This is a genomic window from Glaciimonas sp. CA11.2 (assembly GCF_034314045.1).
Lineage (GTDB): Bacteria > Pseudomonadota > Gammaproteobacteria > Burkholderiales > Burkholderiaceae_D > Glaciimonas.
On sequence record NZ_JAVIWL010000001.1, the window covers coordinates 5,244,864 to 5,302,534 of the forward strand.

Below are 57,671 nucleotides of genomic sequence, written 5' to 3' on the forward strand. Positions count from 1 at the left end.
GCAAACGCTTAACATCATCTCTCAGCCCAAATCCTACCTTCATTATTTCAGGCGATTCAAGTATGGCTTTCAACGCTGCCCGAAAAGAGGGAGGCACACCGCCGCGGCCTATCGGAAATAAGAAAACAACGTCGTTTGCGGCCAACTGAATCAAATGTGGTCCATCTGACAACTCGCCCTTATTAAAGGTCGGTTTGGACTCAGTATCAAATCCGATCACATCAGTCGCCATCATCACGGCAAGTGCTTGCACCGCGTCTGCTGAAGACTGAATAACCCGCACGTCCGAAAGAACAATTCCTTCGTAGACAGGCAGAACAGGAAGTACAGCAAGCAACGCTGCACCGTCTTCTGTCATCGGGTTAATCGTTAATGCATCATCATTTGACATGCGTAAAATTTCTAGTTTTAGTTTACTTGGTTCAATTATACGTCCGACGTTATCGAACACCGCCGAAGCGCCCTTGCAATAGTGACCGCACAAGCAGACGCATGAATAAAATTAAATTATCAAAATAGAAATATACAGCAAAAAAATTACTTTTTAACTAACGAATACCCACATCTTGGTGTGGCCGATTAACCCCAACCACACCTTACCACTCAGCATTTATATATTCGCCTAATCAATGCGTCTCAGCTTGTAGCGCCTCGATAATATCCGCCCGCTTTAATTGTGGCGCGAACTGCAAAATAAAATCCATCGTGTATGACCGCAAATAAGCGCCGCGTCGGACCGCTAGCCGCGTCACATTAGATGCAAATAAATGTAACACTTCCAAAGTTTGCAACCCGTTTTGACGGGTATGTTCGGACGCCATGGCAGCCACAATCCCAACGCCCAACTCCAACGACACATATTGCTGGATCACATCGGAATCCATAGCCGTCAACACAATGTCGGGATTAATTCCAGCGGCACGGAACGCCGCGTCAATATGTCCCCTTCCGGTAAAACCCACATCGTAAGTAATCAATGGATATGCCGCCAGATCGCTAAGACTGATTGGGCGCTCAACCAATAATAAGGGATGATGTTGTGGCACCACGACCACGTGACTCCACTCGTAACATGGGAAAGAAATCAGTTCCTTAAATTGTGACAAACCTTCCGTCGCAATGCCCACGTCAGCTTTGCCTGAAATGACCCAATCCGCAATGTGCTCCGGTGAACTTTGTTGCAACGCAATGCGTACGTCAGGAAAACGCGCACGAAAGCCTTGCACCACGCGTGGTAATGCGTAGCGCGCCTGCGTATGAGTTGCGGCAATGGTCAGAGTGCCGGTCGTTTCACCCGAGTATTCCTTGCTGGCCTGACGAAGATTCTCAGCTTCTTGCAAGAGCTTTTCGACGATCTGCAAAATACCTTTACCGGGATCGGTCAACCCGATCAATCGCTTGCCATTGCGTACAAAAATATCGACGCCCAGCTCTTCTTCCAGTTCACGAATCTGGCGACTGACGCCAGGTTGTGAGGTGAACAGAACGTTAGCGACTTCCGTCAAGTTGAAGCCGCAACGTGCCGCCTCCCGGATCGATCTTAATTGTTGAAAATTCATCTTGCATCCTGGTTGTTGTGAGATGGTTGGTCCGCAAAGACGTGCAAACGACGCGGACGTACCACTAATATTTCACCCTCTTTTAAATCAAGCCGCTTGAAGCGATCTGAGGAAATAACTGCTTCGATCAGCCCTGCGTTGTCATCGCGTTCCAACTCTAATTGCGCCAATGGCCCAATCGCGTGCGCCCGTTTCAGCTGTACCACAATGCCTTCTGCCCCCGTCGTGTAGCGGTCAATATCAAGATCATGAGGCCGAACATAGCCGATTCCGGCGACATCTTCTGCCTCCGCATGATTCGGTGCATCGAAACGCACTCCACCGGTATCCAGCACACCTTGGTTGATGCGGCCATGGAACAGGTTGACGTTACCCAAAAAGCCATACACAAACGGCGAGGCAGGATGTTCGTAGACCTCTTGCGGTGAACCGATTTGTTCCACCTGCCCTTTGTTCATCAGCACGATCTGATCGGCCACTTCCAGCGCCTCTTCCTGATCGTGGGTCACAAAAATACTGGTCACATGCAATTCATCATGTAGACGCCGCAACCAACGGCGCAACTCTTTACGCACCTTGGCATCCAGCGCACCAAAAGGCTCGTCCAGCAACAACACCCGCGGCTCAACCGCCAGAGCGCGTGCCAAGGCAATCCGTTGACGCTGACCGCCTGACAATTGCGGGGGAAAACGATCCGCCAACCAATCCAGTTGCACTAATTCGAGTAGTTTTGTGACTTTTTCGCGGATCACACTTTCGGAAGGCCGCTGCGCCCGTGGTTTGACACGAAGGCCAAAGGCGATATTTTCGAACACCGTCATATGCTTGAATAACGCGTAATGCTGAAACACGAAACCAACCTGACGTTCGCGCACATGGCGCGACGAAGCATCCTCGCCATCCAATAAAACGCGTCCGGAATCCTGTCCTTCAAGCCCGGCAATAATCCGCAGAAGCGTGGTCTTTCCGCAGCCGGATGGTCCCAACAAGGCAGTCAACTCTCCCGTAGGAAAATGGAGAGAGACGTCATTCAGTGCGGTGAATTGACCAAACTTTTTATTGATATTCGTTACTTCAATGCCCATGACATTCTCCTGATGGTCGCGTCTGCGTTTGCGTTTTATTTACAGCGATGCAACTGCGGGTTGGACCGATACGCTGGTAGACTTTTCACCGCCAATTTCATCACGCAAACGCCATTCAATAAACGACTTGAGCGCCAGCGTTACCAATGCCAGAAATGCTAGCAATGAAGCCACGGCGAACGCTGCCTGAAAGTTATATTCGTTATACAAAATTTCGACTTGCAAAGGAATGGTGTTGGTTTCGCCACGGATATGACCGGACACCACAGACACTGCGCCAAACTCTCCCATCGCCCGGGCGTTACAGAGAATCACGCCGTACAACAGACCCCATTTGATGTTTGGTAACGTGATGTACCAAAAAGTCTTCCAGCCCGATGCGCCCAATACCAGCGCGGCCTCTTCTTCCTCACTGCCCTGCGCCTGCATCAGCGGAATCAACTCTCGTGCAACGAAGGGGAAAGTCACGAATACGGTCGCCAGCACGATGCCAGGCACCGCGAACAAAATTTTGATGTCATGCTCGCGCAACCATGGTCCAAACCAACCTTGCGCGCCAAACAACAATACATAAATCAAACCAGATATCACTGGCGATACTGAAAATGGCAAATCGATCAGCGTCAGCAGGATATTCTTGCCGCGAAAATCAAACTTGGCGATGACCCACGATGCGGAGACGCCAAATACCAGATTTAGCGGCACAGCAATCACCGCCGTCAATAAAGTCAGCTTAATGGCGCTGACTGCATCCGGTTCTATGATGGCGGCAATATAAGCCTCCCATCCTTTTTTAAAGGCCTCAACAAACACCGACACCAGCGGAACGACTAAGAAAAACGTCAAAAATAATAGCGCCACTGTGATCAGCAATGTCCGCACCCAGAACGGCTCTTGCGTTGCGTGCGGCACATGAATTGGCTCACCTTTGGCGTGCAATGTAACCGCACCTTTGCTCAAGGACGCAGTTGGCGATGCGGTCAAAGTGAGATTGTCATTTGATGGAACGGCACTCATAGCGGCTAAAACTTTCTGTTAAACTTTTTCCGACTGACCCCGCTTGCGGGTCCAGGCTTGCAAAATATTAATCGTCAACAGCATCAAAAATGACGCAGTAAGCATCACTACGGCAATTGCGGTAGCCCCCGTATAGTCGTACTGTTCCAACTTTGTGATGATAAACAAGGGCGTGATTTCGGAGACCATCGGCATGTTGCCAGCGATAAAAATGACAGATCCGTATTCGCCCGTAGCACGCGCGAAAGCCAACGCAAAGCCAGTCATCAACGCAGGTAGAACGGTAGGAAAAATAACGCGGGAAAAAGTTTGCCAGTTACTGGCACCAAGGCTGGCGGCGGCCTCCTCCAACTCCCGCTCCGCATCTTCCAGTACTGGCTGCACCGTGCGCACCACAAACGGCAAACCAATAAAGGTCAACGCTACCAATATCCCTAATGGCGTGAAAGCGACCTTAATCCCTAACGGTTCCAGATAGCGCCCAAACCAGCCGTTAGCCGAATACAACGCCGTCAGCGCAATACCGGCAACCGCAGTTGGCAATGCAAACGGCAAATCGACCAACGCATCAATCAGCTTCTTGCCCGGAAATGTATACCGTACCAAGACCCAGGCAACGATGCCACCGAACACAACGTTCAGCAACGCGGCCAGCAACGACACCCCAAACGTCAACCGATACGACGCCATCACGCGAGGGGACGTCACCGCAATGACAAAATCGGCCCACGTCATGGTGAAGGTCTTGAGAAACACCGCCGATAGCGGAATCAACACAATCAACGCTAAGTAAAATAGTGTGAAGCCGAGCGACAAACGAAATCCCGGCATAACCCTAAATGGGGTTGCAGACTTCACCGAATGCGGTGTCGATAAAGCGGCCTGACCAAGCATAAAAAATTCCCTTATTACAAATACAGCTAACGAAGGTCGATAATCGCATCTGATTGTTATAAAGAGAACGAACTTTTTTGCATGTAGATAGATTGATTCCGCATAAGCAGGCCGAGGACGTCATGACGCCATTAAAGAAAGAACAACGAAGGGGACGTATTTAACGTCTTGGAAGCGTTAAGGTCGATACTGTGGCACTTATAACAACCTATATTTAATGGCTGTGGATTAGCCAAGCAAAACTACAAGATGCATTATGATGCCCTGACGCGCTGTCCGTGATCGGTCGGAAATGGTATTAATTCGCTCTCACCGTCTGCACCAACCGCGCCAGCACGGCTTGTCCAACCTGCCAGTCGCCTAGCTGAGAATCGGCATTAATATGACCCAGCGCACCAACATCGACATACTCTGCGCCCCACAGTTTCGCCCACTTAACCGTTTCGCTGGCCTCCATCCAGGGATCATTCAGACTCCCGACTACAGTCGCCGGAAAGGGCAAACTTGCTCCCAATCCCGCACTCACCTCAAATTTTTCTGGATCAGCGGGCGCAACAAGCAAAGCCCCTGCAATCAGCTCTTTCACCAGCGGACCTTCAGCCAGCGCGCTATGAACCGTCGTCAGACAACCAAAACTATGCGCAATTAATAATATTGGCTTAAGCGGTTTGTTCAGCGCCGCTTTTTTCGCCAATACATCCCGCAGACGTTGCGACCAAATCGCCAAATCAGGTTGATCCCAATACTTCTGTTCGATCCGTTCAAATGCAGGGTATAGGCGTTCCCAGCGGGATTGCCAATGCTGGGGCCCGCTGTTATTTAATCCAGGCACGATCAATACCCAAAAATCAGACAGTGAGCGCTTCAACGATAAGTTAGGCATAGTTAAGGAGTTAGCCCTTTTAATGAGGGACACCATTCAACGTTGATGCTGTGGCGAATTTGTCCGCGCGCTGAGTCGTTGAAAATGCATCCAATGAAGCCTGCGGCAGATCCCAGAAGAACCCTTGTGCCGAAATGCGCGCGCCATTTGCAACAAATGCCTGTTGCGCCAGTTTTTGTACACTTTCAAAATCACGTAATTTTTCGAGACGTTTAAAAATAATCTGAATCCCGCGTTGCTGAGTAAGATCCAGCAAACGTCGGGTCGCATCATCGTTTATTACTCCGCGCCCATCAATTTTTAGGACGTCAGGTCTTACGCGCTCAAGCAGACTATGCGCCTCTGCTACGGTATCGGCATTGATTGCCAGACGAAATTGATTGCGGCGATAATTATCCATCACATAGTTTAATAACCAGCTTTGCGTGGGTGTAATCTTTGGTAATTGCAGAACAATATTTTCATGCGGTAATCCCAACAATTTCAAAATTCGACGGAACGCCGTTCCATGATTACTATCGACTGCCGCTAACAGGCGTGCGTGCACACTGAGATAGAGAGCGGTATTTTGGGTCAGGTGAACACGCGGGTCGCCTTCCGGAGATTGACGGTAAAAGTTGATCGAATGCAGCATGCGACATAGGCGATCAAGTTCAATCGACTCGTCGTCGCTGGCAGCATGATCGAGTAGTTTCCATAGGTACAATCCGTTGTCATTGGGAGAGTAACTATGCGCGAAACCTTCGTAGCCGATAATCTCATTGACGTGCTTGTTTGAATTAGTGACTTCTAGTTCCGGGCCAACTGCTATCTGACGTATCGGCTGAAAGACACTGGTGAGAGCGGTGTTGAAATAACTTCCCTGCACGCGACCATCAGCATCAAGCCAGACGCGATGTGTCCGGTTTACGCTTATTGATGGAGACTGGCCTGACTGCACTGAAGCTCGCCCGTTGTGGACCGAATTGTCATGCAGGCGAGCCAGGTATTTGTCCAAAGTAGGAAATAACATGGATTACCCAGGTTGAAATCTTAAAATATTAGATCTTGGCGATGGATACTTCGGTGGCCTTCACCAGTGCGACTACTTCGGTTCCAATGACTAGTCCGAGATCTTTTACCGAGCGCGTGGTGATCACTGAGGTGACAATGCCGGCAGGTGTTTCGACATCGATTTCGGAGACTACTGTGCCTTCAATGATGGCTTTGATGCGGCCTTTGAATTGATTGCGTACGTTGATGGCTTGGATGGACATGATGTTTCCTTAAATTAATTTCGTTTGATTAAGTGGTGCAATTGGTTTCTTCGTTCTTCGTTCTTTGCTAACCAGTACGGCTACTGCTCCGTGGACGCTAGTCGGGGGTGGCCCGACAGCTAGTTACTTTCTTTTGCTTGGCTAGGCGCCCCTCCCCACCAAAAGAAAGTAACCAAAGAAAAGGCGACCACAGAGCCGCTGCCCTTCGGGTTCCCAAGCATTTCAGCCGCCAGTCGGATTGAAAGACCAACTCGCTAGGCTCAAACATGTCTTCCAATAATTCCCGACTGACAGCTGAAATACTTGGCAGCGCCAATGACGGGGTAGGTCAAGGACAAAGGCAACTGCAACTGCAACTGCAACTGCAACTGCAACTGCAACTGCAACTGCAACTGCAACTACAACTACAAACTACAAACTACCGTTTGATTCTGGCTGGAAATTCTTGGCATTGACTATATAGGTCTGTGTTTCTACAGATTAGTAACAACTAGGACAATTTTCCAATGGATACTTCGGTGGCTTTAATTAGTGCCACGACTTCTGACCCGATTACTAGTCCGAGGTCTTTTACTGAGCGGGTTGTGATGACGGACGATACGATGCCTATCGGGGTTTCGATATCTAGGCCCGAGAGGACCTCGTCTTCAACGATGCTGATAATTTTTCCTCTGAATTGATTGCGGACATTGATTGCTTGAATACTCATGACTTCTCCTGAATTTTAAAAATACGGATGGAATGTTGCGTGAGAATACGGTTTAGCCTAGATTGCCCAGCTCACTTGGCTTACTGTGCGATGGAGGGAAATATCACCTAGTGTCTTGTCAATTTCTGGCGCCGGATGTTTTAATACGCGCGCTAGAATTTTTTCTTCCAGTTGTGCAAATATCAGATTCCCGCGTGTCCTTGGGCGGGGTAAATCGATGCGTTCGTCTAGAGTTATTTCGCCCTCTTCAATTAGGAGCACGCGGTCGGCAAGCGCAATGGCCTCTTGCACATCATGCGTGACTAATACTGCAGTGAAGCCGCTGGTCTGCCATAGTGATTCGATCAGTTGCTGCATTTCAATTCTGGTTAAGGCATCGAGCGCGCCTAACGGTTCATCCAGCAATAACAGCGCTGGGTTATGCACCAACGCTCTTGCGAGGGCTACGCGCTGACGCTGACCGCCGGATAATACTGCCGGCCATTCGTTGGCGCGATCTTCTAATCCGACCTGACGTAATGCTTTACCCGCTATCACGGCAGATGATCTGGATGGCAAACCTAATGCGACGTTGTTTAATACTTTTTTCCACGGAAGCAGGCGCGAGTCCTGGAACATAATCCGAATTTCGGGCGCTTGTTTAAGATCGGCTTCCACTCCAAACTGAATCTCGCCAGCGCTCTCGGTTTCCAGTCCGGCTATCAATCGTAATAACGTACTTTTTCCGCAACCACTACGACCTACAATGGCCACGAATTCGCCAGCACCGATCTCAACATCCAGTGATTTCAACACATCGCGTCCCGCGTAGGATTTAGACACCGACTGAATGGCGATGCTAATGCCACGGCGTGGCGTGATGGAATGGTCCACCACGGCTTTGACGTGAGCGTTTTCAACAGAGTCAATTTGCATATTCATATCCGTTTTTTGGTAAATGTTTCTGCCAGTTTTATTTCAACGCAGCGGGTTAAGTGGCATCAGAAATCAGGTTTGACATTTCACTGATAGCCCGGATGCCACCGCAACCAATAGCGTTCTAAGCCACGTGCCAGCATGTCAGCCAATTTGCCTAGTAACGCGTACAAAAGAATCCCTACCAATACGACATCGGTCTGTAAAAATTCACGTGCATTCATCGTCATGTAACCGATTCCCGCTTGTGCAGAAATCGTTTCTGCGACAATCAACAGCACCCACACCAAGCCTAGAGAAAATCGTACGCCGACCAAAATCGAGGGTAATGCCCCCGGTAAGATCACATCCCGATATAACGGCCAGCCGGATAGGCCATAACTTTTAGCCATCTCGATCAATCCTTTATCGACCGAGCGAATACCATGAAAAGTATTCAAATAGATAGGAAAAAATACGCCAATTGATACCAAAAACAATTTCGACGATTCATCAATCCCAAACCACAGAATGACCAATGGAATCAGCGCTAGAGCAGGAATATTACGAATCATCTGAATCGTCGTATCCAACAGTGTTTCAGCATTCTTGAACGTTCCGGTTAGCAAACCCAGCAACAACCCACAACCACCACCCACGACAAAGCCAGAAATCGCTCGCCATGCACTCACCGATACGTGCTTCCAAAGTTCACCTGACAACGTCAGCGACCATGCCGCACGGCCTACTGCAAAAGGCTCCGGCAAGATACGACTCGAAAGCCAGCCAACCCGAGCTGCCAATTCCCAGCCGGCGATAAGTAGCAAAGGGACTAACCAAGGTAGAAGTCCCGCACGCCACGCAGTCGAGCGGGCGCTCGGAACAGCTCTCTTCTGCTTTGGACTGATGGGAGAAGCGGTGAATCTTGGTGCGGCTGATGGGCCAACAACGGTACTCATAGTGATATCCTTCCATCCAACGGATGTGGGGTGCTGCTTAGTGCTCATAAAATAGTGCTGATTACCTGTCGTGGGAGACCTGATAATCCTTTTTTGTTCGATCACATTGCCCGCAGTAGTTAATCAACACTAGTTGCTGTAAGGGTGGCCGTTTCTTGGTCAGCTACCGCCTGGGGCAATATATTGTTTGCCATCACTTCACCAAACGGACCACTTAAGGAATGCGCACCATCAGCGGCATGACCCTTGCCCAACAATGGAAAAACGAGTTCAGCAAAGCGATATGATTCTTCGAGATGCGGGTAACCGGACAAGATAAACGTATCGATCCCAAGTGCTTCATACTCTTTCATCCGCTCTACCACTATGGCAGCGTCACCCACCAGCGCTGTTCCTGCACCGCCGCGAACCAGCCCGACACCAGCCCATAAATTGGGTGATACTTCCAGCTTGTCGCGCTTGCCACCATGCAAGGCCGCCATACGGCGCTGACCTTCTGAGTCCATCTTCGAAAACGCGGCCTGCGCCCGCGCAATAATATCGTCGTCGACATAGCTAATTAACTCTTCAGCGGCTTTCCAGGCGGCTTCATTGGTCTCACGCACAATCACATGCAAGCGAATACCAAACCGAACGGTGCGCCCATATTTAGCTGCTCGGGCGCGCATATCGGCGATTTTTTCGGCTACCGCTGCCGGTGGTTCACCCCACGTCAGATAAACGTCAACCTGTTCGGCCGCCAGTTCATGCGCGGGTCCCGACGATCCGCCAAAATACAGTGGAGGATAAGGTTTCTGGATTGGTGGATAAAGCGTTTTTGCGCCTTTTACGGTGATATGTTTTCCGCTAAAACTGTAACCGGCAGCGCCGCCCTCGCCAGCCATCGTGGCACGCCAGACACGCAGAAATTCGTCCGAAATTTCGTACCGTTCGCTATGTTCGGCAAATACCCCATCAGCTTCCAATTCACCTTGATCGCCACCCGTCACGACATTTATCAGAAGCCGCCCATTGGACAGCCGGTCAAATGTCGAAGCCATCCGAACCGCCAAACCTGGACTGCTGAGACCGGGGCGAATGGCAACTAGAAATTTGAGCTTTTGGGTTGCACCGATAAGACTGGATGCAACCACCCATGCGTCTTCGCACGAACGTCCAGTCGGCAACAACACGCCGTCATAGCCAAGCGTATCGGCAGCCACAGCGACCTGTTTCATATAGTCGTAATTAACCGGGCGAGCACCTTGCGAGGTGCCTAAATAGCGACTGTCGCCATGCGTTGGGATAAACCAGAAAACATTCATTGCAGATTCCGTATTAAAAATGTGAATCAAATTGATGAGATTTGTTACTTTATTTAGCTATCGCGGGCGCAGCACAGGCGGCTGCCAAACGATATCGGCAACTTTGATCGCCTTAGGTATGAGGCCAATTTCTTTAAAACTGTCTGCGACACGCTGTTGATCTGTCACCATGGCTGCATGCAACACCGTGGTCGGCGATGGTCCGGGCCGCCGTGCCAAAAACAGATGAACCGTCGCCAGATTCAAACCACTTAGATCAGAAATAAGTTGCGCTACTTCTTTTCGATTTGCTTGCACGTACTGATCTGCTTTCGTCAGCTCATCCAATAAGCGCAATACAGTATTCGGATAACTTTGGGTAAAGGAACGCGATGCCAGATAGAAAGAATTATTATTCGTCAGGCCATTGCCGGTAGTCAGTACGCGCGGCTTCAGCGCCAATTCGGCAGCACCATAATAAGGGTCCCAAATAGACCACGCGTCCACACTGCCGCGTTCAAATGCTGCACGTGCGTCCGCTGGCGCGAGATAAATCGGCTGAATATCCGTCCACGCTAAGCCCGCTTTTTTTACGGCTTGCACCAAAAGAAAATGTGCACTGGAACCCTTTTGTAGAGCGATTTTTTTACCTTTCAAATCCGCCAACGTCTTAATGGTGGAGTTGGACGGCACAATAATGGCCGAGCTTTCTGGTTTTGGCGGCTCTGCGCCGACATAGAGCAAGTCTTTATTGGCAGCTTGTGCAAAGACAGGCGGACTGTCACCAGTCAAACCGAAGTCCAGGCTACCAACTGATAACGCTTCCAGCAATTGCGGGCCGGCTGGAAATTCGAGCCAGACAATTTTGCTGTTCTTAAAGCGCTGCTCCAGAATATTACGCTGCTTCAAAATCACCAGGTTGACAGCACTTTTTTGAAATCCGATACGAATTTGCTCTGGGTCTTTTTTATCCACCGCCGCCATTGCCGACGTACCAAAGAACGACAAAATCGCGAACAAAGCAAAAGCGCGCAACACGTTAAAAGATGCGGAATAGTCGAAGCGCCGATGAATAACGGATTTTTTCATGGTCGTTTTCATCTAACCCTTCGGCGACGGAGTAGCCAGCATCGCATCACGCGTCGAGATTTTTTTAGGAATCAGCTTCAGTTCGAAAAAAGTATCGGCAATCTTCTGTTGTTCATCGAGTACTTTGCTATCGATAGGCTTGTAAATATGCGCGTAATTTTTCAAACCGATTTCAATAACATCCTTATCCAATCCTTGAATCGGCGCTAGTTGTACCGCCGCATCTTTCAAATTAGCGCGTATCCATTGTCCTTCTTTGCCCGCTTCTTCAAGGATGGCACTAATGATCGCTGGATTTTTTTCTGCGTATTTTCGTGCGCTCAAAAAGAACTGATGATGACTAACCACGCCTGCACCGCTGGCTAAACCCCGGGCGTTTAGTTGCTTGATGGCAGCAGTCTGAAACGGATCCCAAATAGCCCACGCGTCAACCGCACCACGCTCAAATGCTGCACGTGCATCCGCAGGTGCAAGGTAGATGGGCTGAAATTCTGAATAAGTAATACCGGCTTTTTTCAATAAACTAATGACTAGCCAGTGCACGTCCGATCCTTTATTAAAGGCAATTTTTTTACCTTTTAATTCCGTGACGGTTTTGATCGGTGAATGTTGCTGGACCAATATACTTTCTGCTAATGGTGTTGGAATTTCATAGCCGCTATACACAAAATCGGCACCTGCCGCCTGCGCGATAATCGGCGGGGCTTCACCGACATAACCAAAATCGACCGAGCCGACGTTCAAAGCCTCCAACAATTGCGGACCGGCTGAAAACTCCGCCCATTTAACCTCGATACCCAGCGGCGCCAGACGTTTTTCCAACGTCCCGTGCGCTTTCAATAATACGAGTGTGCTAGCTGCTTTCTGATACCCGATCCGCAGTAGACCTTGATTGGCTTTCTTGTCCTGTGCAAGTGCAAATTGCGGAACAAAACTGGTGAGAACTCCGGCTCCGGCGGCAGATAACATTGCCAGCGCATGACGACGCGTAAGTGTTTTTTGCTTGAATTCGTTCATAACGCATCCTGAAATATCAATTTTTAAAAAAACCGCTCCCCACCACGATCACGCGTGCTTATAAGCATCGCCGTACGATACGGTCAGGAAAATAATGTCCATGTTAATTAGGTTGGGCGAAGGCATCTTCTGGGAAACTTCTGCCCTCATAACCGTCACGTAGTTTAAACGCTACATCGAATTTGAGAAAATGGAATGGAGGTGAAGCGGTTCCCGTTTAATGCATGCAGCGCCAGCAGGCTGTTAGACAACTGATCAACACCCTCGTTAATTCGACTGACGATTTCTTCTGCCAGCACCAGACCTCCCTCTTCCGACCAACCGACCTGTGCTTCTGTCGCATAAATACTTTGCAATACGTGCCGTGGACCCAGCGATGACAAGACCGGACGTAACGCATAATCCAAAGCCAGCATATGTGACTGACCGCCGCCCGTGGCCAAAGGCAACACCAACTTGTCTTGCAACCCGAATTGCGGCAACAAATCCAAAAATGCCTTTAATGCACCGCTGTAAGCCGCCTTGTACACAGGCGTTGAAACCACCACCGCAGTAGCGGCTGCGACTTGTGTCAATGCGGTTTGAATTGCCAGATTTCCAAAATCGGCGCGCATTACCGCATCGCCCGGCAAATCCCGCACATCTAGCTTGGTATACCGATGTCCCAACAATGCCAGTTTCTCTCCAATGTGATGCAAAACCCGGGTCGAGCGAGAAGGTGCCGAGGGGCTACCGGCCAATAACAAGATAGTCATTTTTAATCGTACTTTTTAAACGATGCTCTAAAACAAGAGGAAAAAGCGGCAGACCTGCAAAAAATATCGTATGCCGCTGCGGTCCGTAACGCTATCGGCGATAAGAAAAATAGACCTTACTTAGCACTTGGTTGATAAATTTGATCGAATACGCCACCATCGCTAAAGTGAGTTTTCTGCGCTTTTTGCCATCCACCAAAAACCGTATCGATAGTGAATAAATTCAACTTCGGAAATCTTGATGCGTACTTGGCCGCGACCTTTGGATCAGTAGGACGATAAAAATTGTGCGCGGCGATTTCCTGACCTTCAGGCGAATATAAATATTGCAAATAAGCCTCCGCAATCTTGCGAGTACCGCGCTTGTCTACCACTTTATCCACGACGGCAACCGGAGGTTCTGCCAAAATACTGCTGGACGGAAACACCACGTCAAACTTGTCTTTGCCAAACTCCGCTTGCACAAGATAAGCCTCGTTTTCCCACGATAACAAGACATCGCCTACGCCACGTTCAGCGAAGGTGACGGTTGATCCGCGTGCGCCAGAATCCAGCACGGGAACGTTTTTATACACGCGGCTAATGAAATCACGTGCTTTGGCATCGTCATTATTGTTCTTTTTGAGTGCGTAGCCGTAAGCTGCCAGATAAGCCCAACGTGCACCCCCGGATGTCTTTGGATTGGCGACGATTACTGATACGCCGGGCTTGGCGATATCATCCCAATCCTTGATGCCTTTCGGATTTCCCTTGCGTACAAGCAGGACGATAGTCGAGGTATAAGGTGTGCTGTTGTGTGCGAGACGCTTTTGCCAGTCGGGCGGAAGCAGTTTGGCTTTAGCTGAAATTTCGTCAATATCATAGGCCAGCGCCAGCGTCACGACGTCTGCATCCAGACCGTCAATGACGGAACGTCCTTGCTTGCCAGAGCCACCGTGGGACGCTTTGATCGTGACGTTATCGCCGGTTTTTTCTTTCCAGTATTTGGCAAACGCTTTGTTATATTCCTGATAAAGCTCGCGGGTCGGATCGTAGGAGACATTCAAGATCGAAAAATCTGCGGCATGGGCGATGGGGGCGACGATGCCCACTTGCGCGACCAATGCGATAGTAATGACTGACCGGACGATTTGTTTCAACATGATCTGCTTCCCTGAGCTTTTTTTGTTTTGGAGAAGACAGATTAATCAGAGTGGAAAGAAAAAAGAACGAATTCTTTCTTCTCTCGTTATGCGAAAAACAGATATGCATGAACAACCCTAATGAATAAGGGAGGGCCGTTACTACTACAATAAAGGATAAAGGATCACGACCCACGTCGCGACGGCGACAATGCAAGTCAGCAAAACCGCCGCACTACCAAAATCTTTTGCATTTTTTGATAAGGGATTTCGCTCTAATGAGACCCGATCTACAACCGCTTCGATAGCTGAGTTGATCAGCTCAATGATAATGATCCAGACCAGAACGGCAATCAGCAGCAATTTTTGAATGGCTGAGACCGGCAAAAAAAAGGCGATGATAATGCCTGGAATGACCACCATCAGTTCTTGCCGGAATGCGTTCTCGTTTTTCCAGGCGGATTTCAATCCATCAAAAGAATAAAAGAGCGCGGAAAATATTCGCTTGAGACCCTTGGTGCTCTTAAATTCGCTGATAGGTTGTTCTGCAGTCGCTGATGTTCTTTGACCGAGCGGTTTGGATTTAGGCATTTCTCGCGAAGTGGGTGGTCGGATCTGGGATTTTTTACGCATGCTGAACTTCGCTTCAAATCTGATTTTTCGGAAAAGGTTGCCGATGACATTAATAGGCGTTTTGGTGCTGCTGACGAATTTTAACAGCCTCATATGACAAGCTTACCCTCAAGCCCACGAAAACATCGGCTTTGAGATCGAAAGATCAGCACCTTGGCAAAACGATGCGCCCAGATCGAATAACCTCAATTCGCCGTTTCAACCGGCGAAGGATTGGTCACCGGTTCGTGCCAGTCACCTTCATCGGCGACGGTCCAGTCAATCTGTACTTTCCCAGGCGCGTTCTGATCTTTTCTCTCCCACAGTCGAAATCCGCCAAGAAAGGCAAATGCGTTGTCTCCGCGGCGTGTGTGCGGCGGCAGTCGCTTCAGGTGCGCGATATTGCCGCCACCCAACACCACGTAATCGGGCAACAATGCTTTGCGAAAACCCTTCACGACATCCTCGACCATGCGACGCCATTTCTTGTTTCCCATCTTTTCACGTCCCAATTCACCTAGATAATCCTCGTACGTTTGTCCATCCGTGTAGGGCAAATGTCCCAGTTCCATTGCCGCTATGACGCCATCGACGATGAATGCTGAACCCAGACCCGTTCCCAGGCCAAGAAATAGCATTTTCCCGCCTTCATAGCCGCCCAATGCTTGCATTGCAGCATCATTGATGACCTTCACCGGCAACCCGAACGCGGCTTGAAAATCGAAGCCAACCCAGCACGGACCAAGATTCTCTGGCTCTCGCACCACGCGACCACGTCGGACCACGCCGGGATAACCCATCGAGACCGCATCGAATTTCCAGCCCTTTGTGATCTTCAGGACATTTTCCACCATTTGTTCGGGCGTCATCTTAGGGCCAGACTCAAATCGAACGGGCGTTTTATGATCAGTAGAAACACATTTAACGTGAGAGCCGCCAACGTCAATGACAAGTATTTTCATCGGTTTGTCCTTTAACAGTTTTTTGGTACTCATGATGTCCGCGTAACGGCCCCGGGACGCTCCGCTTTCTCGCCGACGCGGGTAGCTTGTTGAACTGGTATCGAGAGCAATCTGGCGGTATTAATCAACGCCATGTGGGTCAGCGCCTGCGGGAAATTACCCAGCATATGTTGACCGTGCACGTCGTATTCCTCGGATAGCAATCCAACATCGTTGCGCAAGGCCAGCAAGCGCTCAAACAATGCCTCGCCCTCTTCACGGCGGCCCAGCAAAACAAGACAGTCAGCTAGCCAAAATGAGCAAGGTAGAAACACACCTTCGCCCGGTGGCAGTGCATCTACATTACTACCTGTTGAATAGCGCAGCACTAACCCGTCCACTAAAAGGTTGCGCTCAATCGCTTCCACTGTTCCACGCACGCGCGGATCGTCGCAAGGCAAAAATCCAACCTGCACCATCAGCAGTAAACTTGCATCAAGATTTGACGCGCCATAAGACTGAACAAATGTATTATTTTGCGCGTCGTATCCCTCGGCGCAAACCTGTGCATGGATTGCGTCGCGCACCTCGCGCCAACGCGCAACCGGGCCTTCCAGACCAAACACTTCAACGTCCTTAATTGCGCGATCAAAGGCTACCCAAGCCATCACCTTAGAGTGCGTGAAATGCAGGCGCGGTCCACGAATCTCCCAAATACCCTCGTCCGGCAAATACCAGTTCGATTCCAGATAGTGAAGCAAACTGACTTGTATTCCCCATGCTGCAAGATCCGACTCCATCCCTACCGATCTTGCCAGATGCAGCGTGTCCATCACCTCGCCATAGACATCAAGCTGAAATTGCCTGGATGCCGCATTGCCGATGCGTACTGGTGCAGCATTGCCATATCCGGGCAACCAATCCAACTCCGCTTCATCCAGCCGCCGCTCACCGGTCACGCTATACAGTATCTGCAAGTCTTCAGGGCTGCCGGCAGCGGCACGCAGCAACCATTCACGCCACGCAATCGCCTCTTCATGGTAACCGGCCAATAAAAGCGCGTTTAACGTGAAGGTCGCGTCACGCAACCAGCAATAGCGATAATCCCAGTTGCGCACGCCGCCCAGTTGTTCGGGTAACGAAGTCGTAGGCGCTGCAATGATTCCACCAGTAGGCTGGTAAATAAGCGCCTTCAGCGTAATCAAGGACCGCACCACCTCATCATGCCAGCGCCCCTCGTAAGTGCAGCGTCCGGACCACTCTCGCCATCCGTTTTCGGTTGCCTTTAGCGCAAGTTCCGGATCAACCACCTTTTGCGTCGCTTCGTAGGAAGGTCGATAGTTGAGCGAGAACGGCACACACTCGCCCTCGCTCACGTAAAACTCAGCGACTGTTTTCATATTTTCGCCATGGACCGGGATTTTCGTTCGCAGTTCCAACGTGTGTGGTCCAGCTGTTGCTAACAATAGATCATCGACTTGTTGCACCCAAGGCACGATAGACCCGTAGTCGAACCGAATGATGAGCTCCATGGACATCGCCACCCGTCCACTCAAGCCTTGAACGATACGCAACACATCCCAGCGTTCATCCGACACCGGCATGCAATCGACAATGCGAACAATGCCTTCAACGGTCTCGAACTCGGTTTCTAAAATCAGGGTACCGTCGCGATACTGTCGTTGGGTGGACCGAATCTCGGCTTTTGGTGCAATCAGCCAGCGACCGTGTTCCGGCGCGCCCAGCAACGCTGCAAAGCAAGCGCCCGAATCGAAGCGCGGCAAACAAAGCCAATCAATGGAACCGTCACGACCGACCAAGGCAGCGGTATGGCAGTCACCAATCATTGCATATTCTTCAATAGGAAGTGGCATCAGCAACCTTCATGTTGGTTTAGCAGCCTTCGCTGCGGGCATCATTCTGTTGCGTGGGCCTGCTTCTATGACAGCCCGGCTAGGTGGTGATGGTCGGAGGCAAGCTCATTTCATGATACGCCGGTTTCAAAAACGGCATCATTACTCGGGTAGGACAAACTCGACAGTGACGATCTGACAAGTAGTGAACAGTGTCGTTTAATAGGTGCTGAACCATCCAACATATCGGAGGGCAATCAAGTGGCCAGGGGAAAATAGGTAATCTAAAAAAAACTCCGGAAGATTCAATAATCCAAAAGTAAAATCAATCGTTCGATTGTTTAAAGATAGGCAGTACAAGGCAGCAAGCCCTTAAAAAGCCTGATTAGCCATTTTTTACTATGGCAACATTACGGGTAACTGTTGTGAATATGAGAATAGCATTTCTCAGTTTTTCACATTGTGATATAACGTATCATTGCAGTGCAATATTTTAACTACTCACCCGAAACCAGAAATCCCGATGAAACCAGCTTCCGCAGACGACCTTGGCAAGACCTCGATTCAGGTCATTGAACGCATGATGTCATTGCTGGATACGCTCGCGCTTTATCCCGATCCGGTTAGCCTGAAAGAACTCTCGGCGGCAACCAACCTGCATCCTTCGACCGCACATCGCATTCTGAATGACTTGGTCCTGAAGCGTTTTGTTGATCGCTCCGAACCGGGAACCTATCGACTCGGCATGCGATTGCTGGAACTTGGAAACGTGGTCAAAAGCCGTCTAAACGTGCGCGAAGCAGCGCTTGATTTTATGCGTACTCTTCATCGCAAAACCAATCAAACCGTCAATCTTTCGGTACGTCAAAGTGACGAAATTGTGTATATCGACCGAGCATTTTCCGAGCGTTCAGGAATGCAAGTAGTTCGTGCAATCGGAGGCCGCGCACCATTGCATCTGACCTCAACCGGTAAGCTTTTTTTGTCGATAGATGATCCGAAACTGGTGCGTGCCTATGCGACACGGACAGGTTTAGCAGGTCATAATAAAAACTCGATAACCGATCTGAGCAAACTCGAACGCGAACTAGGATTAGTACGCTCGCTCGGCTATGCACGTGATAACGAAGAGCTCGAACTCGGTGTGCGCTGCATGGCCGCCGGTATCCGTGATGATTCAGGCAAACTAATAGCCGGCCTGTCGATCTCAGCCCCAGCCGATCGTCTGCAAGAAGAATGGGTAGAAGATTTGATGACCACCGCGCAACAGATTTCAGCAGTATTAGGCTACGCCGCAACGGTCCCGTAAACTGCGCTTCGCAAGATTCAAATACGTATCCACCGGAGTTGCAAAAAACCGTCCCAGCAAAGCGTGCCGACGAAGACAGTACGAATGTGCGGAGCCGCGTACGTCGAGCCACGTTGGCGGCAAGGAAAGCACAACGCAGCTGGGGCGATTTTTCGCAGCTCCGAGCCTAGTGCTTTTCGTCTGGTTGCTCATCCAATGTCTCAAACAATGCAATCTGCAATTTCGAGTGAAGTTTCACAAACCGCTGCCACAATAGAAACGCCAATCCAGCTGCAGCAATCAATACTAAAATAAGTAAATTGGTTGTCGGCAAAATTCTACTGCTCAAGATCACGATCAATAACATAATGCCGATGATCGATAATGCTGGAATCACCTCGGCGATCACACGCCGGACCGCGTATGTATGCAAACCGGCGTGCTCTGGTCGTACTGCCATTTCGGCTAACAACATACTGAGCGCCTGTAATTTACGATACGTCGCAATCAAAAATGGTAACGAGATGAGCAGTGCGCCGCCCCAAACGACTGCTTTTTGAATTTGCAAGTCCGCAATCCAGGCAGACATAGCGCTACCCAACGTGTCGGAAAAGTAGCCGCTGATAATGAAAATTGCCGCTACCATTGCTAAATTGACGGTCACCTGTAACAGAATGCGTCGAATGATTTTTGACAGTTCGGCGCGGTCGCCTTGCGGTTGCAGGCTCTCGAGCCAGGTCGAATACATACCGAAGACTGCTGACAATTTGACCGGTATCGACTTCGCCAAGCGTGCTGACAGTGGGTCCGCCAACTTAATCAGATACGGCGTAAGCAACGTCGTCATGACCGATACGGCGACGACCGTTGGATACAGAAAATCACTGGTCACTTTCAGACTGACGCCTAACGCCGCAATAATGAACGAGAACTCACCAATCTGGGCCAGACCCATGCCGACCCGCATGGAAGTCCTGCCGTTGTGACCGGACAAAAAAGTAGCGATGCCACAACTAACCAGTTTACCCAATACTACGGCAATCGTAATCACCAGGATAGGCAACCAATATTTCACCAGAACCGTTGGATTGACCAACAATCCGATGGCAACAAAAAAGATCGCGCTAAACATATCCCGTATCGGTTCAATCAGGCGCTCAATCTGTGGCAAATGCCGGGATTCGGCCATGACTGCGCCAATAATAAAGGCACCCAAGGCGACGCTATAATTAAGCTTCATCACGAGCAGACAAAAACCAAAGCAAAGACCGAGGACAGTGACTAAAAAAACTTCTTTGTTTCGGAATTGCGCGACATAAGCCAACAGGCGTGGCACGATCAAAATGCCTAATACCAACGCTACAATCATGAATAATAAAAGACGCCCAACCGTTCCTGCGACATCGATTGCATTCACGGAACCTGTTGCCGCAATTCCCGACAACAAGGCAATCATGCCGATCGCGAGGATATCTTCGATGATCAGAATACCGAAGATCAACTGCGCAAATTTCTCCTCTTTCATCTTCAGCTCGGTCAATGCCTTGACGATGATCGTGGTTGATGAGACCGCCAACATCGCACCGAGAAAAACTGCATCCATTGTCTTCCAGCCGAAATACATACCGATCTCGTAACCGACCCAGAGCATCAGACTAATTTCTGCCAGTGCCACTAAAAAGGCGGTTGCACCGACTTTGCCAAGCTTTTTGAGACTGAACTCAAGCCCTAAAGAAAACAGCAAGAAAATCACGCCAAGCTCTGACAGGATATGAATCGTGTGCTCATCCTGAATTAACTGGAAAGGCGGAGTGTAAGGCCCGATGATAATCCCGGCCACGATATAGCCGAGAACGACCGGCTGCTTGAAGCGGTTGAATACCACCGTGACCACTCCTGCGATCAACATGATCACTGCCAAATCCTGGATGAACAACTCTACTGCCGGCATGTTGATAGTCTCCTAAAAAAAATTGCTATGGGATGAGTTGCGCTGAGGTAATGGCGCGACCATTCGGCATCCATTCGGATGTAATCAAGCTTGGGATGATCCAACTATCAACCAACTTGACCATGCTGCCGAACTGCTTCATGCATCGCTACCAACGAAGAAAGAGAGGCCTTTCAGTAGAGATTAGGGGTACTTTCCTAAAACCAACTGTAGATTCCGCATAATAACGTATCGACCACTGTGGATTCAATCGAAAATGCATTTAAATGCTGGCTAAACGATGATTTCGGCGCCCCGAGACGCGATCATTCCAATGATCCAGCAAGCGTTAAGCGGCATCTTGGTAATGTGAAAAGCGGATGATAAAATCGGCTTCACTCCGAATAACTCAGTAGAGTTCTACCTCAACCTTGATTTTGACGCCGACGTCGGCGTTGATACATTTCCATCAATGGTGTTGCGGAAATGCCATGCATGACGATAGACATTGCTACTACCGTCAACACGATAGAACTGACGTGCGGGACTAATGCTGCCGCCTGATAACCGGCTGGGGCAATCCATTTATATTGCAGTGCAAATGCAAGATAGTAAATAGAACCGATTCCCTTTATACCAAACCATGCCATCAGACGTCGCTGCAAGGTTGTGACCTTGGCACCTGTTAAAGCGATGGCGACCGATAGCGGTCGAATGACAAAAAAGAGGAGTAACGCCAACACGACGCCGACTGCTGAAAAGCCGATGTGCGATAACAGAATGCCGGTGAGTATTACCATCAAAAATTCTGCAAAATTTTCGAGTTGCTGATTAAAGCCTAATACCGTTTCAGTCATGTACGCAGACGCTTTTACTGGATGCGTGGCAAGTTCTTCGTCGCCTTTACCAAGTGCCTCATCCAGCGCCTCACCTTGCTCGCGATCAGCACTACGTTGACCGCTATTGGTAGACTCAATGCGGCGCATCGCCAAGCCGGCTGCAAAGACGGCCAAAAAACCAATGCCGTGAATCAGTTCGGTAGCACCATAAGCCAGCGCGATTAACCCAATCCCGAGAAATTCTTCCATACCCAAAGCCAAACGAAAGCGTCGACGTAGCCCAATCACCAATCGCCCCACCAACCATCCCAAAATCCAACCACCACCAAGCCCGACAACAATACTCCACAGCACATGCGGGACCGTATAGGCATTCGCAAAAGAGGCGGCAGACGGTACGCCAAGCAAGGCCAGCCCAAGCATCACAAAGGGAAAAGCGGTACCGTCATTGAGACCACCTTCGCCGGTGAGACTGAATCGAATTCGATCTCGATCACCGATATCTTTGATCTGGACGTCCGAAGCCAATACAGGATCAGTCGGCGCCAAAATTGCGCCCAGCAAAATCGCCGCACCCAATGGCAAATCACATAAAAAAAGTCCCACCACCGCCACGAGCGGAATAGTGACCAACATTGCCAGTACGCCTAAACGCATCGGTAAGCGCCAAATGCTGTCACGAAAAGGCATGCGTAACTTAAGGCCGACAGTAAATAACGATAGAAGCAAGGCGATTTTGGCCACCGTTGTCAGCAACAAAGCGTGTTCAGTCGGGACGAAGTTAATCAAACCGCTGACGGCGGGCCCTAAAATATAACCAACCGGCAAATAAAACATCGCAGGACTGACTGGCAAACGCTCTAAAAGCGATGCCAATAATCCCATTGACAGTAACAAGGTGCCGACGATCAGGTACCAGATAAGAGAGTAATCGATAGCAATAACTCCTCGTAATTAGCGTGACCTCCTGATAATTTTATCAATATATCAGATAAGGAAAACGACTCAACAAGGGTTTATAGAACGTATCAAACCATGTTTGCGAAGCGATAGACTAGAACCCATTGAGTATCTGCAGCATCAGCGCCACCAACTTTGACGCATTTAGTCGAACGACGACGCGAAACATCTTCATGGTCTTGGGACCGTGAAGATGACGAGTACAATTTATTGTCAGCGTTGATCTTCAGCGTGTACGGGCCGCGTTTAGCAAATATCAGGCTATCAGATAAAAACTGGCTCTATAACGTAGAGTCGATTTGTCAGACGAAGTTCAGCGCATCGGGAATCACAACCGCAAGCTTCATGAGTGACAATAGCTACTGTGTTTTAGGCCTGACATGACCAGTCAACGCGCTTCCGGCATCCAGCGGCAAGCGACGAGCGATGGGTATCGATGCCAGCGAGAATAAGGCAATGACGATAAATGCAGGCCAAAAATCGGCAGCGACAACTGTCGCATGTCCTTGCAGACGGCTTGAAAAAATGATCGCTAGCCCACCAATAGTGACGCCAAGACCCAGAGAAATTTGCTGTACCACACTCGACAAGCTTGTAGCGCGACTGACGTCAGCGCTGTCGAGATCGGCGTATGCCATCGAGTTGAAACAGGTAAATTGCATTGACGGAAAAAAACCGCCCAACAACACCACGGCAACCATTACCAAATAGGGGGTTGTTGGCGTGAATAGGCCGTAGGACGCCAGTGCTAATGCGGCAAGGAATGCATTCCAGATCAGTACCGAACGGAACCCAAAACGACGCAACACCGAGCCGCCTATCGCTTTCATGAAAATGGCACCAAAAGCCGATGCGCACGTGATCGTGCCGGCATGAAAAGCTGTCATTCCCAAACCGATTTGTAATGATAGCGGTAACAAAAATGGCACCGCTCCAAGACCAATCCGGAACAATGAACCGGCCAGCACACTGACACGGAAGGTAGGAATTCTGAGCAAACTCAAATCCAGCAGCGGGAATGGTGCAGTACGCGCATGACGTAAGTACAGCAATAAAAAGATTATGCCAATCACGCACATGCCGCCCGCAAGTTTTGCCGAGACCAACTCGCCATCAATCAGCGACAACCCCAGCATCAACAGCGTACTGCCGATAGCAGACAAAATAAAACCTTTTACGTCCAACGGTTGTTGTTCATCAGCCCGAAAATTTTCGATGAAACGACCCGCCAGATAAATGCCGAGAAGGCTAATCGGCACGTTAATAATGAAAATCCAGCGCCAGTGAAAATACGTTGTAATAAAGCCGCCCAACGGTGGACCGATTACCGGTCCAAGCAATGACGGTATGGTCAGGTAACTGATGGCCGTCACCAGATCCGAACGTGGCACGGACCGGAAAATCACAATCCGCCCAACTGGTACCATCATCGCACCTCCTATTCCCTGCAAGAAGCGTGCAGCGACAAATGCTAATAAGGAACTCGATGCGGCGCACAACAACGATCCGGCCATAAAGACGCCAATGGCGGCACGAAATACGGTCCGCGCCCCGAAACGATCTGCCACCCAACCACAAATGGGAATAAAGACACCGAGTCCAACCACATAGGCAGTGAGTGCCAGTTTGAGTGTAATGGGTTGCTGCCCGAGATCATGGGCGAGTACCGGTAATGACGTCGTAATCACAGTCGCGTCCATGTTTTCCATGAACAACGCACAGGCTACGATAAGTGGAATAAGAAAGGTACGGCGCACTGCAATCAAGGTAGAAAGAGGCTATTTAATAAAGCTGATTAAAAAAAATAAAGCATTCTGTTAATGTCGCCAAATATCACAAGATGTAATGTAAGGGCGCATATTAAAACTCACAAACAATCACAACTATATTTTATAGACAGTCGCGCCAATAAGAATACGAACAAGAACAAGCGCGTATGAGAACCACACATAAAAAAGCGCTCTGTGCAAAGAGCGCTTTCTCCAAAATTCTATTACTTAGCTTTGACCTGATGCAATCTTGGAGCCTGTCAATGTAGGTAGCGGGGAATTATTTTCTGCTAACCATTTTTTGATCCGATCGGCATCCCCCTGACGCGAATATTTTCCACGTCCATCGAGAAATACCATCACCATAGAGCGACCTTCGATATTTGTTTGCATGACCATGCAACGACCAGCTTCGTTAATGTAGCCGGTTTTCTGAAGGCCAATTTGCCATCCTGGATTTTCAACCAGATGGTTCGACGTATTGTATTGCAATGGACGACCACCCGGCTCTACGAGGTATTTGGAATCGGTAGAATATTGACGAATAATGGGATGCTGGTAAGCCGCAATCACCAACTTGGCCAAATCACGCGCGCTTGCCACGTTAAGATGCGATAAGCCAGTGGAATCAACGTAATGAGCGCCAGTCATGCCCAGTTGTTTAGCCTTGGCATTCATTGCGACGACAAATGCTGGCAATCCACCGGGATAGTTACGTCCCAATGCCGACGCAGCACGATTTTCAGAACTCATCAACGCGATATGCAGCATATCCGTGCGACTCAGTTGGGAGCCAATACGCAAACGTGAACTGCTATGCTTTTCGCGATCGATATCATCATCCGTGACGGTGATGATCTCATTCATATCCTGCCGCGCTTCGACCACGATCATACTCATCATGAGCTTGGTCAACGAGGCAATCGGCAAGGACACTTGCGAATTTTTGTCAAACAGAACCTGACCGGTGGTTTGATCAATCACCAATGCAACGTTCGACTTCAACTCAAGCGGATCGTGCGTTAAATTTAAACCTGCGATTTCACCGGCTGTTAATATCGGCGGGATGATGACGGCTGGCGGAGTGTAAGCGGTCCGTTGAAAGACAACCTTCCGATGGCCTTTGACATACACCACTTTTCGGACCAAACCTTCGCGCTGCTCAAGTGAGGCGAGATTATGCTGGCCTGATTTTTTGCCGGATGCACGGTTAGCGATACGCTCACGTTTATTTGGGGCGCTGGCGACATCACCTTTGGTATTTTTAGACCGATGAGATTTGGTCGCAATTGTTTTTTTCGATGCAGCCTTGGCGTTTTTGCTCTTCAAGCTTTTAGCAGAGGAGGCCTTTCCTGCTTTGGATGTGGTCGAATCGTTATCCGGCGCCGCAGATGCTGTTGCAACTGCAAAGAATAATGATAATAAAATGACAAGCGCGGATTTGGCCATGGACGGCTCCTGATTCAACAAGCAAATAATCTGTCAAAGTGTAGGCATATCAAGCAAAAATCGCAAGAGAATTAAGGAGTTAGCAGTCGTATTTAAACACTTTTCTCATTGCGCATATCGACAGCACTCAAAATCCTCTTGAATAGTTGTCAACATAACCACCTATTAGTTGTATTTTATGTAAACTTGTCTATTTTTCAACTACAATCATCACGGAATCTATCGAAAATGAATAATCAGCTTCCCGCTGAAAGTAGCTGCACACTTCTGACGGCGCGCTGTCCCACAATGACTTAATAGCAACTACGCGCTCACTTGGCGTTCGCATTCTGGCAACCCAACTATCGAATTGCAAAGGCAACTTCCAACCTTTATCGGACATGACTTTGAAGCCTGCCTGGCTTAACAATTCTCGCCAGGCTGGCAAACTGCGATTGCGCACATGCGAAGCGTCGCGCAGCAACTCGATAGATTGCAGGTAAGTGTCAGCCAACACGTTATCCGGCGAAGCGGTATCAACAACAATGCACTTTCCGCCCTGCTTTAAAACACGCGCCATCTCGGCTAGTGCTTGCGGCAGATTTGTCCAATGATGAGCGCTGTAGCGAGTACACACTAAGTCAAATGTCGCATCAGCGAAAGGCAGAAGATCGGCACTGCCCTGTTGCACCTCAAGATTCTCCAAACCGCGCTCGCGGGCAGCGCCAGCAACCACGCGCAACATTTCTTCCGCCAAGTCGTAAGCGATCACTTTTGCAACGTGGGGTGCCAGCGCAAAGCTGGCGTGGCCGCCACCGCAGCCAATGTCAAGCGCAACTGGTTGATGGAATGCTTGCGCGTAAGCAGCAATATCCTGCAAATCGACACCTTGCGAATGAACGGTGCTCGTTAAATAGGCCGTGGCCGTGCTGCCAAACTGTTCGGTAACCAATTGATCGTGTTTACGCAGAGTTGCGTCAGGGCTGTTGGTGTCAACACTTTTCATTCTTATCTCTCTTGAAAAGAAGGTAATAACATCGATGTACGCGATATACGCTTAACGGCTACAAATTCTTTTCCAAAATAGCCGCGGTCCCGAGATTATTTTTTCACTACAAAGACGACCCCAGCAATGGCCACCAACATACCAATAATTCCTAACAAATTAAACGCCTCACCAAACATCAACCACGCCATTACGGCGGTCGTCGGCGGGGTCAGATATAGCAGACTGGTCACGCTAGTGGCAGCGCTATTACGAATTAACGTAAAGAGTAAAAAGATCGCCCCAATTGATAGCGCAAATATTGACCACAACAGCGCCCCGATAAAACTGGGAGTCCATTGCACCGAGGACAATCCTGGCGAAAGATGTTCATAAAAAATAGCAAACGGCAAGATCACAATGAATGAAGCGCTAAACTGAATGATGGTGCCGGTGCGCAAATCAAAATGCGGGCAGTGATGTTTTTGGTAAAGCGTTCCCATCGTTATAGATATAAGCGCCATGACAGCGAAGGCAATGCTGGACAAAGACAATCCCACCAGACTGATTTTGGCCGCCACGACTAAACCGACACCGCCAAGTCCAAGTAACAGACCGATCCATTGGCGTGGACTGACCGACTCTCCAATCCATCTTGCGGCAACGGCAGTCAGTATTGGTTGCATGCCAACAATAAGTGCCGATAATCCCGCTGGCATGCCTAATTTGATCGCGCACCAGACGCCAGCAAGATAACCGGCCTGTAGCAATATTCCTGCCACAGCGATATGCCTAATTGTCCCGACTGGCCACGGTGCTTTCAGGATGAGTACCAGCGGCACTAACACTATCAGGACGCCCGCAAACCGCATTAATAAAAAAGTGAGTGGCGGTGCGTAAGGCAAGCCAAATTTGGCGACAATAAAACCGGTACTCCACAGCAGCACAAACACCATCGGCATCACAAAAAGTAAGCCTCGTAATAAGCCACTTCCAGATTTAAGATTTGTTGATTGCACCACCGTAGAAGTCGCTAAAGAGGGAGGATTAACTGGCTGCATAAAAAGAAATATCTATCCTGAAGTAAAGGGCGATGCATTGTCCGAGGGCATCGCCAGATAAGTGACCTGGCGACTCGCATGCTGCGCCGCCAGAGCGACCGTTTGTAAATGAACTGCTACCGTGTCCTGTATGGTTTTGCCATAACCGCCAGCCATTGTGACCGCTAGTGGAATTGCGCGCTGACCGGCTGCGGAAAATACCATTTGATCGCGTCGCGCCAAGCCATTTAAAGTGAGTTTTAAACGTCCCAACCGATCGCCCTCATGGGGATCTGCGCCAGCGAGGTAAATGATTAATTGCGGCATAAAAAGACGAAACATCTGATCAAGCGCATCCTGTAATACTTGTAAATATTCAATGTCTCCTGTACCGTCCGGCAATCCGACATCCAGATCGCTGCACTCTTTACTAAACGGATAGTTAGCCGCGCCGTGAAGCGACAAGGTAAATATGGAGTCGTCACGTGCCAGGATTGACGCAGTACCGTTGCCTTGATGCACATCCAGATCAACAATAGCCACCCGCTGAACATGGCGCTCAGCCTGCATCAGGCGCGCCGCTATTGCTGAATCGTTAAACACGCAAAAACCACCACCATGATCGGCATAGGCGTGATGCGTTCCACCAGCCAAATTTACCGCAATCTGATCACTGGAGCTTAGCGCAGCACGACAAGCAGCAATCGTCGCACCGACCGAGCGTCGAGAACGTTCAACCATTTTTGCTGACCAGGGGAAACCTATTTCCTTTTGTGCTGCCGTGGATAAACTACCTGCAGAAACGGCCTCGATATAATCAGGATGATGCGCCAGCGCAAGAACGCCATCAGTGGTGGATGGCGCTTCGTGCAACGTAATGCCACCCCCGCTAGCACTAGTTGCCTGTACACCTTCATGTATCAATCGATATTTCTGCATTGGAAAGCGATGTCCAACCGGCAGAGGCAATACGAAATGGTCGCTGTAAAAGGCTTTCACGTTTAAACCATGGCCGTAACAATAAGGCATTCAGTTTATCAGCTTAAGCGATGCTCTTCAGATTCAAAACCATGAGAAGATTTCACGTGAGAAATGCCTTGTACCACATTGCGTGATGACTCCCCTATTTCAAACTTTCCATCCATTTGCTGCGTCGCACCAACAATTACTTGACAGGCAAATGCAATGGGAATAAATTTAATTATTGCATCGCACAAGGCGTATTTTGCTCCGGCACACACGGTGGTTACTACGCATCAGTCAATAGCGCTTGCAATATCCATTTGTTCCTCACTCACACTGTATAGCATCTCTGGAGAAGCTCTTATGTCTACACCCGCCGAACAATTTTCCTCCGCAGCTAAAGCCAATTTTGAAGCCAATCTGGCACTCTTTACTGATTTCACAGCTAAAGCATTTGGTGGCATGGAAAAACTGGTAGAACTCAATGTGACTGCTGCAAAAGCATCTTTTGAGGATTCGAGTGCTGCGACAAAAAAACTATTTTCAGCGAAAGATCCTCAGGAATTTTTGTCGTTGAGCCTGGCTCATGCACAACCCAATACTGAAAAAGTCATTGCGTACAGCCGTCATTTAGCGACTATAGCTGCGTCAACTAAAGCTGAACTTAGCAAAACGGCAGACGCACAAGTTGCCGAAACCAAGCGTAAGGTCATGGAGTTATTTGAACAAGCATCGAAAAGTGCTCCGGCAGGCAGTGAAAGCGCGATTGCTTTCATTACAACTGCGATCGGAAATGCCAGCGCCGGATACGAACAATTCACTAAAAGCGCAAAGCAAGCGATGGACACGATGGAAAGTAATGTCAATACCGCAGTCGATCAGCTATCACAAACCGCAGCCAAAGCATCTGCCGTCAATATCAAGAAATAAGTCCCACAGTTAAAGTAGCGAATGGCACCAAGGGGAAACGTAAAAAGCGCGAATGAATGGCAATAAATGTAAATGAAAATGAAAAATGAGGAGGTGCCAGGTGAAAGCCCGGCCCTCCTCATTTGTTATGTTCATCAAGTCGCGGTTACGCCGTTCCCAAACGGCGTAACCAGTTTTAAGCCTTTGCCACTTCTGCCCGTCCTTTGACTGACATAATCAGATGCTCGGCCCGTTCCCGCGTTACATAATCCATTAATGCTGGCAAACCACATGCACGCAATAGCTGATCGCTGCTACTCAGCCCTGAAGTACCGGCTTTCAATGCTGCTTGCAGTACTTCTACCTGCACCTGCAAACGTTCGCGCGTCAGCGTCGCAGGACTATCAACACCGGTAATAATTTCTGCCCGCAATAGCTCTTGCAAGAGTTTTTCGCGATTGTTTTCAAGCGTCATGAGATAGGCATCTATCGCGGGCCGCTCCGCAACCCGATGTAATTGAAGAGCGGTATCAAAACGGCTCCGCATTGTTTTTTCAAACACACTCGGTAACGTCGGCATCGCTTGCCAATTGGCATCCCAACGATCTGGATTGCCTTCCGGTTCGGCATCGCCATCCAACCCCAAACTAACCTCGACCAACTGGCAAAGCGCCAATTTGTCACACAGTGCATGCGCCTCGGCGATCACGGCATTATGTCTGGCTTGATCGATGTGCGCCTGCAAGCTGGCAACCGCAGCGCTATGGCGCGCTTCTATTTGCGCTTCTGCACCGCGTGGGACCGCGCCAGTCCGGCTCCAGTCTTGCTGTGTCTGACGCAACATTCCGGTTAAAACACTCGGCACGGCAACTTCTATTTGGCTGATTGCCGCTTCAAGGCTGGTACACAACTCTTCTTTGACTTGCAAATTTTGTCGGCGCTCAGTATCGGCGGTCGACGCGGCCTCTTTACGCTGCGTAAAAATCGTATCGCAAGCAATACGGAAGCGCTGCCACAACAATTGTTCATCCTGTCGCGACAAGGGCAGCGCCTTGGCCTGCTCTTGCCAACGTAGCTGCAATTCGCGCAGACGTTCGGCAGTATCACGCTGATTTACCGGCAGTTCAGAGGCTTCAGTAATCAGCTTTTCGCGATTGGTAATCTCTCGCTGCTGTTGCACCAACAACGGCGCCAGCAGTTGTTGACTTGCGTTGGCGAACGACTTATCGAGTGACTTCTTTTCACTCCGGTTAATTGCTCCGAGACCTCTCCAGGCTTGCTGCTTCTGCTGACAGAATTGTGCAATGGCCTTCCAATCCGGCAGTCCAGCAACAGAACCGGTGCTGCGATACGAATCAGTATTGTTCAGTGCTACCGCCGCATATTGTTGTATCTCATCAATCAACAGCAGCGCCTTGATCTGATTACGTTGACGCTCTTCAGCCAGCAGCTGAAAATGTGCCGCTACCGGTAAATAGGCGGCTGTACACGCTGCATCAAAACCATCCCATAGCACTTTTGGCGCGGAGCCGGCCGAACTATCAAGTGACTTCCAGCGTGCCCGCAAACTGCCAATTTTTTTGGCTAATTCGATCACCGCTAAACCTTGATCAGACAACTCCTGCGCAGCCTTCATCAGCTCCTCGCGCGAGACATTACCGCCCCAACGCGCCCAGCCTTGCAAGCGTCCTAACTCACCACGTGCCTGCACTAATCGTGCATTTTGTGGTGGCGTGATTTTTAGCGCTTTGAAATCCATCGCGCGTAACGTCTTGTCGCAATCCATTGCGACTTGCAAAGCACCCTCTTCCAGCGCGGCCTCCAAGCCCTCTAACGCAGCAACAAACTGCTGATGCGAGGCGACTTTATCCGTATCAGTCGGCTGCTCAACACCGACAAGTGGCTGTGCGCTTTTAGGTAAAACTACTGGCTGAGCTGAAGCAATACTCAGTTTCAATAACGCTTCGTAACGTTGCTCAGCAATCTGATCAGATGCTTGACTTGCTGAAAGAACACCCAAGCTAGTCCAACTGCGGCGCAACAGTTCAGGCTTCAAGGTCTCGGCTGCCATTGACTCCCATTGCGTCAACAATGCAAGCCGTGCATTGAGTGTTTCCTGCGATTTCAGCAACGTCTGGAGGCGCTGTTGCAAGACTTGGAAGGCGACCGCATATTCTGACGCCAGTTGTTTCGGTAAAGTTATTGCCTCAACATTGGTCTGATGCTGCTGCATGTGCTCGGCTATTTGGGCCGCTTGGAATGCGACCTCATCTGCAGTGTGTGCCAACGGATCGTCGTTAATTTGCTGATTTAATTGCCGTAAACGCGCTAGCAAACCCAGCACGGCCCGCTGTAATTCAGCTTGCGCGGATAACCGACTCGCCAAAGCCGCACTGATTTGTCGGAATTCTTGCTGTTGCATCTCAAGCGGGTTTTCGATTTGCTGCCAGGCGCGATCCAGTTCTGCGACTTGATTCGGCAATAGCTGCTCTTGATTCAGCAATTCTTGCGCGGTTTGCAGGCAAAGAACTGCTTGCGCCGAGGTTTGTTGCTGACGACGCAATACATCGAGTCTGGATAGCATCAATTTTACGACACGACGATCGACGTTCCGCATCGCTTTCAACACTTGCTCCAGGCCGTTAGCGCTATGCACCCATTGCGCCGCTTGCAATCGCGCATCGGCAAATTCGGCTTTCAGGATAAAGACCACCGCCGAAGACTCTTCCGTCAAACTAGCCGCTTGTTTTAATGCCTGTTGGCGCGCACTATCGATGGCTTGCGCACTGGCAACGCGAAGTTCCGTTTGCTGAAGTGCTTTCTGTACCACCATTGATTGTGCCGCGGCGGCAGAACGACCTGCACGCTTAAAAAGAAAACCGAACATAAAATAGATACCAATCAAATAGAGGCGCAACTGATTTCTGACACAGTCTGAAATCCGAAAAAAGAAAATAAGAAAATAAGTACGGCGCCGATAATCAGCGCTTAACTATAATTACTTTAAGCATTAAGCGCTATTAACTAGCCTTCAAAGCGCTTAATTTACCGTCAAGCATGCCCAGCAGCAGTTTAAATGATCGAGCACCAATCGGCTTAAGAATTGTTAGCTTCGTACAATAAACCTCATCCGCAAGAACCCGAGTCAACTAACCAATTAACCGATAAGCTATGTGCAGCTGATCCAGTCCTGCCAACATCTTAATAAACGCCGCAGCACTTTGGGTTGGCTCGCCCTTGACACCGAGATCGATGTGGCGCTGCGTCTCAGCGTCGCCTACGTGCGGAAGACTAAACACCTTTACCAATGGAAATTCAATTTCAATCGCCTCCATCAAAGGCGTCAGAACAGATTCCATCGCACCGTACACAAATACCGACTGCTCAAGTTGCGGATTTTGATGGAATAAGTCTGCGTGATAGGTATCGAGCACCCACTCAAACATAGGCCATGCCATAACCGGAAACCCCGGTGCAAAATGGTGTATACCTTGCGCTTGGCCTGGCGCTTTTCCCTTGTTTTTGAATGAAAATCCAGGAATTTTGTTATACGGGTTAGGGATAATGTCGGCACCCAATGGGAACTCACCCATTTTAAGACGATGCAGGTTATCGGGCGTCTCATAGTCTGGCTCGAGACCCGCTTCACGTGCAGTATCGGCGACCCGTTCACGAATTTTTTCACGTGCTTCAGGATGCAAAACCAGTGGAACACCAAGCGCAGCGGCGGCACATTGACGCGTATGATCGTCGGGGGTAGCACCGATGCCGCCTGTACAAAACACTATGTCGTTACTAGAAAATGTACGTTGCAATGTGGCGATGATGCGCGCCGGATCGTCTCCAAGATACTCGGCCCAACTCAGGGTCAGGCCTCGCGCAGTCAACATTTCGAGCACTTTTGGAAAGTGCTTGTCAATCCGTTTGCCAGACAGAATTTCGTCGCCGATGATGATTAGTCCGATTGCCATAAGAGGTTCTTTTACGATGAGTAAGGGGGGAAATTACCGAAATCGATGAAAATTTACCGAGGTTTACCGAAGCCCACTGAAGTTTCCTGAAATTCACATTAAACGACGCGGCTCTTCATCGCCGATCGAAAGTCCGCTGTTAGCGCCATTTCCACTTGCAGCATCGCTATCGACGGCATCAGTTCCACGCTCGGCAATGATAATTGTAGCCAACTTGCCAGCGCGATACTTGCTCAGCGCTTCTAGACAATAATACTCAAACCACAAACCAGTAAACACAAACATCAGTACGTATAACCAGATTGATCCGGCAGCCATAAAAGGAAGGATAACCAACCAAAGCGCTCCTCCCAACCATAACAAAGTCGGTGCAGCGCCCAGCATGCCTGTAATAATACCGATTGTCAGGAGTGGCCAACGATGAATCTTCAAAATCGCCTTTAGTTCATCTTTATCGGCGTAATCAGAAAGTGCATCGTAAGCAATCACCCGATAAGTCAGCCAACCCCACAAAAGCGCCGGAATAATGAAAGCCAATGGGGGAATCAACCACAATGGCAGGGTGATCAGCCACAAGACGCAGAATAATAAAAACGATGAGCCTGAAATCCAAAGACTGCCGAACAAAGAGCCGCCCTTGCGCTGTGACAATGTGGCATAGTGACGGCCACCGACATGGCGGGCAACAGCTGGCAATGCGAACAATCCAACAAATACCAGCGCGGTCAGAATCATCATCGGCAACAGCAACCACAATGCTACCCAAGGCACAATAACTGCCTTTAAGGCACCAAGACCAAGCCAACTCAAGGCGCCGCCCGCGGCATTCATCCCGGTACTACCAACCAAATAACTTTGCAGCCAGTCAAGCAAAGGTTGCAAACCCAGCCACAATGCCAAACCCCAAATTATCACGGATAGCAAAAATGGTAAAAAAGTCAGTATCAACATCCGAAAATGCAGTTGCGACAGCAGCGCCCGACCGAATGCGACGATGACGGGCCGCATCAGCGACGGGGCTTTCTGCCAAATTCAACCATATGTTTTAATCCCAGCCATTGCTGCTCCCAAAAACCGCTGCCATAGTTACGTTCTTTGCCGAGCGGAATTGGCAACTGATCCCGAATGCCGGTGCGTTCGAACGTTTTTCCAAAAAAAGCGGTGCGAAATAGCACATCCCAAAAGGAGAATAAGACACCAAAATTATGACCGCCTAATGATCCTTTACCTTTACTTTCATGCCCGATTCCAATCGCATGATGCCAACGATGAAAGCGTGGTGAAACTACGATAGCATCGCCCAACTTGCCGAAATGAATCCTGACGTTGGCATGTTGCAAACTTTGAAGCATGCGGGACGCGGCCACCAAGAGCACATATTGCGATGGCTCGACGCCAATCGCGATGGCGATCAGGGCCATGAAAATATCGCGAATTAAGTCGTCTAACAGATGGTTACGATCATCCGACCAAAGGTTCATGTTTTGCTGACTGTGGTGCAAACTATGCAAACCCCACATCCAGCCAAAACTATGCTGAGCCCTGTGGTACCAGTAATCGAAAAAGTCGAGAACAACCAAATACACCAAAAAAGTGACCAATGGTCGATCAGTGATGCCAGGCCACAGATTCTCTAAATTGAAAGGATGTATGCCTTCCAGATGGAACCACTCGGTCAGCTGCGCAACAACCGGATCGATCAGAAAAAATATTAGAACTGAAAATGCGCCCAGACGCTGAATCACGGTGTACAAAAAATCAATCCAACGAGCCCGTTTGTCGCTTATTGGATGGACCGGGATAGCAGATTCCAATGGCCGCAAAATGATGAATAAGACAATCAATTCGCACACCCCGATCAAAAACCACTCGACGCCATCAAACGCGTCTTCAATGTATTCACTGAAACCTAGATGAAACATCAACGGTTGCACGGCAACCTGAAATATCCATGCCTGCACATTGGAAAACAGATTAATCAGACTATCAATCATGATGCTGGCTGCTTTCTACCGATACTAGCGCTTGCGGCAATGTCATAAGGACCGGGGCTTTTGCCTTTCGCTTTTTCTGCTGAAATTTTATAGGCAGGATGCTCTCTTAAGGTAGCAAAACAAAACCCTTTTTTCTCTAATCCAGTAATAAGTGGTTCGAGGACCGCCGGTGCCCATGGATCTTTGCGCGACCAGATACCCAGATGCGCTATAAGGATGTCTCCGTCCTTGACGTTTTTTAACTCACGCCCCAACAACAGTTTATTGGGCCATCTGTCGCTGGGGAGTTCGTCGCCTGAAAATCCGGCATCGGCCCACGCCACGTGCGAATAACCACAAGCTTGTCCCGCAGCCAAGGTGTGTGGCGTCAGGTGGCCGCCAGGAGCGCGCCAGAATGGATCAAGATGGGCACCCGTCAAACTATGAAAACGCTGCTCAACACGATTGATTTCTTCGCAATATTGCTGAGGCGTCCATGATAACAATTTGCCACCATTAGCGCCAAACTGGGGCTTCATTTCAATGTTTCCATCTGCCAAGTCACGCTTCGCATACACATGATCGAAAGTATGGCTGCCGAAGGCATGACCATCCGCTACCAATGACTTCCAAAAAGGTGCCCACGATGGATCAAGAGAATAGTCGCCGTTGATGGTTTTTTCATTTGCCATAAAGAAAGTGGCTTTAATGTGATGACGACGCAATGTCTGGGCGATAAATTCTGCCTGCGATTGGCTACCGGTATCAAAGGTCAGGTACAACGTACCCTTGCAGGCGGTGGCAGGAATGGTCCCCTGCGCTTGCGCTTGTGACAAGAACAGAAGGCCAGCACAACTTGCCACCGTCATTATGGTAGCCAACCGGGTACGAGGCCTGCCGGACTTTATCGAAGAACGGGTCATCACAATTCCGAAGCGCGGTTGGCAAAATAAATACCATGCGGTGACCGACCTACCGGGATCGTTTTAATCACTTTACGGCTAGCAATATCCACCACCGAAACCTGCTTGACCCAGCGCTGCGTGACCCACATCGTCTTGCCATCAGCCGTCACTTCCATGCAATCCGGACCGCCTGGCACGTTAATCACACCAACATTTTCAAGTGTCTCTAAATCCAGAATATTGATCGTACCGGCAACCCGGTTCGATACAAACACGTGACGCTTATCGCCTTGTGGGCGGAAGTTATGCGCGCCATCGCCGGTCTTGATTTTCTTGACAATTTTTTGCGTACGCCAATCCACTACGGCGACATAATCGCTACCCATGACACCCACCAACAGATACTTATTGTCAGGCGTCATGTAGATACCAGCCGGTTGCTTTCCAATTGGCATGGTCCACTTGACCGTTTGGGTGGCCAGGTCAACGGCTGCAATCTCATCCGTGCCCTGTAGTGTAATGAAAGCCAACGTACTATCCGCACTGAAGGTCATATGACTTGGCATTTTAGGCAGCGGCAGACGCTTGGCCAGCTTTAGCGTTTTACCATCGAAGCCATAAATATCAATGCGATCCAGACGTAAACCGTTAGAGATAAACCATTTTTGATTGGGCGAAAAACCGATTTGATAAGGATCAGCAATATCTTTTACGAGACTCTGTATTTTCCCCGTTTTAGGGTCCAAAAAATACAATTCATTACCGGTAGCAGCAGCCACGATCAGTGACTTATTGTCTGGCGTCGGCATCAGGTGGTGTGGCTCCTTACCAACCGGAAACGATCCGATTTCCTTAAATGTATTCTGATCGATCAAACTAATAGTCGCATCACGCGAATTCAGGACAACAACGACAGTAGGAGCAGTTGCGAGTGGAACAATGGGGGAAACAGCGCCCGGTGGCACCGCAAGTGCGGGCAATGCAAACAATACTGTCAGCAATCCGCAGGCGGTGGCTAGTGACCGGATAGAAAATGTAGAACGCGTGGTAAGGCCAGCAAAATCGGACATGGCAACATTCAGAAGAGCAAAAAAGATATTTTACCGCGCAAGCCGTAACGATGCTGCGCCCTTTGACTTAAATCACAATATAAAGAACGTTACAAAACAAAGCTTGAATACTCAGCCTGATCTCAAGGTGACATACCAAAGCGTGGCAACCAGACTAAATATCAAACCCTGGTACACCTATTTGTAGACTACTACTACAATACTTCGTTCTGTTAAACCGTTGATTTTGGTTTACACTGCCATCCATATTAACCAATCAAAGAGGAAAGCAATGTCAACTACTACCGTTTCTGGCTTGCAATACGAAGATACCACTGTCGGCACAGGCGCAGAAGCCAAAGCTGGCGACCACGTCAGCGTTCATTACACCGGCTGGTTACAAAATAGCGACGGCAGCGCAGGCAAAAAATTTGATTCAAGCAAAGATCGCGGCGATCCGTTTGAGTTTCCGCTGGGCGCTGGCCATGTCATTAAAGGTTGGGACGAAGGCGTACAAGGCATGAAAATCGGTGGTGTTCGCAAACTGGTGATTCCTGCGGCAATCGGCTACGGTGCCCGTGGAGCTGGCGGTGCGATTCCACCAAACGCAACGCTGATTTTTGAAGTAGAACTGCTCGGCGTATAAATAATACGCTAGGCCACTGCCTACATCGTATCGAATCCACTTATTCCACTTATGCAACATACGTCTGGTATTGCGTTTAGCGCTATTTTAGCGTCGGGCCTATTTGCGGCAATTACGTTGAGCGGATGTACTGTGGTCAGTGTGGCAACAACTGTCGTTGGCGCGACGGTGGCAGTTGGATCTGCTGCCGTTAGCGTGGCAAGTACGGTTGTGAGTGGCACAGTGAAAGCTGGCGGCGCAGTGGTAGGTGCAGTTGTTGATTAAGTGTTTGCACGCCGTAGAGCAAAAAATATGCCTAAAATGGTAACTTTAATTTAGCCAATCAGTTGACCAGGCTATCTCAAAAACAATCCATGGCACAGCCTATGCGTCCTGCGACCCATCCACCGTTTACATTCTCATCAATCTGCCTGCTTCAGGCATTTCCATTTTTTACCCAACTATCCTATGACTCTGCAAACTGAATTCGACCAGGCATTAGCCGACTCCAAGAACCTCGCTGAACGTCCTGATAATATGACTTTGCTAAAGATGTACGCCATTTACAAGCAAGGTAGCCTAGGCGATGCAACTGGAGATCGTCCCGGCATGACAGACTTTGTTGGTCGCGCAAAATGGGATGCCTGGAATGCATTGAAAGGCACATCCCAAGAAGTTGCAAAACAACAATATATTGATTTTGTAAAAGACTTGCAAGCGTAACCATGCCTCCCATCTTCTGACAGTTTATTGGGTTAATTCCCACGCAAACCGATCATGCAGAAAAAAGGCCGTACGACTATAAAAGTAGTGCGGCCTTTTTTTTATTTCGGTAGTGCAGGTTTCAACCCCTTCTTGTTTAACCCCTTCTTACCTCTGGGTTAAGCAAATTCGGTGGCAAAGCCCCAACCGTGGCTGGCAACAATGCTGCCAGTAAATTGGCCGCTGCGCATAGCGCCATTGCGCGCCGCGTTGGTTCTGAGGCGCTGGCGATGTGCGGGGTGAGTACAACATTAGACAGCGTAAGAAAGTCGGGATGCAAGGCCGGTTCGTTCTCAAACACGTCCAGTCCAGCCGCCGCAATTTTTTGGGCGCGTAATGCCGCGATCAGTGCCACGTCGTCCACAATCCCGCCACGCGCCAGGTTGACCAACGTAGCGCCGGGTTTCATCATCTCCAGTTCCTTAGCGCCAATAGTGTGGTGCGACTCTTTCGAGTACGGTAGCACCAGAACCACATGATCGGCCTGACGTAGTAATTCTTCCTTACTGACAAAACGGGCATTGTTGGCACGCGCTTCCAATTCCGGCGTTACGCGGGAGCGATTATGATAAAGCACTTGCATGTCAAAACCGATTGAGCGCCGGGCTATGGCTTGACCAATCCGTCCCATTCCAATGACGCCGAGTGTCGCACCATGCACGTCAGCGCCTAGGAAACTGTCGAAGCGCCATTGCTTCCAGTTACCAGCTCTTAACCAATGCTCCGATTCTGTAATGCGACGCGCCGTCGCCATCAATAACGCCCAACCAAAATCGGCGGTCGTTTCGTTCAGCACGTCCGGTGTATTAGTCACCATGACACCAGCTTTGGTAGCCGCTGCTACGTCGATATTGTTATAGCCAACCGCCTGATTGCACACTGCCTTGAGGCGGGGACAGGCGCTTAGTACCGCAGCCGAAACAGGTTCGCTGCCGGTAGCGATCAAACCATCCTTATCCTGCAGTTTTTCAATCAGTTCTGCAGGAGAAAAAATACGATCGATCTGGTTCGATTCGACTTCAAAATATTGCTCCAGATGCGTGATGATTTCCGGAAAAATGGCACGGGCCAGCAAAATTTTTGGCTTATTTAATGCATTCAATGTATTCCCCATGACAACGTCCTTAATGTTTGTTCGGTTTCAATGCTTGGTCGCGCATAGTTTTATGCGCGGAAGAAAATAAAACTCATAATAGCGAAAAGTGGCAACAGCACGACACATGCCCATGCCATATAACCGAAGAAGGAAGGCATACGGATACCACGTTCTTCGGCAATCGCCTTGACCATCAGGTTAGGTGCATTACCGATATAACTATTGGCGCCCATAAACACTGCACCGCAAGATATTGCCGCTAAAGTGCCGGCCAATTTACCCATCAATTCGATAGCATCGCCAGACGCCGTATTAAAGAATACGAGATAGGTCGGCGCGTTGTCGAGGAATGATGACAATATTCCTGTGACCCAAAAATACATCATGTTATTGGGCTGTCCGTCCGGTCCCGTCACCGCCGCCACAATCGCGCCAAATGGGCCTTGTACGCCAACCCGTAACATGGCGATGACTGGCGCAATCGTAATAAAAATCGCAGCAAATAGCTTACCAACTTCCAACATTGGCTCCCATGTGAAATTATTACCTTCTCTGGCAATTTTCGGGGTTAGCCACAACGACGCGACAATCACGACCAGCAACAATCCATCGCGCAACAAATTTTGCAATTCTACCGGCGTGCCGTAAATGTCGTACGTAATACCCGACTTCCACAACCCACTCATCAATACCAGACCAATCACAACGATCAACAATATAAAATTAAATTTCCCCTCGAAACGCAATTTCGGATTGTCAGGCGTTGGATCTTGGACCGGCGGCAATTGTTCTTCGCGATTGTTGAAATAATGACGATCCAGAAAATAAAAAATCACCAGCAGAGCAACCCACATGAAAATGGTTTCGGAAAATATATTTTTAAAGGTCCAGGTAAAGTCGACGCCCTTCAAAAATCCGAGGAATAGCGGTGGATCGCCTAATGGTGTCAGTGCGCCACCAGCGTTTGCGACCAAAAAAATAAAAAATACAATAATGTGGACAGCATGCTTACGATTGTCGTTCGCTCGAATCAACGGCCGAATCAACAACATCGAAGCGCCTGTGGTCCCCATCAGACTCGCCAGCACGGTTCCTAGTGCCAACAATCCGGTATTAAGGGCGGGCGTGCCGTGCAAATTGCCCCGCAAACAAATACCACCCGCCACCACAAATAACGCGGTCAGCAAAATGATAAAAGGTAAATACTCGGCCATAAAAGCATGCACCACGCCTGCCGCCGCCAATGGGACACCGAACCAGATAGCGCAGGGAATCAAAAATGCCGCTGACCAACCCAACGCGATTTTGCCAAAATGGTGATGCCAAAATCCTGGTATCAGTAGCGGCCCCATGGCAATTGAGACCAATAAGCCCATGAAGGGAATCCCCCACCATACGGATAATTGAGCGCCATCAAGTTCGGCGGCGTGGGCTGCAATAGGAAGAAAACTGGCAAGCGTGATGAGGATCTTTTTGAGCAATTGCATCTTTCGAATCAGATAAAAGTGCACTATTTTAAGCGGGTTTAAATTACACAAAAATTTGTGATTAAAATAACATTGTCTGACATTAACTTAATTCATTATTATAAATAACAATTATGAATTTTTAGCAACGTCGGGAATTTCAAATACTTGCCGCAAATAGTTCACATACGCCGCATCATCGCACATGTTTTTTGATGGAGTATCCGACAATTTAGCGACAGGTTGCCCATTACAACGCACCATCTTCATGACAATTTGCAGCGGGGTATAACCCAAATCATTAGTCAAATTGGTACCAACCCCAAACGCAATCCGCGTCCTGTCCTTGAAGCGTAAATACAAAGCTGTCACTTTGCCAAAATCAAGACTGTCCGAAAACACCAAGGTCTTCGTCGCAGGATCAACACGATTATCTTTAAACTGTTGGATCAAGCGCTCTCCCCAATCAAACGGATCGCCAGAATCGTGGCGCGCACCATCGAAGAGTTTGCAAAAATACATATCAAAATCGCGAAGAAAAGCAGTCATTCCATAGACGTCGGACAAAGCAATACCCAAATCTCCGCGATATTCTTTACTCCACATTTCAAAGGCATATATTTGCGAATCACGCAGTCTCGGCCCAAGTGCCTGACACGCTTGCAAGTATTCATGCGCCATCGTTCCAAGCGGAATCAATCCGAATTTCATCGCGAAATGGACGTTCGATGTACCGGCCAGATGCTCAACAAAATCGCGTTGCATGGTCTGCACCACTTCTTCGTGCCAACTCCGTGAAAACCGGCGTCTGGTTCCATAGTCCGCCACCTTACAACCAGACATGGCAGGATCGTCGCGGATGAGCGCCATTTTGTTGTGCAAACGCTTTCGCCCTTCTTCAACGTCAGGATTTTTTTGAGTAGCGCGGAAATACACCTCATTGACAATCGCAAGGACCGGCACTTCAAACAATATCGTGTGCAGCCATGGACCTTTTACCAAGATATCAATTTCGCCGTTGTTCAATGGCGAAGGTTGCACCGTAATATATTTTTGTTGCAGATGAAATAAACTTAGAAAATCGACAAAGTCACTTTTGATAAAGCGCAGACTCAGCAAATATTTCAGTTCTTCGTCTTGAAAACGCAGTCGGCACAATCCGGCAATTTCATCCCGAATTTCGTCGACATACGGCGTCAGATCAATCCCGTCATTACGACATTTATACCGATACTCAACTTCTGCTGCGGGGAAATGATGCAATACCACTTGCATCATGGTGAATTTATACAGATCGGTATCGAGAAGGGAGCGAATGATCATGGTGTGCCAAATATAAATAGTGTGTGAGCCATCGGGACAACTCGTAGTATCGACTTTGCTAATATCACTTCGATATTACGGTTAATAGTTAATGGCTTAAGGCTTAAGGCTTAAGGAGTTTTTTTAACATCATTTTCGGCACGCTACGGATAGCTGGACAATTCGGTCTCCGTTACCGCTGCAGGCGGCTTCTTCCGGTCCGGCTCAAAAAAGCACCAGACCACTTGCGGCCAGCGTGATTGGATGTCAGCTTCAATAGCATTGATAGCATCGACCAGCGCGATATCCGATGTCTGCGGCCGCATTTCGGCCTGGACTGCGATCATTATTTGGTGACCCCATTGCATCGATATCAGGTTCATTACATGATCGATTTCCGGATGCGCTGCAATATGCGCTTCAATCGCAGCATGCAGTTCGGGGGCGGCTGACTCTCCGGTCACCATCGCCTTAACTTCCCGCATCACGATGACCGCGACGATCATCAGCAATAATCCGACCGCAATCGAACCGCAGGCATCCCATAATGGATTCCCGGTCAAGACCGTCAGGACCACTGCGACAAATGCTAATGCCAACCCAGCCAGCGCGGCAATGTCTTCACCCGCTACCACCATGAGTTCAGACTGGCGCGTTTCACGGAACCATTTAAAAAAAGACTTCCCGTGTGAAATTTTACGGATTTCAATCATCGCGCCACGCAGGGAAAAAGCTTCCAATACGACCGAAATGCCTAATACCCCTAAAGCAACCCAGGGATTATTAATTGGCTCGGGGCTTCTCAGATGCTTGATTCCCTCCACAACCGAGAACGCGCCACCGACAAAAAACAACAATATCGCCACCATCATCGCCCAGAAATACACCACCCGCGCGTATCCCATCGGGTGAGAGTCATTCGCCGGCTTTTTGGCCTCTTTCAATCCTATCAGGAGAAAAACCTGATTGGTGCAATCAGCGAGCGAATGAATTGCTTCCGCCAGCATCGCTCCGGAGCCAGTCAATATAGCCGCGACAAATTTGGCGAGAGCAATACCGCCATTAGCCGCTAAAGCGTAAAAAATCGCCTTGGTTGAACCTTCGTTATGGGATGCCATATTTTTTTGACGCCATGGGTTAACGGTTAAAGGTGCTGCAAAAGTTGACACACTAGCTAATTTTTTGCCCTCACGCAACCGCGATTGGATTTTATTGTTATGCTCCGTCAAAGCATCGACAGAGAGAAGTTCAACACTTAAAACCCGATAAGTTGCAGCATAACGGCATATCTCGCTATGGAAAAGACCCGCCAACGCCGTCTTAAGCAGAATTGTGAATTTGCTTATATGAATTCTATATAACCGCCGTTTGTAGGAAATACCGAATTACCTTAAAATACAGTGCTTTGCAACTAAGAGCGCGCCAAGATTATGCTCTGGTGGCTAACACCGCCATCTAGCCTGACCTTTGACTCGTTGCCGCTTCAAGTAATACTTACAGATTGGACTGTTGTTATGACCCACGTTGTGACCGAATCTTGCATCAGCTGTCGCTATACCGATTGCGTAGATGTTTGCCCGGTTGATTGCTTCCGCCAAGGCCCGAATTTTTTATCAATCGATCCGGATGAGTGCATTGATTGCGCCGTTTGTGTCGCTGAATGTCCTGTTAATGCGATTTACGCAGAAGAAGACGTTCCCGCTGATCAACAGCAATTCATTAAATTAAATGAAGACCTGTCGCGCTTCTGGCCGTCGATCACCAAGACAATTCCACCGTTGCCCGACGCTGACGACTTTAAAGACGTTACGGAGAAGTTGCATCTTCTTCAGCGTTAAATTTAAATAGCATTAATAGTATTGCGAAGTATTGCAAATGAACGCCCTAAAGTGTTTTCCGCATTTTTCGCCAAATGCGCTCAGGTACGAAGAAAAAGTCCTCGTAGCTGATCGCTAGCCAAAAAAATGTGATCGATATACGTCGCAAGCAACTCAGCGTCGCTTGTGCCGCAAACAGGTCAATGCCATTCGTTATTGCTCGCAGTAACGATTGGGGGACCCAAACCAAACAGGAATCAGATAGTCGTATGGAAACCAGCGCCAAGATTGATGCATCTACTCTCCCCGTTATCAACAATAGCAACAACGCACCGATAGAAGCGGACGCCGTCATTATCGGCGCTGGTCCAGTCGGTCTGTTCCAGGTATTCGAACTGGGTCTGCTTGAGATTAAAGCTCACGTGATCGACTCACTGCCAGTTGTTGGCGGCCAATGCGTCGAACTCTATCCCGACAAGCCGATTTACGACATCCCGGCTGTGCCTGTCTGTACCGGACAAGAGCTAACCGACAACCTGTTAAAGCAAATTGCTCCTTTCGATCCGACCTTCCATCTTAGCCAGGAAGTCACTGTGGTCGAGCGTCGTGAAGACAATCGCTTTAATGTCGAAACATCGGTCGGCACCCGCTTCATCACCAAAACCATCTTTATTGCGGCCGGTGTCGGGTCATTCCAACCAAGGACGATCAAAAGCGAAGGTATTGACCAGTTCAACAATTCTCAATTGTTTTATCGGGTCAAAGATCCACTCCAGTTTCACGGCAAAAATTTAGTCATTTGTGGCGGCGGTGACTCCGCACTGGATTGGGCCTTAAATCTGGTCGGCAAAGCAGAATCAGTCGTGCTGTTGCATCGCCGTGAAGACTTCCGCGCTGCGCCTGCCTCGGTTGCTAAAATGAAGCAGTTGTGTGAAGAATTTGAAATGCAATTTCTGGTCGGTCAGGTCACTGGGCACGAAGTTAAAGACGGCAAGCTATCAGAGATCAAGGTAACCGGTCCTGATGGCGTAACCCGTCGTCTGCCATTGGATACGTTATTGGTTTTCTTTGGCCTGTCGCCAAAACTTGGCCCTATCGCCGAGTGGAGCCTGGATATCGAACGCAAACAATTAAAGGTCGTCGATACTGAGAAGTTCGAAACCAATATCCCTGGGATTTTTGCGGTCGGAGATATCAACACTTATCCGGGCAAGAAAAAGCTTATTTTGTCTGGTTTCCATGAAGCCGCGTTAGCTGCGTTTGGTGCTGCACCGTACATTTTCCCTGACAAGAAGATTCACATGCAATACACCACTACTTCGCCTAAATTACACAAAATTCTGGGTGTTGAGTCACCAGTCTTTGATTGATTATTAGTTGATTACTCGTTGATATAGCGCAATAACTGGGGTGAATTCTGGCTTTATAGCCCTTCTCTTCGAGATATAAAAAAACCGTCAAGGTAGTTTACCTTGACGGTTTTTTATTTTTTATTTTTTATTTTTAACTCTTACTACTTTGACTGGGCTTGTGTCACTTTAGCTGATTCACAGGCATCGCCGAAAGTTAACGGTTGAAAATCGAGAGGGCTAAAACAGCCTTCATTCCGCACCATTGATCATTGATGGAGATCAGCAGGTGACAGTGCGCGAGGATCGTCAATGATTGAAACGAGAAAATCGCGCCATTATTCTCTCACCAGACAATAAAAAAAACCGTCCGACATGCAATCAGCATCTCGGACGGTTTGTTCAAAGCTAAATTAAATCAGCTTATTGTGCGGCAGGCGCAGCTGGAGTCGATGCAGCAACATGCGCAACCGGAGCAACATCACCGGCTTCTTGTGCAGCTTTCATCGACAATTTCAAGCGACCACGGTCATCGGTTTCCAACACTTTGACTTTGACTTGCTGGCCTTCTTTCAGATAGTCGGCGACCGCATTGACGCGCTCGTTGGCAATCTGGCTGATGTGCAACAAACCGTCTTTGCCTGGCAACACTTGCACAATCGCGCCGAAGTCCAGCAACTTCAATACTGTACCTTCGTAGATCTTGCCCACTTCAACGGAAGCTGTCAGTTCTTCGATACGACGCTTCGCTTCTTGACCGGCAGCTGCGTCGACAGAAGCGATGGTGACAACACCTTCATCGCTGATATCGATCTGTGTGCCTGTCTCTTCAGTCAGCGCACGAATCACAGCGCCGCCTTTACCGATCACGTCACGGATTTTTTCCGGATTGATCTTAACGGTGATCAGACGTGGAGCGAAGTCAGACAATTCCGATTGAGTGCCGCTCGGAACAGCTTTTTCCATCTCGCCCAAAATGTGGATACGGCCGACTTTAGCCTGCGCCAAAGCGACTTGCATGATTTCCTTGGTGATACCCTGGATTTTGATATCCATTTGCAACGCAGTGATGCCGTTTGCAGTACCAGCGACTTTAAAGTCCATGTCGCCAAGGTGATCTTCATCACCCAAAATGTCTGTCAACACCGCAAACTTACCGCCGTCTTTGATCAAACCCATAGCGATACCAGCAACGTGTCCTTGCATCGGCACGCCAGCGTCCATCAATGCCAGGCAACCGCCACAGACCGAAGCCATTGACGATGAACCGTTAGATTCGGTAATTTCCGATACCAAACGGACGGAGTAGCTGAAATCTTCCGGTGCTGGCAATGCTGCCAACAGCGCACGCTTAGCCAGACGACCATGGCCGATTTCGCGACGCTTTGGTGTACCGACACGACCTGTTTCGCCAGTAGCGAACGGAGGCATGTTGTAATGCAGCATGAAGCGATCCGAGTACTCCCCCATCAATGCATCAATTTTTTGCTCGTCGCGGGCAGTACCCAAGGTAGCAATCACCAATGCCTGTGTCTCGCCGCGTGTGAACAAGGCTGAACCGTGCGTACGTGGTAAAACACCAGTACGGATGCTGATTGGACGCACAGTGCGTGTATCGCGCCCGTCAATACGTGGCTCGCCATCCAGAATTTGCGAACGAACGATCTTGGCTTCCAGATCAAACAAGATATTGCCGACTTCGGAGCTATCCGGTGCCGCAGCGTTCATCGACAAAGCTTCAGCAGCCAACGCAGCGATAACTTCGCTAGTCGCATCTTTTAGCTTGGCAGTACGCGCTTGTTTGTCTTTAGTTTGATATGCTTCACGCAATTTAGCTTCTGCAAAATGCGCAACGCGAGCGATCAGCGCATCGTTCTTTGGCGCTGGGCTCCATTGGATTTCTGGTTTGCCACCGTCACGTACCAGATCATGAATCGCGTTGATAACCGCTTTCATTTGATCGTGACCGTAGACAACTGCACCCAACATGACTTCTTCAGACAATTGCTTGGCTTCGGACTCAACCATTAACACTGCTGCTTCAGTACCGGCAACAACCAGATCCAGCAACGATGTTTTCAATTGTGTCGTGGTCGGGTTCAGGACGTATTGACCGTCGATGTAACCAACACGGGCAGCGCCGACCGGACCAGAAAATGGCACGCCAGAGACTGACAATGCAGCAGATGCACCGATCATCGCAGCGATATCTGGATCGATTTCAGGATTGACCGACAGCACGTGAATGATCACTTGCACTTCGTTCATGTAACCCTCTGGGAACAACGGACGGATCGGACGATCGATCAGACGCGATGTCAGTGTTTCTTTTTCCGAAGGACGACCTTCGCGCTTGAAGAAACCGCCTGGTATACGACCAGCAGCGTAAGTTTTTTCAACATAATCTACAGTCAATGGGAAAAAATCTTGACCTGGTTTAGCATCTTTACGTGCAACCACGGTAGCCAGAACAACGGTATCTTCAATCGATACCAATACTGCGCCAGAAGCTTGACGAGCGATTTCGCCTGTTTCCAACGTGACTTGATGCTGGCCGTACTGGAAAGTCTTAGTAACTTTATTAAACACGATATTTCCTCTCTAATTTTACCGACAGATTTTCAGGGGCTGTCGTTCACCTCACCACAGACGGTTTGATCACTTCATATTGAAGTAAAAAAATCGTCTCCTTACGAAATACTTCCGGATAAGACACGTCAGTCAACCAATGCGTTGCACTAATTTAGGCGCTAAATCCGGTTTCTTACAATTGCACTTATGAACAAATACGCTTCGCAAAAAGCAAAAATGCCTGCATCAGAGACTGACGCAGGCATTTTACCTATCGATTAAGCAACAATACAGTCACGAAATATCGAGACAAAGTATTGGAGATCAATGACAAGCCTATCAACAAGCCTATTACTTACGCAAACCGAGTTTTTCGATCAGCGAACGATAACGGCCAAGATCTTTACTTTTCAGGTATGACAACAGGCTCTTACGACGGTTAACCATCATAATCAGACCGCGACGTGAATGGTGATCTTTAGCGTGTGCTTTAAAGTGACCATTAAGGTCGTTGATACGTGCTGTCAACAAAGCGACTTGCACTTCTGGCGAACCAGTATCATTTTGCGCGCGTGCATTGTCAGCGACAATAGCGGCTTTAGCTGTTTTTTCGATAGTCATACTTACCTTTCACAAGCGGTACACAGAGTGGAAACCCCATATACCGTGATTACATAATTAAAAATGGCCCACATAGACCAGAGGCGCAGTATATAGCAAAACTTCTACGGATTCAATCACTTGACGCCGTTATCACGTCTGCCTATATATTATAAGACCGGTATTATCATATGGTTATTGCCAAACTACTTTAACCGGATCCAAATGATTGCATCGCGTACGGAATTAAGCCTCCTAAATGCAGTCCTAGCAAGGTAATCCTTGCTCGCTCCTTTAGAGGTCATTCCGTACTTTTATCAATAAGGAATCATTATGAAAAACCTCGCAAGCGCCCTTATTATCAGCCTGGCAGTCATTCTGGCAGGCTGCTCTGTTCCAGTAAATCCGGGCGACCCTGAAACCCAAGTCATCAGTCGCCTCGGCAAGCCCACTGCTACATATCAAGACGGCAATGAACGCCTGCTTGAATACGATCAGGGTGCGTTCGGGCAGGAAACCCATATGGCGCGGATTAGCCCGGATGGACGCCTGATTTCCTATACGCAAGTCTTAACCCTGGAGCAATTCGCCAAAATCAAGGTCGGTCAATCAAAGAACGACGTCCTGCGCCTCGTCGGACATCCGCTTGATACCATCTTTTATAGCCGTGTCAAACTGGAAGGCTGGAACTACGGCTTTAAAGAAAGCGGTGTTTGGAACTCCTTGATGACGGTGTACTTTGATGAGGCTGGTATCGTCAAAAAGCTTGAAAATGGGCCAGATCCACGCTTTGAACACTCACGTTTTGGGCTATAACTGTCAACTTTGAGTAGGGTGAAAGCACTCGGTAAGCCAAATTGTAGAATTTGATAGGCTCTTTTCGTGAGGACTTGACTCTGGTAATAAATAAACACACCCAATGGAAGACATTCCCTTAGGCAAAAAACCATGAAAATGAATCCAAAATTTCTGATTCCGCCTCGCATTCGCGCCATGCTTATCAGCACGGTTCAAGAATGGCTAAATCAACGGTCGGGCAGCAAAGGTGCCGCATTAGCCTTTTACACACTATTTTCCATGGCACCGGTCCTGGTTTTGGTAATAGCCATCGCTGGTGCCGTATTTGGACAACAAGCGGCGCAAGGAGAGATTGTCGGTCAACTATCCGGCTTGATCGGCCCCACTGGCGCAAGCGCGATTCAACTGTTACTAGCCGCCGTGCATAGCAGTCAGTCAGGTGTGATTGCGACCACTATTGCGTCCCTTGCTTTAATCGTCGGCGCAACCACCGTATTTTCTGAACTCAAGGATAGTCTGGATGAAATATGGTACGTGAAACGCAATCAGTCATCGGGACTCATGACGCTGATACAAACCCGCTTACTTTCATTCGGGCTAGTACTGGTCCTGGCGTTTTTGTTGCTGGTCTCTTTGGTAATTAGCGCGGCGCTGGCGGTCTTGCAAAAATATTGGAGTGGTTTTTTTGGCGATATCCCTATCGTCCTGCCGTTCATATCCTCGCTATTTTCGTTTGCCGTCATTGCGGCGCTGTTCGCGTCTATTTATCGGCTGTTGCCACAAACCAAGTTACCTTGGCGCGATGTCTGCATTGGCGCAATTGGCACTGCCGCACTGTTTATCGTAGGAAAGATGTTGATCGGAATTTATCTGGGTAACAGTGGCACGGCGTCGAGCTATGGCGCAGCCGGATCGGTGATGGCGTTACTTCTGTGGATTTACTATTCAGCGCAGATTTTCTTTTTTGGGGCGCAGTTCACACGCCAATATGCGCTGTATTTCGGCAGCCTTCGTGATCAGCAAGTCCCCAGCCCCGATCAAGCTAATCGTGCCGGGCGCGCTGATCATTTAGTCGTAGATCCAGACCGTTAAGCCCAGACCACTGATAAGACCTTAGTCGACGTAAGGCTCCAGGCCATTGTCGGACAAACGCAAAATACGACCGCAACGTCGCGCCAGTTCGATATCGTGGGTGACGATCACAAATGCGGTCCCCATTGTTTGCGACAATTCCAGCATCAGATCGAATGTCATCTGTGCCGTGGCCCGATCAAGGTTCCCCGTCGGCTCATCTGCAAGCACACATGCCGGTTGCGTGACCAAAGCCCGCGCTAACGCCACGCGCTGGCGTTCACCACCGGACAACTCACCCGGAACATGGATCACACGATTTGCCAAACCCACACGTGACAACACTGCATGCGCTTGCTCTTGGGCGTCCTTGCGACTCAGGCGTCGAATCATCAATGGCATGGCTACGTTGTCTAATGCCGAAAACTCCGGCAACAAATGATGAAACTGATAAACAAAGCCAAGCGCAGTATTGCGCAAATCGCCCCGCGCTTTTTCACCCAAATTACTCAAATCTTTACCTAGCAACGTGACGCCACCGGTCGTCGGTGTATCAAGACCGCCTAAAAGGTGTAGCAAAGTTGACTTACCCGAGCCAGACGCACCGACGATCGCGACTTGCTCACCCTTAACGACGTCGATATCGATACCATTTAGCACCTTGACGGAGTAGCTGCCTTGGGTAAAGGTTTTTCCCAAGCCGCGGCTCGACAAGATAATTTCGTTCATGCTGTTACCGTCATTGTTGGATTTCAGTGAGTTATTCATAGCGCAGCGCCTCCGCTGGTTTCACCCGTGCGGCCCACCAACTTGGATATAAGGTGGCAACAAACGCCAATATTACCGCAACACCGCCAATGGTATAGACGTCAGGCCAGCGCAAATCAGATGGCAACTCGCTGATCACATAAATACTTTTCGGTAAAAACTGGACATGCAGCGCGTGTTCTATCGCCGGGACGATGACATCGATATTCAACGCAATCAACACCCCAAACCCCACCCCGAGCGCGGTGCCGATCAATCCCACCAACGCGCCTTGAATCATGAAAATTTTCATAATCGAACCCGGTGAAGCACCCAGCGTGCGCAAAATAGCAATATCCGCCTGCTTCTCGGTAACTGTCATTACCAGCGTCGAAACCAGGTTAAAGGCCGCGACCGCAATAATCAGCGTGAGTATAATAAACATCATGCGCTTCTCGGTTTTAACCGCGGCGAACCAGTTACTGTTTTGCTGCGACCAGTCACGTAAATACAAATTAGCTGGCATTGTCTTCGCCAACTGCTGCGCGACTTCTGGCGCCCGCAACATATCTGTAATCTTGAGACGCAAACCGGACGGTGCAGTCAGACGAAACATTTTTTCTGCATCTTCCATCTGGATAAAAGCCAGCGACGAGTCAAACTCATAATGACCGGCTTCAAATATCCCGACGACATTGAATTGCTTCAGACGCGGCACTACGCCAGCGGGCGTCACCTGCCCTTGCGGAGCCAGCATAGTAACTTTGTCACCGATACCTGCGTGCAACCCACGCGCCAATTCACTACCGAGCACGATATTAAACTCACCCGGCTTCAATGCATTGAAATCGCCCTGTTTGATTTGCTTGGTGACATCCGAGACTTTTGGCTCTTCTGAAGGCATCACACCACGGATGCCAACCCCGCGCACTTCACCATCACGCGTTAACATGGCTTGCGCCTCGACGTATGGCGCAGCGCCAATGACCTCTTTGTTATTGAAAGCCTGCCTGGCGACCTCTTCCCAATTTGGCATTTCACCGGAGCCATCGAATACTTCGATGTGCGCCAAAACCGACAGCATGCGGTCCCGCACCTCTTTTTGAAAACCATTCATCACCGACAACACCACGATCAGCGCCGCCACACCAAGCGCGATCCCAGCCATCGATATTAACGATATGAAGGAAATAAAACTATTACGGCCACTCCGCTTGCCAGCGCGGGTGTAGCGTATGCCGACCAACCACTCAAACGGTATATTTTTAAAAATGCTCAATGCAAGGCTCCTGAAATCAGCAAGCAGTTTGCCATAATTCAGAAGTCTTATAACGTTTTGTAACGAATTCAAACACTTAAAGGCGTTTGCCAAAGTATTTGGTGCAAATTTAATAAGTCAATTGAATCAACCAGCGATAAATAATGAAAGATGAATTATTAAATGCCGAGTTAGCGATATCTGACACATGCACCTAAATGCGGCGTCCCTAGACCAGAACCCAGTTCGATAGCGCAGTCATGCTCTGCCACCTTCATATAACGTCTTAATGAGCAAATCTTCGGTACTGAATCCGCCCGTTTCCTTAAAACCGCGCTGGTAAAAAAGCGCGCCAATGGCGATGATGCGATAAAGTTCATCTTCTGATAACTTATCGGAAATTTTAGCAATTTCTGTCGCTAACATTTCCACTAAGTCTTCAAAAGTAGCACGCGGTATTTGCCGACTGGTATTGCCCCACATATCCATTATCAGCTCTGGCCCCATGGTTTTCTCCTTGAAAATAAACAGTATAGGAAACTTCACAGAATTCGCCAGTGATGTTAACGGGCAGATAAACCCATAAAAACAACCGGCACTATCGATTAAAAATACCATTTACATCTCGAGATGTTGGGAAATGGATCTAAGCTCTTTTGTCAAAGAACTGCGGAGATGCACTTACCTTAAAAAGGTAAAGCAATCTAAAGATAACGGTTTTTCCACTTCCGCTACAGAGATGCCATACAATTCGGGCATGAAACATCTCGACATTCTTCTACCATTCAGCCTACCGCCCGCTGAACTGACACGCGACATATTGCGTGAAATAAAACTGCCTGCGCTGAGCACGCTTGTTGCTCGCGCCAAAGGCGGCAGTAAACAACAACAGATTCTAGATGAATTTGCCAGGGCGCTGCCGCATGAAGGGTGGTTATCGCAACACTTCGGTTTAAGCACCAACCAAAACATTCAGCCGCATAATTCGAACAACGCACCGACAAGCCCTCCAGTCGCAGTCGCTGCCATGCGCGCATGTGGTCTGACCGTAGACGACGGTTACTGGTTCATGCTTCACCCGGCCCACATTCACATTGCGCGCGACCATCTGGTATTGACCGATATTCGACAGGTAAGCCTGTCCGAAAAGGATTCTCGCGCATTATTTGAAGAGGCTAAATCCCTTTTCGATGGCGAGAACCGCATCTTGCTGTATGGCGATGCCAATACATGGTTTATGCGCGCCGATGACTGGCAGCAATTAAATACCTCAACACCGGATGCGGCATGCGGCCATAACGTCGATATCTGGATGCCGCACGGAGAAGGTGCACGCCCGTGGCGCAAATTGCAAAATGAAGTACAAATGCAATGGTTTGAAAACAGCGTCAACGAACAACGCGCTGCAACGCGTCAGCAAGCTGTGAATGCCTTATGGATGTGGGGCGGCGCCAGCGCACAGCCCGTTGATGGGTCAAGCGCCTTACCTTTTTATAGCCACACCTTTAATTTGCACGGTTGGTCGCGCGCTTTTGGGCAAGATAGCCAGCCTAACGCCAACGTGATGGGCGATGCGGAAAAGCTTATCGCCACTAGCGGCGAGCGTGGCCTGCTGTTACTGGATGATTTAATCGCTCCTGCGCTGACCGGCGAATGGTCAGAATGGATACAGGCATTTCAAGCGATGGAACGTGACTGGTTTGCCCCGCTCTTAAACGCCGTGCAACAAGGCAAACTGAAACAATTGACACTCACATTTACCGACAATACCCGGATCACCGAATTGACCACCACGCCTCTCTCCCTTAAAAAATTCTGGATAAAGCCTTCGTTGAACGAGGCCTTCACCACGACTGCGGAAGAGCCAGTGCAATGACGCGCATCACTACTCGGCCCTATCCATTTCGCGACTCCGAGCGCTTACGTCAAAGTGGCGTTCATCCAGTCCTGGCCCGCGTCTATGCGGCACGCGGTCTGCTCGACGTAAAAGAACTTGAAAGCGAATTAAGCTCTTTGATTGCACCGAGCGGGTTGTTGCATATTGGTGACGCCGCCATCTTTTTAGCTGATTCCATTGCAGCGAAAAAGAAAATGGTCATCGTTGCCGACTACGACTGCGATGGCGCGACCGCCTGTGCGGTCGGTCTGCGCGGATTGCGGTTGCTGGGTGCCAACGTCGACTTCATCGTGCCGAATCGTTTTGAATACGGCTACGGCCTGACGCCGGAAATCGTTGAACTGACTGCACGAGAAAAGTCGCCTGACATTATCGTCACCGTCGACAACGGTATCGCCAGCATTGATGGCGTGGCCGAAGCCAATCGGCGTGGCATCGAAGTTGTCGTCACCGATCATCACTTGCCTGCCGATACATTACCCGCAGCACGCGTGATCGTGAATCCAAATCAGCCCGAATGTGGTTTCCCCAGCAAAAATCTGGCAGGCGTCGGCGTGATGTTTTATGTGTTGCTGGCGTTGCGCGCAGAGATGCGCAAGCGTGGCATATTCGATGCACAAACCCAGCCTAAACTAGATGTGTTGCTCGATCTGGTTGCACTTGGTACCGTTGCCGACGTCGTTAAACTGGATGCAAATAATCGGATTCTGGTCGCCCAAGGTTTAAAACGGATGCGTGCAGGCAGAATGCACCCCGGGATTGCCGCCCTATTTCGGGCCGCAGGACGTGAGGCGCGCCGCGCCACGCCGTTCGATCTCGGATTTGCCGTGGGTCCACGCCTGAACGCTGCAGGACGATTGGCCGATATGGCGCTAGGCATCGAATGCCTGACCACCGACGATGAAGGCCGCGCCTGGGTCATTGCCCAACAACTCGATACCATCAATAAAGAACGTCGAGAAATCGAAGCTGGAATGCAAGACACCGCACTCGCATTACTCGATAATTTCAGTCCGGCTGACAGTAATACGATCAGTGTATTTGATGCTTCGTGGCATCAAGGTGTCATCGGGATTGTTGCCTCGCGACTAAAAGATAAATTTTTTCGACCAACTATCACCTTTGCCCCTGGCAGCGATGGCATGATCAAAGGCTCAGGCAGATCGATCCCCGGTTTCCATTTGCGCGACGCGCTGGATCTGGTATCTAAGCATGCCCCAAGTCTGATTGAAAAATTCGGTGGTCACGCCATGGCTGCCGGATTAACAATACGTGCGGATGCATTCGAGACCTTCTCAGCAGCGTTCGAAAAAGTCGGCAGCGCTTGGCTCGGCAAACATCAACTTGAACGAATCATCGAAACCGATGGCCCTTTAGAAGACGCCTATTACACCACGCAATTCATCGAGCAGATGGAAGGCCAGGTGTGGGGCCAAGGCTTTGCACCACCGGTATTCTGCGACGAATTCAAGGTCATCAGCCAGCGTATTCTCAAAGAGAAACATTTAAAACTCTTGTTAGAAAGAAATGGCACACGATACGATGCAATCTGGTTTGGGCACACCGACGCACTCGGTGGCAAAGCCAAGGTAGCCTTCCGTCTTGATGCCAATGAATACAACGGCGTTACCAAAGTACAATTAATGGTGGAGCATGCGGAGGCGCTTACTTAATAGCTTACTTAGTAGATAGTCGATCTGTCGACATTTAGCCGGTTCGAACTTTGGATAAAAACCTCTGTTAATATCATGGCAATTCTGGGGATTACCGCTGCGCTTCTATCACACAGTTAGCTGCGGTGATTTTTCGTTAGCTGGTAAGGCTAGTCAGGCCAGCGACAGTGTTTTGATACTAACGGACCAAATCACATCCTATGCCCCGTACACGCCCGCCACTCCACCGCATTCAAAAACCGTTGATGACGAGTAGCCGGTTGCGGTTCATTATCATCGGCAGTGTCGTGTTACTGGCTGGCTTAGTCTGGCTTGCAATTGCCATTGTGCAGCCAGCGGTTCAACGCACCATCGTGATCACCACCGGTGCAGATGGCGGCATTTATCGTGGTTTTGCCGAGCGCTATGCCAAAATTTTAAAACGTGAAGGAATTACGCTTGATATACGCAGTTCATCCGGAGCTGTAGAAAATTTTGATCGGTTGAAGAACCCCGATAGCGCATATGAAGTAGGCTTGATTCAGTCTGGTATTGGTGACGCTAACCGCGCGCCAAATCTACAAACGATTGCCGCCGTATCCTACGAGCCGATCTGGGTCTTTTACCAGGCATCCACCACCATTGAGCGTTTATCCCAACTGCAGGGGAAGCGGGTCTCCATCGGCGTTCCCGGCAGCGGGTTACGTATCGTGGCGGCTGATCT

General features: G+C 49.2%; 54 protein-coding genes (2 of these 54 cut by a window edge). 13 read left to right on the top strand and 41 right to left on the bottom strand.

All coding sequences use genetic code 11. From position 1 onward, the window contains the following. The 8 genes from RGU75_RS22680 to RGU75_RS22715 form a co-directional block, all read right to left on the bottom strand. On the bottom strand, window positions 1-391 hold the 5' portion of the coding sequence (locus tag RGU75_RS22680; protein ID WP_322239923.1) for a 3'-5' exonuclease. Its footprint begins 257 nt before the window's first position; 391 of the gene's 648 nt are visible here — the first part of the coding sequence; its start codon is at window positions 389-391; the stop codon falls past the left edge of the window. A 235-nt stretch (window positions 392-626) separates the two neighbouring features. Then, a complete protein-coding gene (locus tag RGU75_RS22685; protein WP_322239925.1) occupies window positions 627-1,559 on the bottom strand; it encodes a CysB family HTH-type transcriptional regulator in 933 nt (310 codons plus the stop codon). After that, window positions 1,556-2,644, bottom strand: a complete 1,089-nt coding sequence (locus RGU75_RS22690; RefSeq protein ID WP_322239927.1) for a sulfate ABC transporter ATP-binding protein — start codon at window positions 2,642-2,644, stop codon at window positions 1,556-1,558. The genes RGU75_RS22685 and RGU75_RS22690 overlap by 4 nt, the downstream gene beginning before the upstream one ends. Before the next feature lie 39 nt (window positions 2,645-2,683). Then, window positions 2,684-3,661, bottom strand: a complete 978-nt coding sequence (cysW, locus tag RGU75_RS22695; protein ID WP_322239929.1) for a sulfate ABC transporter permease subunit CysW — start codon at window positions 3,659-3,661, stop codon at window positions 2,684-2,686. 18 nt (window positions 3,662-3,679) lie between these two features. Beyond that, entirely contained in the window at window positions 3,680-4,555 is an 876-nt protein-coding gene (gene cysT / locus RGU75_RS22700) for a sulfate ABC transporter permease subunit CysT (protein ID WP_322239931.1), read from the bottom strand. A 298-nt stretch (window positions 4,556-4,853) separates the two neighbouring features. After that, entirely contained in the window at window positions 4,854-5,438 is a 585-nt protein-coding gene (locus RGU75_RS22705; RefSeq protein ID WP_322239933.1) for an alpha/beta hydrolase, read from the bottom strand. 19 nt (window positions 5,439-5,457) lie between these two features. Continuing rightward, window positions 5,458-6,450, bottom strand: a complete 993-nt coding sequence (locus RGU75_RS22710) for an EAL domain-containing protein (protein WP_322239935.1) — start codon at window positions 6,448-6,450, stop codon at window positions 5,458-5,460. Window positions 6,451-6,478: 28 nt separating this feature from the next. Beyond that, the gene (locus tag RGU75_RS22715; protein WP_108442330.1) at window positions 6,479-6,694 is read right to left on the bottom strand and encodes a TOBE domain-containing protein; all 216 of its coding nucleotides are present in this window, start codon (window positions 6,692-6,694) and stop codon (window positions 6,479-6,481) included. 266 nt (window positions 6,695-6,960) lie between these two features. On the opposite strand from RGU75_RS22715, the gene RGU75_RS22720 reads away from it, so the two are divergent. Continuing rightward, complete coding sequence (locus RGU75_RS22720) at window positions 6,961-7,149, top strand: hypothetical protein (RefSeq protein ID WP_322239938.1); 189 nt, start codon at window positions 6,961-6,963, stop codon at window positions 7,147-7,149. Window positions 7,150-7,184: 35 nt separating this feature from the next. Here the strand turns inward: RGU75_RS22720 and RGU75_RS22725 are convergent, their stop codons facing one another. The 11 genes from RGU75_RS22725 to RGU75_RS22775 form a co-directional block, all read right to left on the bottom strand. Then, the gene (locus tag RGU75_RS22725; protein WP_322239940.1) at window positions 7,185-7,403 is read right to left on the bottom strand and encodes a TOBE domain-containing protein; all 219 of its coding nucleotides are present in this window, start codon (window positions 7,401-7,403) and stop codon (window positions 7,185-7,187) included. Window positions 7,404-7,460: 57 nt separating this feature from the next. After that, the gene (locus RGU75_RS22730) at window positions 7,461-8,318 is read right to left on the bottom strand and encodes an ATP-binding cassette domain-containing protein (RefSeq protein WP_322239942.1); all 858 of its coding nucleotides are present in this window, start codon (window positions 8,316-8,318) and stop codon (window positions 7,461-7,463) included. A gap of 86 nt (window positions 8,319-8,404) precedes the next feature. Then, complete coding sequence (ssuC, locus tag RGU75_RS22735; RefSeq protein ID WP_322239944.1) at window positions 8,405-9,256, bottom strand: aliphatic sulfonate ABC transporter permease SsuC; 852 nt, start codon at window positions 9,254-9,256, stop codon at window positions 8,405-8,407. 119 nt (window positions 9,257-9,375) lie between these two features. Next, the gene (ssuD, locus tag RGU75_RS22740; protein WP_322239946.1) at window positions 9,376-10,560 is read right to left on the bottom strand and encodes an FMNH2-dependent alkanesulfonate monooxygenase; all 1,185 of its coding nucleotides are present in this window, start codon (window positions 10,558-10,560) and stop codon (window positions 9,376-9,378) included. 57 nt (window positions 10,561-10,617) lie between these two features. Beyond that, entirely contained in the window at window positions 10,618-11,628 is a 1,011-nt protein-coding gene (locus tag RGU75_RS22745; protein ID WP_322239948.1) for a sulfonate ABC transporter substrate-binding protein, read from the bottom strand. Window positions 11,629-11,640: 12 nt separating this feature from the next. Continuing rightward, window positions 11,641-12,645: a sulfonate ABC transporter substrate-binding protein gene (locus RGU75_RS22750; protein WP_322239950.1), complete on the bottom strand. Its 1,005-nt coding sequence runs from the start codon at window positions 12,643-12,645 to the stop codon at window positions 11,641-11,643. Between the two features lie 164 nt (window positions 12,646-12,809). Continuing rightward, a complete protein-coding gene (gene ssuE / locus RGU75_RS22755; protein ID WP_322239952.1) occupies window positions 12,810-13,400 on the bottom strand; it encodes an NADPH-dependent FMN reductase in 591 nt (196 codons plus the stop codon). A 116-nt stretch (window positions 13,401-13,516) separates the two neighbouring features. Then, window positions 13,517-14,542, bottom strand: coding sequence for a sulfate ABC transporter substrate-binding protein (locus RGU75_RS22760; RefSeq protein ID WP_322239954.1), 1,026 nt, complete (start codon window positions 14,540-14,542; stop codon window positions 13,517-13,519). A 144-nt stretch (window positions 14,543-14,686) separates the two neighbouring features. Further along, window positions 14,687-15,112: a diacylglycerol kinase gene (locus RGU75_RS22765; RefSeq protein ID WP_322240737.1), complete on the bottom strand. Its 426-nt coding sequence runs from the start codon at window positions 15,110-15,112 to the stop codon at window positions 14,687-14,689. 227 nt (window positions 15,113-15,339) lie between these two features. Next, a complete protein-coding gene (locus RGU75_RS22770) occupies window positions 15,340-16,128 on the bottom strand; it encodes an ROK family protein (RefSeq protein WP_322239956.1) in 789 nt (262 codons plus the stop codon). Beyond that, complete coding sequence (locus RGU75_RS22775; protein ID WP_322239958.1) at window positions 16,125-17,948, bottom strand: glycoside hydrolase family 15 protein; 1,824 nt, start codon at window positions 17,946-17,948, stop codon at window positions 16,125-16,127. The genes RGU75_RS22770 and RGU75_RS22775 overlap by 4 nt, the downstream gene beginning before the upstream one ends. 502 nt (window positions 17,949-18,450) lie before the next feature. Here RGU75_RS22775 and RGU75_RS22780 point away from each other — a divergent pair. After that, entirely contained in the window at window positions 18,451-19,236 is a 786-nt protein-coding gene (locus tag RGU75_RS22780) for an IclR family transcriptional regulator (RefSeq protein ID WP_322239960.1), read from the top strand. Window positions 19,237-19,402: 166 nt separating this feature from the next. Here RGU75_RS22780 and RGU75_RS22785 read toward each other — a convergent pair whose 3' ends face one another. The 7 genes from RGU75_RS22785 to RGU75_RS22815 all read right to left on the bottom strand — a co-directional run bounded on the left by RGU75_RS22785 (window position 19,403) and on the right by RGU75_RS22815 (window position 29,165). After that, window positions 19,403-21,166: a cation:proton antiporter gene (locus tag RGU75_RS22785; protein ID WP_322239962.1), complete on the bottom strand. Its 1,764-nt coding sequence runs from the start codon at window positions 21,164-21,166 to the stop codon at window positions 19,403-19,405. Window positions 21,167-21,570: 404 nt separating this feature from the next. After that, on the bottom strand, window positions 21,571-22,869 hold the full coding sequence (locus RGU75_RS22790; RefSeq protein ID WP_416186841.1) for a cation:proton antiporter: 1,299 nt from the start codon (window positions 22,867-22,869) through the stop codon (window positions 21,571-21,573). Between the two features lie 434 nt (window positions 22,870-23,303). Next, on the bottom strand, window positions 23,304-24,710 hold the full coding sequence (locus RGU75_RS22795; protein ID WP_322239966.1) for an MFS transporter: 1,407 nt from the start codon (window positions 24,708-24,710) through the stop codon (window positions 23,304-23,306). 231 nt (window positions 24,711-24,941) lie between these two features. Then, complete coding sequence (locus RGU75_RS22800; RefSeq protein WP_322239967.1) at window positions 24,942-26,162, bottom strand: serine hydrolase; 1,221 nt, start codon at window positions 26,160-26,162, stop codon at window positions 24,942-24,944. Between the two features lie 190 nt (window positions 26,163-26,352). After that, complete coding sequence (locus RGU75_RS22805) at window positions 26,353-27,111, bottom strand: class I SAM-dependent methyltransferase (protein ID WP_322240739.1); 759 nt, start codon at window positions 27,109-27,111, stop codon at window positions 26,353-26,355. 131 nt (window positions 27,112-27,242) lie between these two features. Further along, a complete protein-coding gene (locus tag RGU75_RS22810) occupies window positions 27,243-28,088 on the bottom strand; it encodes a DMT family transporter (protein WP_322240741.1) in 846 nt (281 codons plus the stop codon). A gap of 111 nt (window positions 28,089-28,199) precedes the next feature. Beyond that, window positions 28,200-29,165, bottom strand: coding sequence for a histone deacetylase (locus tag RGU75_RS22815; protein ID WP_322239969.1), 966 nt, complete (start codon window positions 29,163-29,165; stop codon window positions 28,200-28,202). Window positions 29,166-29,492: 327 nt separating this feature from the next. Here RGU75_RS22815 and RGU75_RS22820 point away from each other — a divergent pair, with 327 nt between their 5' ends. Then, the gene (locus RGU75_RS22820) at window positions 29,493-30,059 is read left to right on the top strand and encodes a phasin family protein (RefSeq protein ID WP_322239971.1); all 567 of its coding nucleotides are present in this window, start codon (window positions 29,493-29,495) and stop codon (window positions 30,057-30,059) included. A 175-nt stretch (window positions 30,060-30,234) separates the two neighbouring features. On the opposite strand, the gene RGU75_RS22825 is transcribed toward RGU75_RS22820, so the two are convergent. The 6 genes from RGU75_RS22825 to RGU75_RS22850 all read right to left on the bottom strand — a co-directional run bounded on the left by RGU75_RS22825 (window position 30,235) and on the right by RGU75_RS22850 (window position 37,957). Beyond that, entirely contained in the window at window positions 30,235-32,655 is a 2,421-nt protein-coding gene (locus tag RGU75_RS22825) for a DUF349 domain-containing protein (protein ID WP_416186893.1), read from the bottom strand. Window positions 32,656-33,187: 532 nt separating this feature from the next. Next, window positions 33,188-34,009, bottom strand: a complete 822-nt coding sequence (locus RGU75_RS22830; RefSeq protein ID WP_322239975.1) for a competence/damage-inducible protein A — start codon at window positions 34,007-34,009, stop codon at window positions 33,188-33,190. Window positions 34,010-34,102: 93 nt separating this feature from the next. Then, window positions 34,103-35,017, bottom strand: coding sequence for an EI24 domain-containing protein (locus tag RGU75_RS22835; protein WP_322239977.1), 915 nt, complete (start codon window positions 35,015-35,017; stop codon window positions 34,103-34,105). After that, window positions 35,017-36,003, bottom strand: coding sequence for a sterol desaturase family protein (locus RGU75_RS22840; RefSeq protein WP_322239978.1), 987 nt, complete (start codon window positions 36,001-36,003; stop codon window positions 35,017-35,019). The genes RGU75_RS22835 and RGU75_RS22840 overlap by 1 nt, the downstream gene beginning before the upstream one ends. Next, a complete protein-coding gene (locus RGU75_RS22845; protein WP_322239981.1) occupies window positions 36,000-36,851 on the bottom strand; it encodes a polysaccharide deacetylase family protein in 852 nt (283 codons plus the stop codon). Before RGU75_RS22845 ends, RGU75_RS22840 begins: the two co-directional genes overlap by 4 nt. 53 nt (window positions 36,852-36,904) lie before the next feature. Next, window positions 36,905-37,957, bottom strand: a complete 1,053-nt coding sequence (locus RGU75_RS22850) for a beta-propeller fold lactonase family protein (protein ID WP_322239983.1) — start codon at window positions 37,955-37,957, stop codon at window positions 36,905-36,907. 271 nt (window positions 37,958-38,228) lie between these two features. Between RGU75_RS22850 and RGU75_RS22855 the strand changes: the two genes are divergently transcribed. From RGU75_RS22855 to RGU75_RS22865, 3 genes are all read left to right on the top strand, one after another. Then, a complete protein-coding gene (locus RGU75_RS22855) occupies window positions 38,229-38,582 on the top strand; it encodes an FKBP-type peptidyl-prolyl cis-trans isomerase (RefSeq protein ID WP_205320177.1) in 354 nt (117 codons plus the stop codon). A gap of 51 nt (window positions 38,583-38,633) precedes the next feature. Next, window positions 38,634-38,846, top strand: a complete 213-nt coding sequence (locus RGU75_RS22860) for a hypothetical protein (protein ID WP_322239986.1) — start codon at window positions 38,634-38,636, stop codon at window positions 38,844-38,846. 183 nt (window positions 38,847-39,029) lie between these two features. Then, window positions 39,030-39,284: an acyl-CoA-binding protein gene (locus RGU75_RS22865; protein ID WP_322239988.1), complete on the top strand. Its 255-nt coding sequence runs from the start codon at window positions 39,030-39,032 to the stop codon at window positions 39,282-39,284. 136 nt (window positions 39,285-39,420) lie between these two features. Here RGU75_RS22865 and RGU75_RS22870 read toward each other — a convergent pair whose 3' ends face one another. The 4 genes from RGU75_RS22870 to RGU75_RS22885 all read right to left on the bottom strand — a co-directional run bounded on the left by RGU75_RS22870 (window position 39,421) and on the right by RGU75_RS22885 (window position 44,305). Beyond that, a complete protein-coding gene (locus RGU75_RS22870) occupies window positions 39,421-40,437 on the bottom strand; it encodes a D-glycerate dehydrogenase (protein ID WP_322239990.1) in 1,017 nt (338 codons plus the stop codon). Between the two features lie 50 nt (window positions 40,438-40,487). Next, window positions 40,488-41,906, bottom strand: a complete 1,419-nt coding sequence (locus RGU75_RS22875) for a sodium:proton antiporter (protein WP_322239992.1) — start codon at window positions 41,904-41,906, stop codon at window positions 40,488-40,490. Window positions 41,907-42,017: 111 nt separating this feature from the next. Continuing rightward, window positions 42,018-43,208: a nicotinate phosphoribosyltransferase gene (pncB, locus tag RGU75_RS22880; RefSeq protein WP_322239994.1), complete on the bottom strand. Its 1,191-nt coding sequence runs from the start codon at window positions 43,206-43,208 to the stop codon at window positions 42,018-42,020. A gap of 143 nt (window positions 43,209-43,351) precedes the next feature. Beyond that, window positions 43,352-44,305, bottom strand: coding sequence for a cation diffusion facilitator family transporter (locus tag RGU75_RS22885; RefSeq protein WP_322239996.1), 954 nt, complete (start codon window positions 44,303-44,305; stop codon window positions 43,352-43,354). A 396-nt stretch (window positions 44,306-44,701) separates the two neighbouring features. Between RGU75_RS22885 and fdxA the strand changes: the two genes are divergently transcribed. Together fdxA and RGU75_RS22895 are read left to right on the top strand one after the other, a co-directional pair. Further along, complete coding sequence (fdxA, locus tag RGU75_RS22890) at window positions 44,702-45,025, top strand: ferredoxin FdxA (protein ID WP_322239998.1); 324 nt, start codon at window positions 44,702-44,704, stop codon at window positions 45,023-45,025. A gap of 248 nt (window positions 45,026-45,273) precedes the next feature. Continuing rightward, on the top strand, window positions 45,274-46,374 hold the full coding sequence (locus RGU75_RS22895; RefSeq protein WP_416186894.1) for an NAD(P)/FAD-dependent oxidoreductase: 1,101 nt from the start codon (window positions 45,274-45,276) through the stop codon (window positions 46,372-46,374). Between the two features lie 402 nt (window positions 46,375-46,776). Here the strand turns inward: RGU75_RS22895 and pnp are convergent, their stop codons facing one another. Both pnp and rpsO read right to left on the bottom strand, forming a co-directional pair. After that, entirely contained in the window at window positions 46,777-48,942 is a 2,166-nt protein-coding gene (gene pnp, locus RGU75_RS22900) for a polyribonucleotide nucleotidyltransferase (RefSeq protein WP_322240002.1), read from the bottom strand. 333 nt (window positions 48,943-49,275) lie between these two features. Beyond that, window positions 49,276-49,545, bottom strand: a complete 270-nt coding sequence (rpsO, locus tag RGU75_RS22905; RefSeq protein ID WP_205320164.1) for a 30S ribosomal protein S15 — start codon at window positions 49,543-49,545, stop codon at window positions 49,276-49,278. Between the two features lie 312 nt (window positions 49,546-49,857). Between rpsO and bamE the strand changes: the two genes are divergently transcribed. Together bamE and RGU75_RS22915 are read left to right on the top strand one after the other, a co-directional pair. Further along, window positions 49,858-50,340: an outer membrane protein assembly factor BamE domain-containing protein gene (bamE, locus tag RGU75_RS22910; RefSeq protein ID WP_322240004.1), complete on the top strand. Its 483-nt coding sequence runs from the start codon at window positions 49,858-49,860 to the stop codon at window positions 50,338-50,340. Window positions 50,341-50,472: 132 nt separating this feature from the next. Next, on the top strand, window positions 50,473-51,414 hold the full coding sequence (locus RGU75_RS22915; protein ID WP_322240006.1) for a YihY/virulence factor BrkB family protein: 942 nt from the start codon (window positions 50,473-50,475) through the stop codon (window positions 51,412-51,414). Window positions 51,415-51,435: 21 nt separating this feature from the next. Here the strand turns inward: RGU75_RS22915 and lolD are convergent, their stop codons facing one another. The 3 genes from lolD to RGU75_RS22930 form a co-directional block, all read right to left on the bottom strand. Beyond that, window positions 51,436-52,161: a lipoprotein-releasing ABC transporter ATP-binding protein LolD gene (lolD, locus tag RGU75_RS22920; protein ID WP_322240008.1), complete on the bottom strand. Its 726-nt coding sequence runs from the start codon at window positions 52,159-52,161 to the stop codon at window positions 51,436-51,438. Next, the gene (locus RGU75_RS22925; protein WP_322240010.1) at window positions 52,154-53,419 is read right to left on the bottom strand and encodes a lipoprotein-releasing ABC transporter permease subunit; all 1,266 of its coding nucleotides are present in this window, start codon (window positions 53,417-53,419) and stop codon (window positions 52,154-52,156) included. The genes lolD and RGU75_RS22925 overlap by 8 nt, the downstream gene beginning before the upstream one ends. 237 nt (window positions 53,420-53,656) lie before the next feature. Next, the gene (locus RGU75_RS22930) at window positions 53,657-54,016 is read right to left on the bottom strand and encodes a hypothetical protein (RefSeq protein WP_322240012.1); all 360 of its coding nucleotides are present in this window, start codon (window positions 54,014-54,016) and stop codon (window positions 53,657-53,659) included. A gap of 139 nt (window positions 54,017-54,155) precedes the next feature. Between RGU75_RS22930 and RGU75_RS22935 the strand changes: the two genes are divergently transcribed. From RGU75_RS22935 to RGU75_RS22945, 3 genes are all read left to right on the top strand, one after another. After that, window positions 54,156-55,274 (top strand): hypothetical protein, encoded by a 1,119-nt coding sequence (locus tag RGU75_RS22935; protein WP_322240013.1) that lies wholly within the window; start codon window positions 54,156-54,158, stop codon window positions 55,272-55,274. After that, a complete protein-coding gene (gene recJ, locus RGU75_RS22940; RefSeq protein WP_322240015.1) occupies window positions 55,271-56,968 on the top strand; it encodes a single-stranded-DNA-specific exonuclease RecJ in 1,698 nt (565 codons plus the stop codon). The genes RGU75_RS22935 and recJ overlap by 4 nt, the downstream gene beginning before the upstream one ends. A 200-nt stretch (window positions 56,969-57,168) precedes the next feature. Then, a protein-coding gene (locus tag RGU75_RS22945) for a TAXI family TRAP transporter solute-binding subunit (RefSeq protein WP_322240017.1) crosses the window boundary here: on the top strand, window positions 57,169-57,671 show its 5' portion. It continues 883 nt past the right edge of the window; only the first 503 of its 1,386 coding nucleotides appear in the window; its start codon is at window positions 57,169-57,171; its stop codon lies off the right edge, out of view.

Bases quoted from the DNA above. Each gene is read 5' to 3' on its own strand.
- RGU75_RS22685 (WP_322239925.1), bottom strand. From the start codon at position 1,559: ATGAATTTTCAACAATTAAGATCGATCCGGGAGGCGGCACGTTGCGGC.
- RGU75_RS22690 (WP_322239927.1), bottom strand. From the start codon at position 2,644: ATGGGCATTGAAGTAACGAATATCAATAAAAAGTTTGGTCAATTCACC.
- cysW (WP_322239929.1), bottom strand. From the start codon at position 3,661: ATGAGTGCCGTTCCATCAAATGACAATCTCACTTTGACCGCATCGCCA.
- cysT (WP_322239931.1), bottom strand. From the start codon at position 4,555: ATGCTTGGTCAGGCCGCTTTATCGACACCGCATTCGGTGAAGTCTGCA.
- RGU75_RS22705 (WP_322239933.1), bottom strand. From the start codon at position 5,438: ATGCCTAACTTATCGTTGAAGCGCTCACTGTCTGATTTTTGGGTATTG.
- RGU75_RS22710 (WP_322239935.1), bottom strand. From the start codon at position 6,450: ATGTTATTTCCTACTTTGGACAAATACCTGGCTCGCCTGCATGACAAT.
- RGU75_RS22715 (WP_108442330.1), bottom strand. From the start codon at position 6,694: ATGTCCATCCAAGCCATCAACGTACGCAATCAATTCAAAGGCCGCATC.
- RGU75_RS22720 (WP_322239938.1), top strand. From the start codon at position 6,961: ATGTCTTCCAATAATTCCCGACTGACAGCTGAAATACTTGGCAGCGCC.
- RGU75_RS22725 (WP_322239940.1), bottom strand. From the start codon at position 7,403: ATGAGTATTCAAGCAATCAATGTCCGCAATCAATTCAGAGGAAAAATT.
- RGU75_RS22730 (WP_322239942.1), bottom strand. From the start codon at position 8,318: ATGCAAATTGACTCTGTTGAAAACGCTCACGTCAAAGCCGTGGTGGAC.
- ssuC (WP_322239944.1), bottom strand. From the start codon at position 9,256: ATGAGTACCGTTGTTGGCCCATCAGCCGCACCAAGATTCACCGCTTCT.
- ssuD (WP_322239946.1), bottom strand. From the start codon at position 10,560: ATGAATGTTTTCTGGTTTATCCCAACGCATGGCGACAGTCGCTATTTA.
- RGU75_RS22745 (WP_322239948.1), bottom strand. From the start codon at position 11,628: ATGAAAAAATCCGTTATTCATCGGCGCTTCGACTATTCCGCATCTTTT.
- RGU75_RS22750 (WP_322239950.1), bottom strand. From the start codon at position 12,645: ATGAACGAATTCAAGCAAAAAACACTTACGCGTCGTCATGCGCTGGCA.
- ssuE (WP_322239952.1), bottom strand. From the start codon at position 13,400: ATGACTATCTTGTTATTGGCCGGTAGCCCCTCGGCACCTTCTCGCTCG.
- RGU75_RS22760 (WP_322239954.1), bottom strand. From the start codon at position 14,542: ATGTTGAAACAAATCGTCCGGTCAGTCATTACTATCGCATTGGTCGCG.
- RGU75_RS22765 (WP_322240737.1), bottom strand. From the start codon at position 15,112: ATGCCTAAATCCAAACCGCTCGGTCAAAGAACATCAGCGACTGCAGAA.
- RGU75_RS22770 (WP_322239956.1), bottom strand. From the start codon at position 16,128: ATGAGTACCAAAAAACTGTTAAAGGACAAACCGATGAAAATACTTGTC.
- RGU75_RS22775 (WP_322239958.1), bottom strand. From the start codon at position 17,948: ATGCCACTTCCTATTGAAGAATATGCAATGATTGGTGACTGCCATACC.
- RGU75_RS22780 (WP_322239960.1), top strand. From the start codon at position 18,451: ATGAAACCAGCTTCCGCAGACGACCTTGGCAAGACCTCGATTCAGGTC.
- RGU75_RS22785 (WP_322239962.1), bottom strand. From the start codon at position 21,166: ATGCCGGCAGTAGAGTTGTTCATCCAGGATTTGGCAGTGATCATGTTG.
- RGU75_RS22790 (WP_416186841.1), bottom strand. From the start codon at position 22,869: ATGGGATTATTGGCATCGCTTTTAGAGCGTTTGCCAGTCAGTCCTGCG.
- RGU75_RS22800 (WP_322239967.1), bottom strand. From the start codon at position 26,162: ATGGCCAAATCCGCGCTTGTCATTTTATTATCATTATTCTTTGCAGTT.
- RGU75_RS22810 (WP_322240741.1), bottom strand. From the start codon at position 28,088: ATGCCGATGGTGTTTGTGCTGCTGTGGAGTACCGGTTTTATTGTCGCC.
- RGU75_RS22820 (WP_322239971.1), top strand. From the start codon at position 29,493: ATGTCTACACCCGCCGAACAATTTTCCTCCGCAGCTAAAGCCAATTTT.
- RGU75_RS22825 (WP_416186893.1), bottom strand. From the start codon at position 32,655: ATGCGGAACGTCGATCGTCGTGTCGTAAAATTGATGCTATCCAGACTC.
- RGU75_RS22830 (WP_322239975.1), bottom strand. From the start codon at position 34,009: ATGGCAATCGGACTAATCATCATCGGCGACGAAATTCTGTCTGGCAAA.
- RGU75_RS22835 (WP_322239977.1), bottom strand. From the start codon at position 35,017: ATGCGGCCCGTCATCGTCGCATTCGGTCGGGCGCTGCTGTCGCAACTG.
- RGU75_RS22840 (WP_322239978.1), bottom strand. From the start codon at position 36,003: ATGATTGATAGTCTGATTAATCTGTTTTCCAATGTGCAGGCATGGATA.
- RGU75_RS22845 (WP_322239981.1), bottom strand. From the start codon at position 36,851: ATGACGGTGGCAAGTTGTGCTGGCCTTCTGTTCTTGTCACAAGCGCAA.
- RGU75_RS22850 (WP_322239983.1), bottom strand. From the start codon at position 37,957: ATGTCCGATTTTGCTGGCCTTACCACGCGTTCTACATTTTCTATCCGG.
- RGU75_RS22855 (WP_205320177.1), top strand. From the start codon at position 38,229: ATGTCAACTACTACCGTTTCTGGCTTGCAATACGAAGATACCACTGTC.
- RGU75_RS22860 (WP_322239986.1), top strand. From the start codon at position 38,634: ATGCAACATACGTCTGGTATTGCGTTTAGCGCTATTTTAGCGTCGGGC.
- RGU75_RS22865 (WP_322239988.1), top strand. From the start codon at position 39,030: ATGACTCTGCAAACTGAATTCGACCAGGCATTAGCCGACTCCAAGAAC.
- RGU75_RS22870 (WP_322239990.1), bottom strand. From the start codon at position 40,437: ATGGGGAATACATTGAATGCATTAAATAAGCCAAAAATTTTGCTGGCC.
- RGU75_RS22875 (WP_322239992.1), bottom strand. From the start codon at position 41,906: ATGCAATTGCTCAAAAAGATCCTCATCACGCTTGCCAGTTTTCTTCCT.
- pncB (WP_322239994.1), bottom strand. From the start codon at position 43,208: ATGATCATTCGCTCCCTTCTCGATACCGATCTGTATAAATTCACCATG.
- RGU75_RS22885 (WP_322239996.1), bottom strand. From the start codon at position 44,305: ATGGCATCCCATAACGAAGGTTCAACCAAGGCGATTTTTTACGCTTTA.
- fdxA (WP_322239998.1), top strand. From the start codon at position 44,702: ATGACCCACGTTGTGACCGAATCTTGCATCAGCTGTCGCTATACCGAT.
- RGU75_RS22895 (WP_416186894.1), top strand. From the start codon at position 45,274: ATGGAAACCAGCGCCAAGATTGATGCATCTACTCTCCCCGTTATCAAC.
- rpsO (WP_205320164.1), bottom strand. From the start codon at position 49,545: ATGACTATCGAAAAAACAGCTAAAGCCGCTATTGTCGCTGACAATGCA.
- bamE (WP_322240004.1), top strand. From the start codon at position 49,858: ATGAAAAACCTCGCAAGCGCCCTTATTATCAGCCTGGCAGTCATTCTG.
- RGU75_RS22915 (WP_322240006.1), top strand. From the start codon at position 50,473: ATGAAAATGAATCCAAAATTTCTGATTCCGCCTCGCATTCGCGCCATG.
- lolD (WP_322240008.1), bottom strand. From the start codon at position 52,161: ATGAATAACTCACTGAAATCCAACAATGACGGTAACAGCATGAACGAA.
- RGU75_RS22930 (WP_322240012.1), bottom strand. From the start codon at position 54,016: ATGGTATTTTTAATCGATAGTGCCGGTTGTTTTTATGGGTTTATCTGC.
- RGU75_RS22935 (WP_322240013.1), top strand. From the start codon at position 54,156: ATGAAACATCTCGACATTCTTCTACCATTCAGCCTACCGCCCGCTGAA.
- recJ (WP_322240015.1), top strand. From the start codon at position 55,271: ATGACGCGCATCACTACTCGGCCCTATCCATTTCGCGACTCCGAGCGC.